This is a genomic window from Streptomyces sp. CB01249 (assembly GCF_001905735.1).
Classification (GTDB): Bacteria; Actinomycetota; Actinomycetes; order Streptomycetales; family Streptomycetaceae; genus Streptomyces.
In genome coordinates this window covers 887,208-944,878 of record NZ_LISW01000002.1, presented here as the reverse complement: position 1 = coordinate 944,878, position 57,671 = coordinate 887,208, and the positions used below count along the sequence as shown (strand labels likewise).

Annotated in this window: 47 protein-coding genes and 2 pseudogenes; 15 read left to right on the top strand and 34 right to left on the bottom strand. The window is 71.1% G+C overall.

Annotated elements, in window-relative coordinates; translation table 11 throughout:
* The first annotated feature begins 1 nt into the window (after position 1).
* Positions 2-709: a class F sortase gene (locus AMK18_RS12760; RefSeq protein ID WP_018105471.1), complete on the top strand. Its 708-nt coding sequence runs from the start codon at positions 2-4 to the stop codon at positions 707-709.
* 207 nt (positions 710-916) lie between these two features.
* Positions 917-2,149 (top strand): annotated as a pseudogene (gene thrS / locus AMK18_RS12755) (threonine--tRNA ligase); the annotation flags it as partial.
* 13 nt (positions 2,150-2,162) lie between these two features.
* On the opposite strand, the gene AMK18_RS12750 reads toward thrS, so the two are convergent.
* Positions 2,163-3,515, bottom strand: coding sequence for an MFS transporter (locus tag AMK18_RS12750; RefSeq protein WP_338014062.1), 1,353 nt, complete (start codon positions 3,513-3,515; stop codon positions 2,163-2,165).
* Here AMK18_RS12750 and AMK18_RS12745 point away from each other — a divergent pair.
* Both AMK18_RS12745 and AMK18_RS12740 read left to right on the top strand, forming a co-directional pair.
* Entirely contained in the window at positions 3,477-4,055 is a 579-nt protein-coding gene (locus AMK18_RS12745) for a sugar O-acetyltransferase (protein ID WP_073862872.1), read from the top strand. The genes AMK18_RS12750 and AMK18_RS12745 overlap by 39 nt on opposite strands.
* A 19-nt stretch (positions 4,056-4,074) precedes the next feature.
* Entirely contained in the window at positions 4,075-4,617 is a 543-nt protein-coding gene (locus AMK18_RS12740) for a TetR/AcrR family transcriptional regulator (RefSeq protein ID WP_073862871.1), read from the top strand.
* A 58-nt stretch (positions 4,618-4,675) separates the two neighbouring features.
* Here AMK18_RS12740 and AMK18_RS12735 read toward each other — a convergent pair whose 3' ends face one another.
* Positions 4,676-5,308 carry a class I SAM-dependent DNA methyltransferase gene (locus AMK18_RS12735; RefSeq protein ID WP_073862870.1) on the bottom strand — a complete coding sequence of 211 codons (633 nt, stop codon included), beginning with the start codon at positions 5,306-5,308 and terminating at the stop codon, positions 4,676-4,678.
* Positions 5,309-5,605: 297 nt separating this feature from the next.
* Between AMK18_RS12735 and AMK18_RS12730 the strand changes: the two genes are divergently transcribed.
* On the top strand, positions 5,606-7,420 hold the full coding sequence (locus tag AMK18_RS12730; RefSeq protein WP_073862869.1) for a coagulation factor 5/8 type domain-containing protein: 1,815 nt from the start codon (positions 5,606-5,608) through the stop codon (positions 7,418-7,420).
* An 87-nt stretch (positions 7,421-7,507) separates the two neighbouring features.
* Here AMK18_RS12730 and AMK18_RS12725 read toward each other — a convergent pair whose 3' ends face one another.
* Positions 7,508-8,080 (bottom strand): TetR/AcrR family transcriptional regulator, encoded by a 573-nt coding sequence (locus AMK18_RS12725; protein WP_073862868.1) that lies wholly within the window; start codon positions 8,078-8,080, stop codon positions 7,508-7,510.
* Positions 8,081-8,202: 122 nt separating this feature from the next.
* On the opposite strand from AMK18_RS12725, the gene AMK18_RS12720 reads away from it, so the two are divergent.
* Positions 8,203-9,132: an SDR family oxidoreductase gene (locus AMK18_RS12720; RefSeq protein WP_073862867.1), complete on the top strand. Its 930-nt coding sequence runs from the start codon at positions 8,203-8,205 to the stop codon at positions 9,130-9,132.
* A gap of 239 nt (positions 9,133-9,371) precedes the next feature.
* Here the strand turns inward: AMK18_RS12720 and AMK18_RS12715 are convergent, their stop codons facing one another.
* The 8 genes from AMK18_RS12715 to AMK18_RS12675 form a co-directional block, all read right to left on the bottom strand.
* Positions 9,372-9,983: a response regulator transcription factor gene (locus AMK18_RS12715; protein WP_018100838.1), complete on the bottom strand. Its 612-nt coding sequence runs from the start codon at positions 9,981-9,983 to the stop codon at positions 9,372-9,374.
* The gene (locus AMK18_RS12710) at positions 9,980-11,158 is read right to left on the bottom strand and encodes a sensor histidine kinase (protein ID WP_079199274.1); all 1,179 of its coding nucleotides are present in this window, start codon (positions 11,156-11,158) and stop codon (positions 9,980-9,982) included. Before AMK18_RS12710 ends, AMK18_RS12715 begins: the two co-directional genes overlap by 4 nt.
* Positions 11,155-11,895 (bottom strand): ABC transporter permease, encoded by a 741-nt coding sequence (locus AMK18_RS12705; RefSeq protein ID WP_073862866.1) that lies wholly within the window; start codon positions 11,893-11,895, stop codon positions 11,155-11,157. Before AMK18_RS12705 ends, AMK18_RS12710 begins: the two co-directional genes overlap by 4 nt.
* Positions 11,892-12,827: an ABC transporter ATP-binding protein gene (locus AMK18_RS12700; protein ID WP_073862865.1), complete on the bottom strand. Its 936-nt coding sequence runs from the start codon at positions 12,825-12,827 to the stop codon at positions 11,892-11,894. The genes AMK18_RS12705 and AMK18_RS12700 overlap by 4 nt, the downstream gene beginning before the upstream one ends.
* A gap of 222 nt (positions 12,828-13,049) precedes the next feature.
* A complete protein-coding gene (locus AMK18_RS34875; RefSeq protein ID WP_198956987.1) occupies positions 13,050-15,236 on the bottom strand; it encodes a hypothetical protein in 2,187 nt (728 codons plus the stop codon).
* A 164-nt stretch (positions 15,237-15,400) separates the two neighbouring features.
* A complete protein-coding gene (locus tag AMK18_RS12685; RefSeq protein ID WP_073862864.1) occupies positions 15,401-15,856 on the bottom strand; it encodes a DUF6113 family protein in 456 nt (151 codons plus the stop codon).
* A complete protein-coding gene (gene mshB / locus AMK18_RS12680; RefSeq protein ID WP_073862863.1) occupies positions 15,853-16,752 on the bottom strand; it encodes an N-acetyl-1-D-myo-inositol-2-amino-2-deoxy-alpha-D-glucopyranoside deacetylase in 900 nt (299 codons plus the stop codon). The genes AMK18_RS12685 and mshB overlap by 4 nt, the downstream gene beginning before the upstream one ends.
* Positions 16,753-16,803: 51 nt before the next feature.
* Positions 16,804-16,998, bottom strand: coding sequence for a hypothetical protein (locus tag AMK18_RS12675; protein WP_018100847.1), 195 nt, complete (start codon positions 16,996-16,998; stop codon positions 16,804-16,806).
* A gap of 209 nt (positions 16,999-17,207) precedes the next feature.
* Here AMK18_RS12675 and AMK18_RS12670 point away from each other — a divergent pair, with 209 nt between their 5' ends.
* Positions 17,208-19,301, top strand: coding sequence for a S9 family peptidase (locus AMK18_RS12670; RefSeq protein ID WP_376451723.1), 2,094 nt, complete (start codon positions 17,208-17,210; stop codon positions 19,299-19,301).
* Here AMK18_RS12670 and AMK18_RS12665 read toward each other — a convergent pair whose 3' ends face one another.
* The 6 genes from AMK18_RS12665 to AMK18_RS12640 form a co-directional block, all read right to left on the bottom strand.
* The gene (locus AMK18_RS12665; protein WP_241836557.1) at positions 19,302-20,348 is read right to left on the bottom strand and encodes a hypothetical protein; all 1,047 of its coding nucleotides are present in this window, start codon (positions 20,346-20,348) and stop codon (positions 19,302-19,304) included.
* A 179-nt stretch (positions 20,349-20,527) separates the two neighbouring features.
* Complete coding sequence (locus AMK18_RS12660; RefSeq protein WP_073862860.1) at positions 20,528-21,832, bottom strand: ABC transporter ATP-binding protein; 1,305 nt, start codon at positions 21,830-21,832, stop codon at positions 20,528-20,530.
* On the bottom strand, positions 21,822-22,799 hold the full coding sequence (locus AMK18_RS12655) for an ABC transporter ATP-binding protein (protein ID WP_073862859.1): 978 nt from the start codon (positions 22,797-22,799) through the stop codon (positions 21,822-21,824). The genes AMK18_RS12660 and AMK18_RS12655 overlap by 11 nt, the downstream gene beginning before the upstream one ends.
* A gap of 13 nt (positions 22,800-22,812) precedes the next feature.
* Positions 22,813-23,787, bottom strand: a complete 975-nt coding sequence (locus AMK18_RS12650) for an ABC transporter permease (RefSeq protein WP_018100852.1) — start codon at positions 23,785-23,787, stop codon at positions 22,813-22,815.
* Positions 23,780-24,703: an ABC transporter permease gene (locus AMK18_RS12645; RefSeq protein ID WP_018100853.1), complete on the bottom strand. Its 924-nt coding sequence runs from the start codon at positions 24,701-24,703 to the stop codon at positions 23,780-23,782. The genes AMK18_RS12650 and AMK18_RS12645 overlap by 8 nt, the downstream gene beginning before the upstream one ends.
* 100 nt (positions 24,704-24,803) lie before the next feature.
* Positions 24,804-26,435 (bottom strand): peptide ABC transporter substrate-binding protein, encoded by a 1,632-nt coding sequence (locus AMK18_RS12640; protein WP_073862858.1) that lies wholly within the window; start codon positions 26,433-26,435, stop codon positions 24,804-24,806.
* A gap of 506 nt (positions 26,436-26,941) precedes the next feature.
* Here AMK18_RS12640 and AMK18_RS12635 point away from each other — a divergent pair.
* The 5 genes from AMK18_RS12635 to AMK18_RS12615 all read left to right on the top strand — a co-directional run bounded on the left by AMK18_RS12635 (position 26,942) and on the right by AMK18_RS12615 (position 33,093).
* Positions 26,942-27,970: an ABC transporter permease gene (locus AMK18_RS12635; protein ID WP_198956986.1), complete on the top strand. Its 1,029-nt coding sequence runs from the start codon at positions 26,942-26,944 to the stop codon at positions 27,968-27,970.
* Between the two features lie 74 nt (positions 27,971-28,044).
* Positions 28,045-29,832 carry an ABC transporter substrate-binding protein gene (locus tag AMK18_RS12630; protein ID WP_018100856.1) on the top strand — a complete coding sequence of 596 codons (1,788 nt, stop codon included), beginning with the start codon at positions 28,045-28,047 and terminating at the stop codon, positions 29,830-29,832.
* A gap of 86 nt (positions 29,833-29,918) precedes the next feature.
* Positions 29,919-30,899, top strand: coding sequence for an ABC transporter permease (locus AMK18_RS12625; protein WP_018100857.1), 981 nt, complete (start codon positions 29,919-29,921; stop codon positions 30,897-30,899).
* An 11-nt stretch (positions 30,900-30,910) separates the two neighbouring features.
* Positions 30,911-31,936, top strand: a complete 1,026-nt coding sequence (locus AMK18_RS12620) for an ABC transporter ATP-binding protein (RefSeq protein WP_018100858.1) — start codon at positions 30,911-30,913, stop codon at positions 31,934-31,936.
* Positions 31,937-31,962: 26 nt separating this feature from the next.
* Entirely contained in the window at positions 31,963-33,093 is a 1,131-nt protein-coding gene (locus AMK18_RS12615) for an ABC transporter ATP-binding protein (RefSeq protein WP_073862857.1), read from the top strand.
* A 198-nt stretch (positions 33,094-33,291) separates the two neighbouring features.
* Here the strand turns inward: AMK18_RS12615 and AMK18_RS12610 are convergent, their stop codons facing one another.
* From AMK18_RS12610 to AMK18_RS12560, 11 genes are all read right to left on the bottom strand, one after another.
* Positions 33,292-34,437: an ABC transporter ATP-binding protein gene (locus AMK18_RS12610; protein WP_018100860.1), complete on the bottom strand. Its 1,146-nt coding sequence runs from the start codon at positions 34,435-34,437 to the stop codon at positions 33,292-33,294.
* On the bottom strand, positions 34,430-35,488 hold the full coding sequence (locus AMK18_RS12605) for an ABC transporter ATP-binding protein (protein ID WP_073862856.1): 1,059 nt from the start codon (positions 35,486-35,488) through the stop codon (positions 34,430-34,432). Before AMK18_RS12605 ends, AMK18_RS12610 begins: the two co-directional genes overlap by 8 nt.
* 10 nt (positions 35,489-35,498) lie before the next feature.
* Positions 35,499-36,446: an ABC transporter permease gene (locus AMK18_RS12600; RefSeq protein ID WP_018100862.1), complete on the bottom strand. Its 948-nt coding sequence runs from the start codon at positions 36,444-36,446 to the stop codon at positions 35,499-35,501.
* A complete protein-coding gene (locus AMK18_RS12595; protein ID WP_018100863.1) occupies positions 36,439-37,371 on the bottom strand; it encodes an ABC transporter permease in 933 nt (310 codons plus the stop codon). The genes AMK18_RS12600 and AMK18_RS12595 overlap by 8 nt, the downstream gene beginning before the upstream one ends.
* Positions 37,372-37,539: 168 nt before the next feature.
* A complete protein-coding gene (locus AMK18_RS12590) occupies positions 37,540-39,180 on the bottom strand; it encodes a peptide ABC transporter substrate-binding protein (RefSeq protein WP_018100864.1) in 1,641 nt (546 codons plus the stop codon).
* A 461-nt stretch (positions 39,181-39,641) separates the two neighbouring features.
* A complete protein-coding gene (typA, locus tag AMK18_RS12585; protein ID WP_018100865.1) occupies positions 39,642-41,549 on the bottom strand; it encodes a translational GTPase TypA in 1,908 nt (635 codons plus the stop codon).
* Positions 41,550-41,688: 139 nt separating this feature from the next.
* Positions 41,689-42,390, bottom strand: coding sequence for a hypothetical protein (locus AMK18_RS35220; protein ID WP_241836556.1), 702 nt, complete (start codon positions 42,388-42,390; stop codon positions 41,689-41,691).
* 118 nt (positions 42,391-42,508) lie between these two features.
* Positions 42,509-44,830, bottom strand: coding sequence for an ABC transporter family substrate-binding protein (locus AMK18_RS12575; protein WP_073862855.1), 2,322 nt, complete (start codon positions 44,828-44,830; stop codon positions 42,509-42,511).
* A gap of 222 nt (positions 44,831-45,052) precedes the next feature.
* Positions 45,053-45,604, bottom strand: coding sequence for an isochorismatase family protein (locus tag AMK18_RS12570; protein WP_073862854.1), 552 nt, complete (start codon positions 45,602-45,604; stop codon positions 45,053-45,055).
* Positions 45,605-45,636: 32 nt separating this feature from the next.
* Positions 45,637-47,043, bottom strand: a complete 1,407-nt coding sequence (locus AMK18_RS12565; protein WP_073862853.1) for an MFS transporter — start codon at positions 47,041-47,043, stop codon at positions 45,637-45,639.
* A gap of 11 nt (positions 47,044-47,054) precedes the next feature.
* Entirely contained in the window at positions 47,055-47,507 is a 453-nt protein-coding gene (locus tag AMK18_RS12560; protein WP_018100870.1) for a MarR family winged helix-turn-helix transcriptional regulator, read from the bottom strand.
* A gap of 141 nt (positions 47,508-47,648) precedes the next feature.
* On the opposite strand from AMK18_RS12560, the gene AMK18_RS12555 reads away from it, so the two are divergent.
* A complete protein-coding gene (locus AMK18_RS12555) occupies positions 47,649-49,754 on the top strand; it encodes a TPM domain-containing protein (RefSeq protein WP_073862852.1) in 2,106 nt (701 codons plus the stop codon).
* Between the two features lie 134 nt (positions 49,755-49,888).
* The gene (locus tag AMK18_RS12550) at positions 49,889-50,602 is read left to right on the top strand and encodes a PspA/IM30 family protein (protein ID WP_018100872.1); all 714 of its coding nucleotides are present in this window, start codon (positions 49,889-49,891) and stop codon (positions 50,600-50,602) included.
* Between the two features lie 19 nt (positions 50,603-50,621).
* Here the strand turns inward: AMK18_RS12550 and AMK18_RS12545 are convergent, their stop codons facing one another.
* The 4 genes and pseudogenes from AMK18_RS12545 to AMK18_RS35595 form a co-directional block, all read right to left on the bottom strand.
* Entirely contained in the window at positions 50,622-53,186 is a 2,565-nt protein-coding gene (locus tag AMK18_RS12545) for a SpoIIE family protein phosphatase (protein ID WP_107422337.1), read from the bottom strand.
* A gap of 194 nt (positions 53,187-53,380) precedes the next feature.
* Positions 53,381-53,809: an ATP-binding protein gene (locus tag AMK18_RS12540; RefSeq protein WP_073862850.1), complete on the bottom strand. Its 429-nt coding sequence runs from the start codon at positions 53,807-53,809 to the stop codon at positions 53,381-53,383.
* 232 nt (positions 53,810-54,041) lie between these two features.
* Positions 54,042-54,437, bottom strand: a complete 396-nt coding sequence (locus AMK18_RS35215) for an NUDIX hydrolase (protein WP_241836570.1) — start codon at positions 54,435-54,437, stop codon at positions 54,042-54,044.
* Between the two features lie 12 nt (positions 54,438-54,449).
* Positions 54,450-54,971 (bottom strand): annotated as a pseudogene (locus AMK18_RS35595) (PadR family transcriptional regulator); the annotation flags it as partial.
* A 111-nt stretch (positions 54,972-55,082) separates the two neighbouring features.
* Here AMK18_RS35595 and AMK18_RS12530 point away from each other — a divergent pair.
* Positions 55,083-56,390 (top strand): MATE family efflux transporter, encoded by a 1,308-nt coding sequence (locus AMK18_RS12530; protein WP_073862846.1) that lies wholly within the window; start codon positions 55,083-55,085, stop codon positions 56,388-56,390.
* A gap of 18 nt (positions 56,391-56,408) precedes the next feature.
* Here AMK18_RS12530 and AMK18_RS12525 read toward each other — a convergent pair whose 3' ends face one another.
* Entirely contained in the window at positions 56,409-56,609 is a 201-nt protein-coding gene (locus AMK18_RS12525; RefSeq protein ID WP_026171228.1) for an SPOR domain-containing protein, read from the bottom strand.
* A 219-nt stretch (positions 56,610-56,828) separates the two neighbouring features.
* A complete protein-coding gene (locus AMK18_RS12520) occupies positions 56,829-57,581 on the bottom strand; it encodes a GntR family transcriptional regulator (RefSeq protein ID WP_073862844.1) in 753 nt (250 codons plus the stop codon).
* Between the last annotated feature and the right edge of the window lie 90 nt (positions 57,582-57,671).

Here is a 57,671-nt window from a genome sequence, read left to right as displayed (position 1 = left end):
CATGGCCGCCCCGCAGACCACCGAAACCCCCTCCCCCGGGGCCGCGTCCCGCACCGGCTCGCTCGGCCGGGCCCTGTTCTGGCCCCTCGCGACGGCCGGTCTCGGCATGACCCTGATCTACCACTCCATCGGATCCCCGGCCGACGACAAGGCGCCCTCCCCGCCGCCGGCCGCCGCCTCCGCCGCCGCGTCGCCGTCGGCCGCGGCCTCGGCGGACGCCACCCCGAGCGAGTCGCCCTCGCTGCCGCGCTCGGTGCCGACGCGGCTGCGCATCCCGGCGATCGCGGTGGACGCGCCGTTCACCCCGCTCTCCATCGGAACTTCGGGACGGCTCGACGCACCGCCGCCGAACGACAAGAACCTGGTCGGCTGGTTCAAGGACGGTGCGACGCCCGGCGAACGGGGGGCGTCGATCGTGGCGGGCCACGTGGACACCACGACCGGTCCGGCCGTCTTCCTCCAGCTGCGCTTCCTGAAACCCGGGGCGACCGTCGACATCACCCGCGCCGACGGCACGGTGGCCACGTTCGCCGTGGACACCGTGGAGACGTTCAGCAAGGCGGACTTCCCGGACGACAAGGTGTACGCCGACACCCCGGACGCGCAGCTGCGGCTGATCACCTGCGGCGGCAACTACGACCGGAAGGCCAAGGACTACGAGGACAACGTCGTGGTCTTCGCGCACCTGGACTCGGTGAAGAAGGGGTGAGCGGCGGTCTTCCCCCGCGTACGGGAGGGAAAACCCGATGCGTGCGGGCGCGGGGCGCTGTTAGCGTCGGAACCATGCAGCGTGCCGCCATGAACACGACGACGCCGGAGAGTGTCCCGGCGCGCTGACTGCTGACCAGCCGACAAGCCCCGGGGCGAGTGCCCCGGGGCTTTCGCGTGGGGTCGCTCGCCCTTCCCACGCGAGGAGACCGCCATGCACGACCACCGCAAACTCGGCCGCGAGCTGGAACTGTTCGACACCGATCCGCTGATCGGCGCGGGACTCCCCTACTGGCTGCCGGACGGGGCGGAGCTGCGGCACACCCTGGAGGAGTACGTCCGGGGCGCCGAGCGGCAGGCGGGCTACCGCCATGTGTACTCGCCCGTGCTCGGCAAACGGGAGCTGTACGAGCGCTCGGGACACTGGGCGCACTACAGCGACGACATGTTCCCGCCGATGGACCTGGGCGAGGGACAGCAGCTGGTGCTGCGGCCCAGCCTGTGCCCGCACCACGCGGTGATCTACCGCTCCCGGGCGCACAGCTACCGCGAACTGCCGCTGCGGATGGCGGAGCTGGGCGGGATGTACCGCGCGGAGCTGTCCGGGGTGCTCGGCGGACTGACCCGGGTGCGCTCCATCCAGCTGAACGACGCGCACATCTTCTGCACCGTCGAGCAGGTCGCCGACGAGGCGCGCGGGGCGCTGGGCATGATCCTCCGGGCGTACGAGGCACTGGGCATCCGCGCGGCCCGCTTCCGGCTCTCGCTGCCGGGGCCGGGCGGCAAGTACGTCGCAGCCCCGGAGCTGTGGCGCCGCTCGACCGCGCTGCTGACCGAGGTGCTGGAGGCGTCGGGGCTGCCGTACGAGGCGGCGGAGGGCGAGGCGGCTTTCTACGGGCCGAAGATCGACGTCCAGGTCGAGGACGCGGCGGGCCGCGAGTTCACCCTGTCGACCGTGCAGGTGGACTTCCACCAGCCGGAGCGCTTCGACCTCCACTACATCGGGGCCGACGGGGCGAAGCACCGCCCGGTCATGGTGCACCGGTCCATCATCGGCAGCGTCGAGCGGGCCGTGGCCCACCTCATCGAGCAGCACGGCGGCGCCTTCCCGGCCTGGCTCGCCCCGCGACAGCTGGCCGTCCTGCCGGTGTCCGACGCCGAACTCCCGGACGCGGAGGCGCTGGCCGGGCGGTGCGCCGGGCTGGGGCTGCGCGCGGAGGTCAGCGGCCGGGAGCGCGGCAGCCTGGGCGCCCGCATCCGCGAGGCCAGGCTGGTGCCGTACCAGGTGGTGATCGGCGCGGCGGAGGCGGCCGACGGGCTCGTCGCGCTCCGCCTGCGCGACGGCCGCCGGCTCGCCCCGATGCCGGCCGTGGAGGCGCTGTCCCGGATCGCCGCGCTGACCGCCGCGCACAGCACCGCGCTGTGGGACGAGGAGGCGTAAGGGGGCGGCCTCCTCAGGGCACGACCGGCGCCGCCTCCGTCCCGGCCGCGTCGCTCGCGCGGCCGGGGCCCAGCGCCCCGGCCAGCAGGGCCGCCACGGCCACCAGCGCGAGGACCACGGTCATCGTGAGGCGCAGGCCGATGTGGTCGGCGAGGAAGCCGAGGGCGGGCGGGCCGACCAGGAAGGCGCCGTAGCCCGCCGTGGAGACCGCGGCCACCCGGGCGGCGGCGTCCGTCGGGTGGTCGCCCGCGGCGGACACCGTGACCGGGAAGCCGAGCGAGGCGCCGAGCCCCCACAGCACCGTGGCGGCGCCCGCCATCAGGGGGCTCGGGGCGACGATGACCACCGCCAGGCCCAGTGCGGCGGTCAGGCCGCTGATCCGGACGACCAGCGCCCGGCCGAACCGCTCCAGGAAGGGGCCGCCGGCGAGCCGGCCCAGGGTCATGGAGGCGGCGAAGACCAAGAAGGTCAGCGAGCCCGCCGTGGGACTCACGTCGTACCCGTCGACCATGAGCAGCGGCAGCCAGTCGTTGGCCGCGCCCTCCGCGAAGGCCATCGCCAGCACGATCACGCCGATGAGGACGAGCTGCCGGTCGCGCCATACGCGCAGCTGGCCGCGCAGGCCGCCCTGCCCGGAGTCGGCGGCGGGCGCGTCGTCCTTGCCGGTGCCGGGCGGAATGGCGAGGACCGACCGCGTACCGGCCGCGGCTATCAGCACCGCGACGAGTGTCAGATGCCAGCCGACGGGGAACGCGGCCGCCGTCAGCGCCATGCCGAGGAGCGCCCCGACGACGGTGCCCAGGCTGAAGCAGCCGTGCAGCACCGGCAGGACGGGCCGGCCGATGGCGCTCTCGACGGCGGCGCCCTCGATGTTGAACGCCACCTCGCTCATCCCCATCCCGCCGCCGAACAGGGCCAGTCCCGCGAAGACCACGGGGGCGAGCGAGAGGGCGGTGCCGGCCGCGACGACCAGCATCCCGGCGACGATCAGGGCGACCCCGCCGAGGATCGTCGTCCGGCCCCCGTGGCGCCGCACCAGCGGCCCGGACGCCATGACACCGGCCATGGAACCGGTGGAGAGCCCGAACAGCACCAGGCCCATCGCGCCGGTGGACACGTCGAGCCCGTCCCGGACGGCCGGGGTGCGCGCGACCCAGGAGGCCATGCCGGTACCGGCGGCGAGCATGAAGAGGAACAGTGCGGCACGCCAGCGGCGTGTGGCGGCATCCATACAGCGGGGCCTCGTCAGAAGGTCGGAAAGCGACGGTCGGAAAGTGGCGGGCGCCACGAGCGTACGATCGTACGCCTGGAGTGTACGCTCGTACCCATGACGGACTACTTCGCGGGCGATCCGCGCACGAACCACGAGCGGATGCTCGCCGGAGACCTGTACATCGCGGACGACCCGCAGATCGTCGAGGCCCAGAAGCGGGCCGTGCGGCTGGCCGCCCGCTATCTCGCCGCCTACACCGAGGACCCGGACGCCGCGCAGCCGGTCGTCGCCGAACTCCTCGGCGGGCTCGGCGCGGGGGCGCACATCCGGCCGCCGCTGTACGTCGACTACGGCTCGTACATCACGGTCGGCGAGGACACGTTCATCAACTACAACCTCACCGCGCTGGACGTCGCGCCGATCACCATCGGCCGCGACTGCCAGGTCGGGCCGAACGTCCAGCTGCTCACGCCGACGCATCCGGTGGAGCCGGAGCCGCGCCGGGACAAGCTGGAGGCGGCGCGGCCCATCACGATCGGCGACAATGTCTGGCTCGGCGGCGGGGCGATCGTGCTGGCCGGGGTGACCATCGGGGACAACAGCGTCATCGGCGCGGGTGCCGTCGTCACCAAGGACATCCCCGCCAACGTGGTCGCCGTGGGCAATCCGGCCCGGGTGATCCGTTCGATCTAGACGAGAGACAGGGACCCAGGTGGCGACCGGACGGAACGACCCCGAGCGGCGGGAGCGCATCATCATCGCCGCGCTCGACCTGATCGCGGCCGAGGGGGTCGCCGGGACCTCGCACCGCAAGGTCGCCGCGCGCGCCGGGGTGCCCCTCGGCTCGATGACGTACCACTTCGCCGGCATGGACGAGCTGCTGCGGGAGGCGTTCACCCGCTTCTCCAGCGGGATCGTCGCCGTCTTCGAGGAGCGGCTGGGCGCCGCCACCACGCAGGACGAGGCCCGGGAGGCGGTCGCCGATCTGGTCCACCATCTGTCCGGCGGCAATCAGCGCGAACTGGTCCTCACGCACGAGCTGTACACCCTCGCCGCCCGCAAGCCCGCCTACCGCGAGCTGACCCGCGAGTGGATGCGCCGCAGCCGGGTCGCCCTGGAGTGGCACTTCGACCCGGCGACGGCCCGTCAGCTCGACGCGCTGATCGAGGGCCTTTCCATCCACCGGGCGCTGGAGACCGAACCGCACGACCGCGCCCTGACCGTCGAGGCCATCGCCCGCATCACGCGCGCCTGACGCGCCCACAGCCCCTGGCCGGCACCCCACCTGACCAAGGTGCCGGCCAGGTCACCTCTCACGCACCGGCCGCCCGCGCCAGCAGGCACACCTGGGGCCACCTCGTGCCCGGGGTGGTCAGCCGGGCGGTGAGGGTGAACCCGGCCTCCTCCAGTTGTCCGACAACCCGGTCGGTGGACAGCAGGTGGATGGCGTACGCGAATCCGCCGGAACGCTTCTCCGAGGTGTAGGGCTCTCCGTTCCCGGCGTGGAACCCCAGCAGCAGCCGGCCGCCGGGGGCCAGGACGCGGCGGAACTCCGCGAAGAGGACCGGGAGCAGATCCGGCGGCGTGTGCAGGATGGACCACCAGGCGACGATCCCGCCGAGGCCGCCGTCCGGCAGTCCGAGCGCGTCCATCGTTCCGGTCTCGAAGCGCAGCTCCGGGTGGCGGTGCCGGGCGATGTCCACCATGCGCGGCGACACGTCCACGCCGTGGACGCTCAGCCCGAGACCGGCCAGATGGGCCGTCACATGGCCCGGTCCGCAGCCGAGATCGGCGACGGGGAGCCCGCCGTCCGCCCGGACCTCCTCCGCGAACGCGCCGATCAGCGCACGCCCCGGCACGTCCTCGGCAAAGAGGCCGGGGACGCGGGCGGCGTAGTCCTCGGCGACGGTGTCGTAGTAGGCGCGGGTCGCGTCGAGTTCGGTCATCCGTACGACCCTACGGGGTGGTTGTGCCGATGAGAGCCGGGCACCCCGCGCTCCCGGGCGGCCACCACCAGTTCCTGAACGCAAGAGCACGCCAAACTGGCCATAGAGCGGGTCAATTGCCGTGCCGCAGACATTATTTGTTGCGCACGGAGCGGTTCGCGTAAGGCTTCCGATGCACACCTCTTGACGTGTCCCGGGTAACAGCGGAACCATCAACACCCACCGGAGAGCGCTCTCTGAGTGTTCACCGGACCGTTCGTCGCGTCACCCGCACCAAGACCCAGGAGACGTACGTCCATGCACCTTCCCCCCACGGAAGCCCCCACCACACCCCCCACACCCACCTCCACCGCACCCTCCCGCCGCAGGCGCCGGGGCAGGACCTTCGGGTTCGCCGCGTTCGCCGTGTCGCTGCTCATGGCCGTCCCCACGGCGCAGACCGCCTTCGGGCAGGACGCGCAGGCCGTCGAGGGCGGCGGCGATCTCGGGCCCAACGTCATGGTGTTCGACCCGTCGACGCCGGACATCCAGGCCAAGGTCGACGAGGTCTTCAAGAAGCAGGAGTCGGCGCAGTTCGGCGACGGCCGCTATGCGCTGATGTTCAAGCCGGGCACGTACGACAACATCAACGCGCAGATCGGCTTCTACACGTCGATCGCTGGTCTCGGGCTGAACCCCGACGACACCACGTTCAACGGTGATGTCACCGTGGACGCGGGCTGGTTCAACGGCAACGCCACGCAGAACTTCTGGCGTTCGGCGGAGAACCTGGCGCTGAACCCGGTCAACGGCACCGACCGCTGGGCCGTCTCGCAGGCCGCTCCGTTCCGCCGGATGCACGTCAAGGGCGGCCTCAACCTCGCCCCCGACGGGTACGGCTGGGCGAGCGGCGGGTACATCGCCGACAGCAAGATCGACGGGCAGGTCGGACCGTACTCGCAGCAGCAGTGGTACACCCGCGACAGTTCCATCGGCAGCTGGGGCAACGGCGTCTGGAACATGACGTTCTCGGGTGTCGAGGGTGCTCCGGCGCAGAGCTTCCCCGAGCCGCCGTACACCACCCTCGAAAACACCCCGGTCTCCCGCGAGAAGCCGTTCCTCTACCTGGACGGCGACGACTACAAGGTGTTCGTCCCCGCCAAGCGCACCAACGCGCGCGGCGTCTCCTGGGCCAACGTCACCCCGCAGGGCGAGTCCATCCCGCTCGACCAGTTCTACGTGGTGAAGCCGGGCGCGAGCGCGGAGACGATCAACGCCGCGGTGGACCAGGGCCTGCACCTGCTGTTCACGCCGGGGATCTACCACGTCGACCAGACGATCAACATCGACCGCGCCAACACGGTCGTGCTGGGCCTCGGCCTGGCCACGATCATCCCGGACAACGGGGTCACCGCCCTCAAGGTCGGTGACGTGGACGGCGTGAAGCTGGCCGGGCTGCTCATCGACGCCGGCACCACCAACAGCGACACCCTGGTCGAGGTCGGCCCCGAGGGTGCGTCCGCGAGCCACGCGGACAACCCGACCAGCGTCCAGGACGTGTTCGTCCGGGTCGGCGGCGCGGGCGCCGGCAAGGCGACCACGGGCATGGTGATCAACAGCAACGACACGATCATCGACCACACCTGGCTGTGGCGCGCCGACCACGGCGAGGGCATCGGCTGGGAGACCAACCGCTCCGACTACGGCCTCCAGGTCAACGGCGACAACGTCCTGGCCACGGGACTCTTCGTCGAGCACTTCAACAAGTACGACGTCCGCTGGTCCGGCGAGAACGGCAAGACGATCTTCTTCCAGAACGAGAAGGCCTACGACGCGCCGAATCAGGACGCCGTCCAGAACGGTGACGTCAAGGGCTTCGCGGCCTACAAGGTGGACGACTCGGTCAACACGCACGAGGGCTGGGGGCTCGGCAGCTACTGCTACTTCAACGTCGACCCGAGCATCCGCCAGGACCACGGCTTCGAGGCCCCGGTCAAGGCCGGCGTGAAGTTCCACGACCTGATCGTCGTCTCGCTCGGCGGCCAGGGCCAGTACAACCACGTCATCAACGACACGGGTTCGCCGACCTCGGGTACGGAGACCGTCCCGTCCCAGGTCGTGTCCTTCCCGTAGACCGCAGGCAGGTACGGGACTCCGGTCACCGGAGTCCTCAGCGAGAACGCCCGCTCCGTCACTTCCGACGGGGCGGGCGTCGTCGTGTCAGGGGCGGCCGCCCGCCATCAGGGATTCGAGTCCGGCGAGACCCTCCAGGACGAACGCGCCCAGGCCGCGCACCCCGGTGGTGTCGATCCAGCGCACGAAGGCGACCTTGAAGACGGCGATGCCCGCCTCGGCCGCCAGGCTCGCCGCCGGTTCGCTGATGCCGCGTGCCCGCAGGGCCTCCCCCATCGCCGAGGCGAGGGACGCGAGCTTGACCAGCTCGCGTTCCTGGAGCTCCGCGTTGGCCGTGATGATCCGCTGCCGCTGCATCGCCTGCGGATGCCGCTCGTCCAGCACGGCCGCGGCCGCCTGGAGCGCCGCCGCCACCGCGTCGATCGGGGGCGCGGACGGGGGCGCACCGTCGAGGGCGCTCACCATGCGTTCCTGGAGCAGGGCGGAGCCCGCGAACAGCACCTCGCGCTTGTCCGCGTAGTGCCGGAAGAACGTGCGCTCCGTGAGCCCGGCCCGCTTCGCGATCTCGGTCACGGTCGTCTGCTCGTAACCCCGCTCGGCGTAGAGCTCCATGGCGGCCTGCTCCAGCCTGCCGCGTGCGTTCGGCTCCCATCGACCCATACGGCGAGTCTATGGGATGACAGTCACTGACATCGGGAGTAGGCTGATGACAGTCGCTGACATCAGGGGTCCGGCAGCGTTCCCGCCGCCCGGATCGTCAGCCTGTTCCAGGAGGTTTCCTCATGCGTGTATTCATCACCGGCGCGTCCGGCTGGATCGGTTCCGCCGTCGTTCCCGAGCTCATCGGGGCAGGTCACCAGGTTGTCGGGCTCGCCCGTTCGGATGCCTCGGCCGAGGCGCTGGCCGCCGCCGGGGCCGAGGTGCGACGCGGATCGCTGGACGACCTGGACGTGCTGCGCGAGGCCGCCGCCGACGCGGACGGGGTGCTCCACCTCGCGTTCAAGCACGACATCGCGTTCTCCGGGGACTTCCAGGGCGCCACCGAAGCGGACCGGAAGGCCATCGACGCCTTCGGGGACGCGCTCGCCGGGTCCGGCAAGCCCTTCGTCATCGCCTCCGGGCTCCTCGGGCTGGCCCCCGGCCGGGTCGCGACCGAGGAGGACGGGCGGAGCGCCGATCCGGACGCGCCGGCCGGCGGCCCGGGCGGACGCCAGGACAACGCGCGGGCGACGATCGCCCTCGCCTCCCGCGACGTCCGCTCGTCCGTCGTCCGGCTGCCCCCGACGGTCCACGGCGACGGGGACCAGGGCTTCGTGGCCTCGCTCGTCGCCACCGCCCGCGCCAAGGGCGTCTCCGGTTACATCGGCGACGGCTCCCAGCGCTGGCCGGCCGCCCACCGCGAGGACGTCGCGCACCTGTTCCGGCTGGCCCTGGAGCAGGCCCCCGCCGGCACCACGCTGCACGCGGCGGCCGAGAAAGGCGTCGTGCTGCGCTCCGTCGCCGAGACCATCGGCCGCCACCTCGGCGTCCCCACGGCCTCCGTCACCCCCGAGGACGCGCCCGGCCACTTCGGCTGGCTGGCCGGGATGGTGAGCCTCGACTCGCCCGCCTCCAGCGCCCTGACCCGCGAACGCTTCGGCTGGAAGCCGACCGGACCCGGGCTCATCGAGGACCTGGACCAGGGGCACTACTTCGGCACGCCGGGCGCGTAACGCGTAGCCCCACCGCCCTCACTGGTCGCGGCGGTGCACCGCGACCAGTGCCCACAGGGCGTAGACGGTCCAGGCGCCCGCCTCCGACGACGGGTGGAGCGCGAGGCCCGCGAGCGCGGCGACCGGGGCGAGCAGCGCGGAGGCGGCGTGCAGCTGGTCATCATCGCGTACGAGGCGGGGCTGGTGGCCCCGGGGCGGTGACGCGGTCGCGGCGGCGGGTGCCGCCGCGACGACAGGCCCTACAGCCAGCCCTTCTCCCGTGCCAGGCGGACCGCCTCGGCGCGGTTGCGGGCGGCCAGTTTCTGGATGGCCATGGAGAGGTAGTTGCGGACGGTGCCCTGGGAGAGGTGGAGGGAGGCGGCGATCTCCGCGTTGGTCGCGCCGTCCGCGGCGGTGCGCAGGACCTCGCGTTCGCGGTCGGTCAGCGGGTTCGCCCCGTCGGCGAGGGCGGCGGCCGCGAGGCCGGGGTCGATGACGCGTTCGCCGGCGAGCACCTTACGTACCGCTTCCGCGAGCTGGGACGCGGGGGCGTCCTTGACCAGGAAGGCATCGGCGCCCGACTCCATGGCGCGGCGCAGATAACCGGGCCGGCCGAACGTCGTGACGACCACGACCTTCACGTCCGGCAGGGTCTCGCGGAGCCGGGCCGTCGCCTCGATCCCGGTCATGCCGGGCATCTCGATGTCCAGGAGGGCCACGTCGACGGAGTGCTCCCGGGCCGCCGCCAGGACCTCGTCGCCGCGGGCGACCTGGGCGACCACCTCGATGTCCGGTTCCAGGCCGAGGAGCGCCGCCAGGGCCTCGCGCACCATGGACTGGTCCTCCGCGAGGAGAAGTCTGATCATGCTCATTCCGCGGATCCTAGGCCGGATTCGAACGGAACGCTGAGGACCATGGTGAAGCCTTTGCCCGAACGGGGGTGGGTGGGCCGGGTGGTGAGGGTGCCGTCCACCGAGGCCAGGCGTTCGGTGAGGCCGGTGAGGCCGTTGCCGGGCGCGGTTCCGGCGGCGCCCCGGCCGTCGTCGGCGACGGTGAGTTCGAGCACTCGCCCGTCCAGCGTCTGGCGGGGCGTCAGGGTCACCGTGCAGCGGCGCGCACCACTGTGGCGTACGACATTGGTGACCGCCTCCCGCAGCCCCCAGGCGAGCACCTCCTCCGCCTTCTCGGGCAGCCCCTCGGGCACGTCGGCCGGGACGTCGGCGTCGACTCCGGCGGCGGCCAGCGCGGTGCGGGCCCCGGCCAGTTCGCCGGGGAGCGTCGGGCGGCGGTATCCGGTGACGGCACTGCGTACGTCCACCAGGGCCTGGCGGCTGACCTGTTCGATGTCCGCGACCTGGGCGGCCGCCAGCTCGGGCCGGTCGGGGAGCATCCGGCCGGCCAGCTCGCTCTTGAGGGTGATCAGCGAGAGGGAGTGGCCGAGCAGGTCGTGCAGGTCGCGGGCGAGGCGCAGCCGCTCCTCGTTGGCGGCGAGCTGCGCGACGGTGGCCCGGGCCTGGCGCAGCTCGATCGTGGTGCGGACCAACTGCCGTACGCCCGTCATCGCGAACCCGCCCAGCAGGGCCGGGAAGACCAGGGCGGTGATGATCTCGCGCGCGTCCTCCAGGGTCGCCCCGACGCCCACCAGGACGGCGGTGACGACGGGGATCAGCCAGCGCGCGGTCCGCAGCGGCAGCGTGGCCCCGACGGAGACCGACACGTACACGAAGAGGACCAGCCACGGCGTGCCGAACGTCAGCGACATCAGCACCGCGACCGCCCCGAGGAAGGCGATCGACGCCCGGACCCGGAAGGGGTCGAGCGCCTTCGACGTGTGCCGGAAGACCAGGACCAGGTAGGCGCCGACGAAGACCAGCAGCCCGAGGACGCCGAGCGCGGTCGCCCACGGTGTGTGGTTGCCGTCGGCGAGGTCCTTGACCGGCGCGCTCATGAAGGCGAGCCAGATCCCGATCCACAGCAGCTTGATCCCGGCCTGCCGGGCGGTCGCGGGCGGCCGCCCGAGCCCCACCGACATCTCGTCGTCGTTCACGCCTTCAAGGTGTCCTTCCGGTAGAGCCAGGCCGCGCCGCCCGCGAAGAGCAGGAAGTAGACGCAGAGGACGGCGACGTCCTTGGCGTGGGGCGCGCCGCCCATTTCGACGGCCTGGCCGAGAGCAGCGTACGCGTGCGTGGGAAGCCACTCGGAGATGTTCTGGAGCCACTGCGGGAAGGTCGCGCTGGGCATCCAGAGGCCGCCGAGGATGGAGAGGCCGAAGTAGATGATCATCGTGACCGGGCGGACCGCGTCCCCGCTGGTGATGTAGCCGATGGCGACGCCGAGCGCGGCGAAGACCAGGGAGCCGGCCCAGATGACGCCGGTCAGCGCGAACCACTGCCAGAGGTCGAAGCGGACGTGTTTGACCGAGGCGGCGACGAGGAAGACCACGACGATGCACGGCAGGGTGACCATGGCGGCGCTGGCGATCTTCGCGAGGACGTAGCCCCGGCCGGGCAGCGCGGTCAGCCGCAGCTGGCGCACCCAGCCCTTTTCGCGCTCCTTGGCGATGCGCTCGCTGTTGCCCATGAGGACGGCGGTCAGCGCGCCGAAGGAGGCCATGGAGACCATGAAGAAGGACTGGAGGGTCAGATCCGTGTGCGGGATCTTGTCGGTGTCGTTCTGGGTGCCGGAGATCAGCAGGTAGATCACCGACGGGTAGATGACCGAGAAGAACATGAACTTCTTGTTCCGCAGGGTGCGGGTGACTTCGAGCCGGATCAGCGTGTTCATGAGGTCTTGGCCTCCTCGGCCTCGGTGATGGCGACGAAGGCCTGCTCCAGGCCGAGTCCGGCGACTTCGAGCTCGCGCGGGTAGAGGCCGAGGCCGTAGACCGCGTGGACGGTCGCGTCGGCGTTGTGGGACTGGATGCGCACCCGGCGGCCGTTGACGTCGAGCGAGGCGAGGAACGGCAGGGCGCGCAGGGCGGCCTGGTCGATCGCGCCCTCCAGCTCGAAGGAGATCCGGCGGGCCCCGGCCTTCGCCTTGATCTCGGCGGCGGTGCCGTCGGCGAGCAGGCGGCCCTTGTGCAGGACGAGGACGCGGTCGGCGATCGCGTCGGCCTCTTCCAGGTAGTGCGTGGCGAACAGGACGGTGCGGCCCTGCTCGGCCTGCTCGCGCATGGTGGCCCAGAACGCCTGGCGGGCGGTGACGTCCATGCCGGTCGTCGGCTCGTCGAGGACGATGAGGTCGTTGGCGCCGGCGGTGGCGAGCGCGAACCGTACGCGCTGCTCCTGGCCGCCGGAGAGCTTGTTGACCATCCGGCCGGCGATCGACGCGATGCCCGCCCGGGCCAGCACCTCGCCGACCGGGTGGGGACGCGGGTGCAGATCGCAGGCGAGCCGGACCAGTTCCTCGACGGTGACGTCCTCCATCAGGCCGCCGCTCTGGAGCATGGCGCCGACCCGGCCGGCCTTGATGGCCTCCTGCGGGCTGGTGCCGAAGAGGCTGACCGCGCCGGAGTCGGCGGTGCGCAGGCCGAGGAGGAGGTCGAGGGTGGAGGACTTGCCGGCGCCGTTGGGGCCGAGGAGGGCCACGGTCTCGCCGGGATGCAGGTCCAGGGTGAGCCCGTCGACGGCGCGTACGTCCCCGTAGACCTTGCTGACCTGGTCGAAGCTGACCACCGCGGTCCTCGTCGCGGTCGCTCCGGTGGCTGTCGTTGTCATGCGTCAAGACTGGCGGACCGGGGGGTGCGCGCGGCAGGGTCAGCGGTCGTGGATCCGGGATGACAGATGTCATGTGCCGGGGGTGACGGGCGTACGGGGGCGGGTGTACGGGGGTCTGCCGCGGGGAAGCCGCCGCGCCGGGCGGGGTCCGGTTTCGCCCGGTTACGCCGCCGCCCCCGGCCGGGGTCCGGTCGGGGGCGGGTGGGCTGTGGTGCGGGCCGGTCAGCCGTTGCCGTCGAGGTCGATGGTGACGGTGCGCTCGGCGGGGGTCTTCCCCATCAGCGCGCCCTTCATGGCGAAGGCCACGTCGTCCGCGCTGAGCTGGTGCTTCTTGCCGTCGCCCTTGGTGATCATGACGCCGTCGAAGACACCGGCGCAGAGCCGGTCGATCGCTTCCTTGTCGTAGACGTCGACGAGCTTCCCGTCGACGGCCTTCATCGACAGGATCTGCGGCAGCGACTTCGCCGGGCCGAACGGGATCTCCTTGCCCCCGGCCCTGATGGTGATCAGACCGGACATCGCGGGCTCGGCGAACTCCTTCATCGCCCGGTCCAGTTCGGCCTGGGTGACGGTGGGTTCCCGTGTGACGACGGGCAGTTCGACGGCCCTGGCGCTGCCGGTCTCGACCTGGGCGCGGTAGGCGTCCCGGACGGAGCCCATCGACTTGTTGACGTCGATCGCCTTGCCGGCCTTGCCCGGTACGGCAACGGCCTTGCCGGGCTCGAACTTGATGGTGCCGTCCCGCACGGTGCCGGAGCCCCCGGCCAGGTCCTGGAGCGCGACGCCCAGCTTCTCCTCGTCCACCGGGAAGACCGGCTCGACGGTCCGCTCGCCGCCGAAGAGCGAGCCGATGACGGAGACCGGGTTGTAGTCGCTGCCGGCCGCGGCGCGCACGGTGGCCTGGCTGTCCAGGGAGAGCCCGGCCTTGTCCGGGGCGAGCTGCGTCTCCTTGCCGTCCACGGTCAGCTTGAGCGGGGTCGCGGCGCGCTTGGCAAGGGCGGCGTCCAGCTTCTCGACGCCGTCCTCCTTGGTGCCGCCGCCGATGTCGACGCCGAGGACGGTGGTGCCCTTGGGGACGTCGGAGTGGTTCATCAGGAGTCCGGCGCCGTACGCGACACCGAGCAGGCAGACGACCGCCACACCGAGCAGGACCAGCTTCGAGCGGCCCTTCTTGGCGGGCGCGGGCTTCGGAGCGGGCCGGGGCGCGGCGGCGGCGGGCTTCGGCGCCGCGCTTCCGGGTCCGCCGGGGCCACCGGGCCCACCGGGACCCGTGCCCATCGGGTCGCCCGGGACGTTCCGGCCGCCGGGCACGACGGGGATGCCGCTGTTCAGCGTGTCACCCGAGACGTTGCCGCCGGGGCCGCCCGGGGGCGGGGCGAACTGCGGGGTGAGGATGGCGGTGTCGTCGGACATGCGCGGCGGCGAACCGCCCTGCCCGGGGCCGCCCGTGTTGAGCGGACCGGGGCCCGGCGGGAAGGGGCCGGGGCCCGACGGGAAGGGGCCGGGGCCGTCGAGGTTCGGGGTGAGCGGCGAACTTCCGGCGGCCGGGCCCGTGGTGGGGCCGGCCGGGCCGGGGGTGCGCACACCCAGGTCGGGGGTGGCACGCGGACCGCCGGGGCCCTCGCCGGGGCCCTCCGGGAAGTCGCGCTGCGGCCCGTCCGAGAAGTACGGCAGGTCGGTACGGGGGCCGGAGGGCGGGGAGACGCGACCGGGACCACCGGGGCCACTGGGAGTGCCGGGACCGGTGGGGCCACCGGGACCCGTCGGGGCGCCGGGACCACCCGCACCGCCAACACCGCCGGGCCCACCCGTAACACCAGCACCGCCGGGAGCACCCGCACCGCCGGGACCACCCGTAACACCAGCACCGCCAGGCCCGCCAGCACCGCTGGGAGCACCCGCGTCACCAGGCGCCGGGAAGCCCGCGCCGTCCGTGTCGCCGGGGCCGCCGCCCGTCGGCGGCTTCGCGGCCGCCGGGGGCTTGCGCGGGGCGAACCAGTCGCTGCCGCTCTTCTCCTTGGCCGGCTTCTCGGACTCCGCCGGGGACGCGTCCTCGCCGGACTCCGCGGCCGGTGCCTGAGGGGTCTGCGGTGCGCCGCCCGGCGCGGAGGCGCCCGGACGCGGGGTCGAGCCGGTGCGCTCGCCCTCGCCCTCGGCGTCGCTCATGGGCGTACGCATGACAACAGGCGGGATGGGGCGCGACCCCGGGATGTTGATCCGGATGCGCGTCGTCAGCGTCGTCTCGGTCTTCGGCTCTTCCGGCCGGTCCGGCCCGCCGGGCTCCTGGGATCCGTCCGAGGCGTCCTGCGACGGATACTGGCGGGATCCGTACGGCGGCGTACCCGAGGGGTACGCGGCTCCCCCGCGACCCTGGGGCCCGGAGGACGAACTGTCAGTTTCACGACTCAAAGCAGGTTCTCCCGATTGGCTCCGCCGCCCGTGCTTCCCCCGTGCCACAGCCCGGGCGCGCGAACCACCATACTGGCCGCCGCCGGTACACACCCCGCGACCGGGGGAAACGACTGCGCACCCCCCGGACGGGCAGGGGGCATTACGGGATCGGACGGAGCACATTACTTGGCAGGTCGGCCGCTTTCGGCCCGCTGCCCGGACGATCGCGGCATGGTGGCACAGATCACAGCGATGGCCATTCCGCCCAGCATGAAGAGCCCGAGGCCGAGCGCGTCACCGAAGACATAGTCCCCTTCGGGGCGCCCGCTGAGCAGAAAGACGACCGAAACCAGCCATCCCGCCGCCGGGGCCACGGCCCCGGGCTGGGTGCCCATCAGGGTGCGCCCGCCGTAGAAGAGGCCGGCCGCCGCCGCCAGGGCGATGAGCAGTCCGCCGGGGAACCAGGCGGGCTGGACCAGCGTTCCGGCGATGCCCACGACGGCGCCGAGGACCGCGAGCCCGAACAGGGCGGCGATCCGGGCGGGGTTGAGGGGGGCGGCCAGACCGGTGGCCGGAATGTCCTTCTTCTGTGCGCCCGTCCGGTCGCCGCCGGCCCGCGCCCTGCTGCTGCCGCTCACCGGTCCGCCCCCGGCACACCCGCGAAGAGGTCCCGTTCGCGTTCGCCCGCCGGGGCGCCCGGCGTGCCGCTGACCAACTCGTAGTACTCGGTGGTGAACACGGGCTGCCCCAGGTCGTTCGACAGGGCGAAGTAGGGCCCCTGGACGGCGATCTGGGTGGCGTGCGCCCGCATCGCCGCGGTCTTCGCGTCCTCGTGGCCGGTGCCGTCGATCACGGTGGTGATCCGGTCGTCGTCCACCACGCCCGGTACGTCGCCGATCGCGGCGATCCCCGGGAACGCGTCCGGGGCCTCGGCGCGCAGCGCGGCGAACCCCTCCTCGGCGACCGAGCGCGGCACCCGGTTCCAGTAGACCTTCGCGACGGCGTGCGGGTCGCCGGAGCCGGGCCGGTACGCGGCGTCGGCGGCCAGCTCGGCGGCGCGGGTGGCGACGCGGTGGGCCTGGATGTGGTCGGGGTGTCCGTAGCCCCCGTCGGGGTCGTACGTCACCAGGACCTGGGGGCGCACCTCGCGGATGACGTCGGCGAGGTGTCCGGCGGCCTCGTCCACGTCGGCCGACCAGAAGGCGCCGGGGCGGTGGTTCTGCTCGGCGCCCATCATCCCGGAGTCGCGGTAGCGGCCGGGGCCGCCGAGGAAGCGGTGGTCGGTGACGCCCAGCTCCTTCATGGCCGCCGCCAGCTCACCGCTGCGGTACGGGCCCAGCGCGTCGTCGCGGTCGGCGGCGAGACCGGCGAGCGAGGGCGGGATGATCTCGCCCTCCTCGCCGAGCGTGCAGGTCACCAGCGTGACCAGGGCGCCCTCGGCCGCGTACCTGGCCATGGTGGCGCCGTTGTTGATCGACTCGTCGTCCGGGTGCGCGTGCACCAGGAGCAGCCGCCGGGCGGGAAGGTCCGTCATGGCACCAGCCTACGAGCCCGCAGGACGGCCGCCCGCCGACGGGTGGCCCGGTCAGAACTTGATGCCGCCGATCATGCCCGCCACGTTCGTCGTCAGCTCGGAGATGGTGGGTGCGATGGACGAGCTGGCGAGATAGAAACCGAGCAGCGCGCAGACGACCGCATGTCCTCCCTTCAGTCCGGACTTCCGGATCAGCAGGAAGACGATGATCGCCAGCAGCACCACCGCCGAAATCGAGAGCGCCACGGCGGTTCACCTCCATCTGTACGGTCGGGACGGGCAGCACGCATGGAGCCAGCAGGTTCATACCCACCGAGCGCTACGGATCATAACTATCCGTGGCAACGCATTGTTCGGGGCACAGCAGCACGAGGGGCGCACGGACGGGCGTGGGTCGATAGGTTCGGCGCATGACTTCGTCAGAGATCACGTTTCCGCTCCAGCAGGCCCGGACCATGAGATTCACCCTTGGGGCACCGCGTGCGTTCACGGTGTCACCCGACGGTGGACGCGTGGTCTACCTGCGCTCGGGTTCGGGTACGGACCGCTCGGGGCAGCTCTGGGCGCTGGACCTGGACGAGGCCTCCGGGCCGCGAGAACGCCTGGTGGCCGATCCGCGGGCGCTGCTGGGCGGTTCACAGGAGCGTCTGTCGGCGCAGGAGCGCGCCCGGCGGGAGCGCAGCCGCGAGGGCTCCTCGGGGATCGTGGGCTACGCGCTGGACGGGGCCGCCGAGTTGGCCGCGTTCGCGCTCTCGGGGAAGGTGTACGTCGCCGATCTGGGCGCGGGCACGGCGCGCGCGCTGCCCGTTCCCGGCCCGGTGATCGATCCGCGCCCCTCCCCGGACGGGCGACACGTCGCCTATGTGTCCAAGGGTGCCCTGCGCGTGGTCGGGGTGGACGGCGCGGCGGACCGGGCGCTCGCCGAGCCGGAGGACGGCCATGTCACGTACGGGCTCGCGGAGTTCATCGCCGCCGAGGAGATGCACCGCTTCCAGGGCTTCTGGTGGTCGCCGGAATCGGACCGGCTGCTCGTGACCCGGGCCGATGACAGCCCCATCCAGCGGTGGTGGATCGCGGACCCCGCGCACCCCGACCGCAAGCCGGCCGAGGTCGCCTACCCCGCGGCGGGCACGCCCAACGCGGAGGTGGGGCTCCATGTCCTGGACCTGGACGGCAAGCGCACCGAAGTGGTGTGGGACCGGGCCCGGTTCCCCTATCTGGCGCGGGTGCACTGGTCCTCGTACGGGGCTCCGCTCCTCCTCGTCCAGGCCCGGGACCAGCAGAGCCAGCTGTATCTGGCGGTGGACCCGGAGACCGGGGCGACCCGGACCGTGCACGCGGACGAGGACCCGGTCTGGCTGGAGCTGTTCTCCGGGGTGCCCGCGTGGGCGCCGGACGGGCGGCTCGTGCGGATCACGGACGAGGGCGGGGCGCGGCGGCTCGCGGTCGGCGACCGGACGCTGACCAGGAGCCGGCTGCACATCCAGTCGGTGCTGGACATCGGGGACTCCGACGTCCTGGTGTCGGCGTCGGCGGGCGAGGAGGCGGCCGAGCCGGAGACCGGCGAGACCCATGTGTACCGGGTCAACGAGCTGGGCGTCGAGCGGGTCTCCGAGGGCGTCGGCGTGCACACGGCGGTCCGGTCGGGCCGGGTGACGGTGCTGGTCTCGGCGACGCCGGAGCGGCCCGGGGCGGTGGCGCGGGTGCTGCGGGACGGCAAGGAGATCGCCGTCGTGGAGAACCGTGCGGAGCGCCCGGTGCTGACCGCGCGGCCGGTGTTCACCGAAGGGGGCGCACGGCGGATTCCGTGCGCCGTGTTGCTCCCCACCGGATACTCGGAATCGGATGGTCCGCTTCCGGTCCTCATGGACCCGTACGGCGGACCGCACGGCCGACGGGTCGCGGCCGCCCACAATCCGCATCTCACCTCGCAGTGGTTCGCGGACCAGGGCTTCGCGGTGGTCGTCGCGGACGGACGCGGCACGCCCGGTCGTTCACCGGCCTGGGAGAAGGCGGTCAAGGACAACCTGGCCCTCAGCCTCGACGACCAGGTGGAGGCCCTGCACGCGCTCGCGGAGCGCTTCCCGCTGGATCTGGACCGGGTGGCCATCCGGGGCTGGTCGTTCGGCGGCTTCCTGGCCGGGCTGGCCGCGCTGCGGCGGCCCGACGTCTTCCACGCGGCGGTGGTCGGCGCCCCGGTGACCGACCAGCGGCTCTACGACACCCACTACACCGAGCGCTACCTGGGCGATCCGGCGCGGAACCCGGAGGTGTACGCGCACAACTCGCTGGTCACCGACGCGGGCCTGTCGGGCGCGGCCGAGCAGGTGCGGCCCATGCTGATCATCCACGGTCTCGCGGACGACAACGTGGTCGTCGCGCACAGCCTGCGACTGTCCTCGGCGCTGCTCGCCGCGGGCCGGCCGCACGAGGTACTGCCGCTGAGCGGGGTGACCCACATGACCCCGCAGGAAAAGGTGGCCGAGAACCTGCTGCTGCTCCAGGTGGACTTCCTGAAGCGGTCGCTGGGGCTGCGGGAGGCGTCGTAGTTACCAGCCGGGCGGCGGCTGCGAGGGCGGCGGGGGCGGGCCGAAGCCGCCGCCGCCCTGCGGGTAGCCGTAGCCGGGGTGGTGCGGGGGCGTGGCCGGTGTGGGGCCCCAGCCAGGGCCGGTGCCGGTCCAGGGGTCCTGGCCCGGGGCGCGGACCGGGCCCGGCACGGCGAGGGCGATGAGCGCGGCCACGGCGGCGAGTACCTGGAAGAACGAGCTGAGCAGGCTGAGCTGGAGCTCGGTCGGCAGGTCGCCGAAGTGGTCCAGCATGTCGTAGTGCACGATCCGGACCACCCCGAACACCCCGCCGGGCAGCAGCACCGCCGCGGCCACCAGGCCGAACGGGCGGGCGTGCGGGGCCCGGGCCACGGCGCTGATCCCGGCGAACACGCAGAGCAGGGCGAGCATCACGGTGGCCCAGCCCGGCGGCGGACCGGTCAGGTACTGCGCGATGCGGTCACCGCCCACGTACCAGTCGGGGAAGAACTCCGGGTCCCGGACGAGCTGGCGGATCTCCCAGGCGATCAGCACCGCCCCGGCCGCGCACAGCGCCAGGAACGCCAGGACGCCCGCGCCGGGGCCCGGTCCCGCCGGCGTCCGCTCGTAGGAGTCGGCGGGCGGGCGGCGGCCCGCTCCGGCGGTGATGATCATCGCGGCGGCCGCGGCGACGGCGACGAAGGCGCAGATCAGGGCCCGTGAGCGCAGGTCGTCGGAGTACGCGGCCTCCATCCGGCGGCTGCCGATGGTCCAGAGTCCGGGGAGCCGCACGGTGAGGGTGACCACCCCGGCGACGACGAGCGCGGACGCGGCGGACGCGGCGCGGAGGGCGGCCACGGCGACGGCCACGTACACCACGAAGAGGACGAGGTCCGTGCCCGAGGTGGTGGGGGCGGTCCGCATGCGGGTGTCGTACAACCCGGACCAGTAACGCCACAGTTGGCCGAAACCGATCGCATCGACATCCCGTATCAGCCAGCACGCGACGATCACCGCGAGCACGGCGGACAGGACGGCTCCGGTGGCTCTTGCTCCGCGGGTCAGTATCACACCGGCGATACTTCCGTGCGTCCGCCCTCCGGACAAGAGGGCCTGCGCCGCCGTCCGTACGGCGACCGGCCGGGGGGCGTCACACCCCACCGGCCGGTTCCACGGCACCCGCACGGCCGTACGTTGTCGATGATGCCGCGTCCGTATATCGGGGAGGTTGCCCGTGTGTTAACGCCGCGTCAGACGGCCCGGCTGCTCCCGGACGGCGGGGGCGGGCCCTCGTCGCGGTCCGCCGCTCCCGGCTGCTCGGCGGCCTCCGTGGCCTCCGTGGCCTCCGTGGCGCCCGTGGCCTCCGCCGCCTCCGTCGCCCGCGCGGCCGCCTCCTCCTGGCCGCCCTCCCCCGGCACCGCGTCGAGGGTGCCCTCCGGCGGGACCACCCGCTTCTCCTCCGCAAAGTGGCAGGCGGAGGGGTGCTGGGCCGGAGTGTCCACGTCCTGGAAGACCGCCGGGACCGCCAGCAGCGGCACCTCCAGCTCGCACCGCTCCTGGGCCTTCCAGCAGCGGGTGCGGAAGCGGCAGCCGGAGGGCGGGTTGGCGGGCGAGGGCACGTCGCCGTGCAGGATGATCCGCTCGCGGAACTCCCGCGCCGCCGGGTCCGGCACCGGCACGGCGGAGAGCAGCGCCTGCGTGTACGGGTGCGTGGGGTGGTCGTAGATCTCCGCGTCGGTGCCGATCTCCACGAACCTGCCCAGATACATCACGCCGACCCGGTCGGAGATGTGCCGCACGATGGAGAGGTCGTGCGCGATGAACACGTAGCTCAGGTTGAACTCGGCCTGCAGCCGGTCCAGCAGGTTGACGACCTGGGCCTGGACGGAGACGTCGAGCGCGGAGACCGGTTCGTCGGCGACGATGATCTCCGGGTTGAGCGCGAGGCCGCGGGCGATGCCGATGCGCTGGCGCTGGCCGCCGGAGAACTGGTGCGGATAGCGGTTGATGTACTCCGGGTTGAGCCCGACGACGTCCAGCAGCTCCTGCACCTTGCGGCGCCGGCTGCCCTTCGGGGCGACCTCCGGGTGGATCTCGTACGGCTCCCCGATGATGTCGCCGACCGTCATGCGCGGGTTGAGCGAGGTGTAGGGGTCCTGGAACACCATCTGGATGTTGCGGCGGACGGCCTTCAGCGCGCGGCCGGACAGCTTGGTGATGTCCTCGCCCTTGTAGCGGATGGCGCCGGACGTCGGCTTCTCCAGCTGCACGAGCAGCCGGGCGACCGTCGACTTGCCGCAGCCGGACTCCCCCACGACGCCCAGGGTCTCGCCGGCCCCGAGGTCGAAGGTGACCCCGTCCACGGCCTTGACCGCGCCGACCTGCTTCTTGATGAGGATGCCCTGGGTCAGCGGGTAGTGCTTGACGAGGTCGCGCACCTCCAGGATCGGTTCGCCGCCCGCGTACGCGCTCTCCTGGCGCGACTTGGACAGCAGGGTCCGCGCGGTCTCGCCCTCCTCGCGCGCTTCCTTGCGCCCCGAGTGGTCAGCGTGCATCGAGCGTCTCCTTCCAGAAGTGGCAGGCGCTCTGTCGGTGCTCGGCCACGTCGTACAGCGGCGGCACGTCGGTGCGGCAGACGTCCTGGGCCATCGGGCAGCGCGGGTTGAAGGCGCAGCCGGGCGGGATGTGCAGCAGGTTGGGCGGCAGGCCCTTGATCGCGTACAGCTCCTGGCCCTTCTGGTCCAGGCGCGGGATCGAGGCGAGCAGGCCCTTGGTGTACGGATGGGCGGGGGCCTTGTAGATGTCGTGCACGGGCGAGGTCTCCACGATGCGGCCCGCGTACATCACGGCGATCTTGTCGGCGACATCCGCGACCACGCCGAGGTCGTGGGTGATGAGGATCAGGCCCATGTTCAGCTCGCGCTGGAGCTCCGCGAGGAGGTCCATCACCTGGGCCTGGACGGTGACGTCAAGGGCGGTGGTCGGCTCGTCCGCGATGATCAGGGAGGGCTCCAGGGCGAGCGCCATCGCGATCATGATGCGCTGGCGCATCCCGCCGGAGAACTGGTGCGGATAGTTGCCGACCCGCTCCTTGGCGGCCGGGATGCGGACCCGGTCCATCAGCTCGATGGCCTTGGCCTTCGCGTCCTTGCGGGACATCCCGCGGTGCACGACGTACATCTCGCCGAGCTGCTCGCCGACGGTCAGGACGGGGTTGAGGGAGGACAGCGCGTCCTGGAAGATCATGGCCATCTCCTGGCCGCGGATCTTCCGGCGCTCCTCCTTCTTCATCTTCAGCAGGTCGCGGTCCTTGAACAGGATCTCGCCCTGCGGGATCTTCCCCGGGGGCATGTCGAGGATGCCCATGACCGCCTGCGCGGTGACCGACTTGCCGGAGCCGGATTCGCCGAGCACCGCGAGCGTCTCGCCCTCGGCCACCGAGTAGTTGACCCCGTTGACGGCCTTCACGACCCCGTCCCGGGTGTGGAACTCCACGTGCAGATCGCGCACTTCGAGCAACATGGCAGCGGACTCCTCAGCGCAGCTTGGGGTCGAGGGCGTCGCGCACCGCGTCGCCGAGCATGATGAAGGCCAGCACCGTCACCGCCAGCGCGCCGGCGGGCCAGAGGAGCATGTGCGGGGCGTTGCGGATGTACTGGGACGCGGCGGAGATGTCGATGCCCCAGGAGACGGCGGGCGGCTTCAGTCCCACGCCGAGGAACGACAGGGTCGCCTCCAGCGAGATGTACGTGCCCAGCGCGATGGTCGCGACGACGATGACCGGGGCGATGGCGTTCGGCGCGATGTGGCGCAGCATCATCCGGCCGTTGGAGGCGCCGAGGGCCCGGGCGGCCTGCACGTAGTCGTTGTGCTTGGCGGTGATGACGGAGCCGCGGGCGATGCGGGCGATCTGCGGCCAGCCGAGCAGGACGATGAAGCCGATCACCGGCCAGACGGTGGAGCTGGTCACCACGGAGAGGAAGACCAGGCCGCCGAGGACGACGGGGATGCCGAAGAAGATGTCGGTGAGCCGGGACAGGAGCGCGTCCCACCAGCCGCCGAAGAACCCCGCGAGGCCGCCGAGGACGCTGCCGATCAGGGCGACGCCGACGGTGGAGCAGATGCCGACGGTGACGGAGTTGCGGGCACCGTAGACGACGCGGGTGTAGACGTCGCAGCCCTGTCCGTCGTAGCCGAAGGGGTGGCCGGGCTGGGAGCCCTGCTGGGCCTTGCCGAGGTCGCAGTCGAGCGGGTCGCCGGAGGCGATGAGCTGCGGCCAGATCGAGATGACCACCAGGAACAGGATGATCAGCGCGGAGATGATGAAGACCGGGTTGCGGCGCAGGTCGCGCCAGGCGTCGGACCACAGGCTCTGCGGTTTGGTGTCCGGGCCGGTGCCGTCCGGGCCGCCGGGGGTCTTCTCCAGGCTGTCGCCCTCCGCGAGCGCGAGGTCCGTGGGCCCGCCGGCTCCGGCGGCCGAGATCGCCTCGTCCGGTGTCTGCTCAGGCATAGCGGATCCTCGGGTCGAGTACGGCGTAGAGGAGGTCGACGATCAGGTTGGCCGCCAGGAAGACCAGCACCAGGACGGTGACGAAGCCGACGACGGTCTGCGAGTTCTGGCGCAGGATGCCCTGGTAGAGCTGGTAGCCGACGCCGTGGATGTTGAAGATCCGCTCGGTGACGATCGCCCCGCCCATCAGGGCACCCACGTCCGTACCGATGAAGGTGACGACGGGGATCAGCGAGTTGCGCAGCAGGTGGCGGATGACCACGCGGCGCCGGGGCAGACCCTTGGCGGTCGCGGTGCGGACGTAGTCGGCGCGGGTGTTCTCGGCGATCGAGGTCCGGGTGAGCCGGGTGACGTACGCCAGCGAGACGGAGGCGACCACCAGGCCCGGGATGATCAGCTCGTTCAGGGGGGCCTCGGGCGAGACGGACGGTTTGATGACGCCCCATTCGACGCCCAGGAGCAGCTGGAGCAGCAGACCGGTGACGAAGGTCGGGATGGAGATCACGACCAGCGTCAGGATGAGGACGGCGGTGTCGACGGGCCGGCCCCGGCGCAGCCCCGTGACCACGCCGAGGCTGATGCCGATCACGATCTCGAAGACGATCGCGACGAGGGTGAGGCGGATGGTGATGGGGAAGGCGGTGCCCATCAGCTCGGTGACCTTCTGCCCGTTGAACGCGGTGCCGAAGTCGCCGGTGAAGACGTTGCCCATGTAGGTGAGGTATTGCTGCCACACCGGCTTGTCGAGGCCGAATTCCGTGCGGAGTTGGGCGGCGGTCGCCGGGTCGCACTGGCGGTCGCCGCAGAGACCCGCGATGGGGTCACCCATCACGTTCACCATCAGGAAGATCAACAGCGTGGTGCCGAAGAAGACCGGGATCATCTGCAGCAGCCGCCGGATCACATAACGTCCCATGAAGGGCTCCGGGGGTCGCGGGGGACGGAGGCTGAGGAGTCGGGGGGACGGGGAAGCCGGGCGGCCGGTGCGTCACCGCACGGTCGCCCGGCTCCGTCCCTTACTTGACCTTGATCTGCTCGTACACCGGGACGCTGAACTGGTTCAGCGAGACGTTGGTGACGTTCTCCGAGTAGCCGGCGCTGCCGTTCTGGTACCAGAGCGGGATGACGGGCATCTGCTGGACCATGACCTTCTCGGCGTCCTGGAAGGTGGAGACGGCCTTGGCCTTGTCGGACTCGGCGTTGGCCTTGTCCACGAGGTCGTCGAACTGCTTGTTGTTCCACTTGCCGTCGTTGGACGAGGCGTTGGTGTAGTACACGGGCTGCAGGAAGTTCTGGATGAGCGGGTAGTCCATCTGCCAGCCCGCACGCCAGGCGCCGTGCAGCTTCTGCTGGGAGACCTGGCTGCGGAAGTCGGCGAAGGTGCCGACGGGGGCGCCCACGCACGCCTTGTTGTTGCCCATGACCTTGTTGATGCTGTTGCAGACGGCGTCGACCCATTCCTTGTGGGAGCCGGTGTCGCCGTTGTACGAGATCTTGAGCTGGCCGCCGGGGATGCCGCCGCCGTCCTCGATCATCTTCTTGGCCTCGGCGGCGTTGTACGTGCACTCCTTGCCGCAGAGCCCCTTCTTGAAGCCGCCGTCCGCGCCGAGGACCGGGGAGGTCCAGTCGGACGCCGGGGTGCGGGTCTTCTGGAAGATCTGGTCGGTGATCTGCGGGCGGTTGATCGCCATCGAGAGGCCCTGGCGGACCTTGACCGCGCCGGCCGTGTTCCAGTTCTTGTCGTAGAACGGGAAGGCGAGGGTCTGGATGATGCCGGCCGGGGTGTTGATGTAGCGGTCGCCGAGGTCCGCCTTGACGTTCTTGAGCTGCGAGGCGGGCACGTCGTCCACGAGGTCGAGGTTGCCGGCCGTCAGGTCGGTGTAGGCGGTGTTGTTGTCGGTGTAGACCTTGAGGTCGATGCCGCCGTTCTGCGCCTTGTCGTCCCCGGGGTAGTCGTCCCACTTGCGCAGGCTCATCGAGGAGCCCTTGGTGTACTTGTCGATGGTGTACGGACCGTTGCCGATGGGCTTGGACAACCAGGCGGCGTGGTCGGTGAAGAAGGTCTTGGGGAGCGGCGCGAAGGCCGGGTAGCCGAGGGTGTCGGGCCACAGCGAGAACTTCTGCGACAGCTTGACCGTGAAGGTCTTGTCGTCCACGACCTTGAGGCCGGACAGCTTGGTGGCGGTGGCCTTCCCGGTCTCCGGGTGCACCTTGTCGTAGCCGTCGATGTAGCCGAAGAAGTAGGCGTTCTTCTGGTTGTTCTTCAGGAGGGCGCCGTAGTTCCAGGCGTCCACGAAGGAGTTGGCGGTGATCTTCTCGCCGTTGCTGAAGGTCCAGCCGTCCTTCACCGTGACGGTGAAGTTCTGGTTGTCCTTGGACTCGATCTTCTCGGCCAGCATGTTGGTGGCCTCGCCGGTCTTCGGGTCGTACTTCTTCAGACCCCGGAAGACCATGTCGAGGACCTTGCCGCCCTGCACCTCGTTGGTGTTGGCCGGCTCCAGCGGGTTCTGCGGGTCACCCCAGGACGAGCTGACGATCCCGTCGGCGCCACCTCCACCGCCACCGCTGTCGCCCCCGCCGCAGGCCGTCGCCGCCAGGGCGACGGCCGCCGCACATGCGGCCCACTTGACGTGTGTGGCTCCGCGCATGGAGTGCCTCCTCATTGTGCTCCGGCTTACGTGAGGTCAAATATCACCTCAGAACGGGGCGTACGCATATCTACTCCCCCCATTCGGGCATGGCGGCGACCGTCCGGACGCCGGCGAACACCCCCGGACACCGGATTCCGGACGCGTACACGACACTCCGCCGGGCACCCCCACCCCCTCTGACGAGCGGCGAAGCGGTAACGACGGGGCAACAAACCGGCATCGGCCGCATAGCGCCACATCCGGATGTACGAATTCCGAGACAATGCCGCCCGGATATCGGACTCAATGCCCGGATTGCATTGAATTGCAGAGCAATATGCCTTGGAACGAGTAAACGCAAGGCAAAGGACTCGCCATGCAAAGGTCATGGATGAGTCAAGGGGCCAAAGAGCAGACCAAGGCGGCTCGACATTCATTGACCCTGCGTGAATTGCGTTGAAAAAGTCCGGGTAGCCCGTGGGTGTGCCCTGCGGAGTCCTTCGACCCTCCGGGCCAGGAGCACCATGACGATTCCAACCTCGAACGCAGCAGCCCCTCTTGAGGCGGCGGATGTGACGGCGGCCCTTCCGCCCGAGACCGCCTCCGGCAAGGGAGGCGACGGCCGGTCGCCCGGAAAGCTCGCCTGGCGGCGCTTCAAGCGGGACCGCACCGGCGTGATTTCCGCGTATGTGGTCATTTTCTTCTTCGTGGTGGGCATTGCCGCCCCGCTGATCGCGAAGCTGTACGGAAAGGACCCGTACACGACGTACGGGCAGAACGACACCAGCCTGCTGGACGACTTCGGCTCCCCGGTCCTTCCCAACGGCGGCATCAGCGGCGACTTCTGGTTCGGCATCGAGCCCGGCCTCGGCCGGGACGTCTTCACCTTCCTGCTCTACGGCATCCGCAACTCCCTGCTCATCGCCGCCGCCACCACGCTGCTCGTCACCGTGATCGGCATCGCGATCGGCATCACCGCGGGCTACCTCGGGGGCAAGACGGACTACCTGGTCGGCCGGGTCATCGACATCCTGCTGGCCTTCCCGTCCACGCTCTTCTTCATCGCCTTCTGGCCCGTACTGCTCTCGATCCTGGTCGACCCGGAGGAGAACACTCCGGTCTGGCTGACCGTGGTCACCCTGATCTCGGTCATGACCGCCTTCGGCTGGGCCTCCATCGCCCGTCTGCTGCGCGGTGAGGTGCTGGCCCTGCGCGAACGCGAGTTCGTGGAGGCCGCCAAGGTCACCGGCGCGTCCCCGGCGCGGATCATCTTCAAGGAACTGCTGCCCAACCTCTGGACGCCGATCCTGATCCAGGCCACGCTCGCGCTGCCCGCGTACGTGACGGCGGAAGCGGGTCTCGCCTTCCTCGGCGTCGGGCTGACCTCACCGACCCCGGACTGGGGCGTGATGATCCAGCGCGGCTCGGACGTCTACCAGAGCGACATCACGTTCATGCTCTTCCCCGGCGCGTCGATGGTGATCTTCGTGATCGCCTTCAACCTCCTCGGCGACTCCGTGCGCGACGCACTGGACCCCAAGACCAAGCGCTGAATCCGCCGTACTCCGGACGGGCGACGGGGCCCACCCGGATCCATCGTTTCTCCACTCGACCAGAGCAGGAAGCCATGTCTCTCTCCCGCAGAAACTTCGTCATCGCCACGTCGGTCGCGGCCGGCGGCACGATGGTGCTCACCGCCTGCAGCAGCGGCAGCTCCACCGCCGGCAAGGGCGACAAGAGCAAGGGCCACGGCGGCACCGACAAGTACACCGGCTCGGTGGTCGTTGGCACCAAGGAGGACTCCACGGGCGCCGCTCCGGAGATCCCGGGCGCCAAGAAGGGCGGGACGATCCGCGGCATCGCGCCGGACGACTTCTCGCACCTGGACCCGCAGCGCATCTACTTCTCGTGGAACTCCGCGGTCGGTGACCTCTTCATCCGCTGCCTGACCGGCTACAAGATCGCCTCCGACGGCTCGATGAAGCTCGTCGGCGACCTCGCCACCGACGCCGGCACCACCAAGGACGGCGGCAAGACCTGGGCGTTCACGCTCAAGGACAACCTCAAGTGGGAGGACGGCAAGGAGCTCACCGTCGAGGACGTGCGCCACGGCATCGAGCGCGGCTTCGCCAGCTTCACCACCGAGGGCGCGGGCTACGCCCAGCAGGCGCTCACCGGCACCACCGACTTCCGCGGCAAGTACAAGGGCCCGTTCAGCGGCAAGCACCTCGACTCGGTCGTGGTCGACAAGGCCGCGAAGAGCATCACCTTCAAGCTCGCCGAGGCCCGCCCGGACTTCAACTTCACCCTGGCGATGAGCTCCTACGGTGCCGTCCCGGTCAAGGGCGACAGCAAGGAGAAGTACGACAAGGACCCGGTGTCCTGCGGCCCGTACCGCATCAAGTCGCACTCCGTCGACAAGTCGATGACCCTGGTCCGCAACGAGCACTGGGACCCGAACAACGACGCGATCCGCAACGCGTACCCGGACAGCATCGTCTACGAGTTCGGCCCCGAGTCGCTCCAGGCCACCGACCGGCTGATCGCCGACTCCGGCGACGACCAGTACGCCGTCATGGCGTACAGCGGTGTCCCGGCCGAGCGCATCCAGAAGGTCCTGACCGACCCCGAGCTGAAGAAGCGCACCTTCAACGGTCTGCTCACCGGCCTCTACTACTACGCGATCAACACCAAGCGCATCACCGACCTGAAGGTGCGCCAGGCCCTGATCCACGCGTGGCCGCTGGAGCAGATCCGCAAGATCTACGGTGGTCCCTCGGCCGGTGACTACGCCACGTCCATCCTGAGCCCCGACATCCTGGGCTACGCCAAGGACGACGTCTACGGCAAGCTGAAGAAGCCGCAGGGCGACCCGGAGAAGGCGAAGGCGCTGCTGAAGGAGGCGGGCAAGGAGGGTCAGAAGATCGTCTACGCCTTCCCGCAGAGCAACACCTACGACAAGACCAAGGTCGTCATCGAGAACGCCCTCAAGGCCGCCGGCTTCGAGCCCGTCCTCAAGCCGCTGGAGTCCACCAGCTACTACGACGGCGTCCAGAAGATCGACAACAAGTTCGACGTGATGTGGTTCGGCTGGGCCCCGGACTGGCCGACCGGCTACACCCTGGTGCAGCCGCTGTTCGACGGCGGCACCATCGCGGACGGCGCGAACAACATCTCGCAGCTGAACGTCGACTGGGTCAACGAGGCCATCAAGAAGAACGTCACCATCGCGGACCCGGTCGAGGCCGGCAAGCAGTGGGCCGCGCTCGACAAGCGGATCATGTCGGAGGAGGCGCCGATCATCCCCGAGACGTTCCAGCGCCGCTTCTACCTGTACGGCTCGAAGGTCGGCGGGGCCATGTTCCACCCGCAGTACTCCTCGGCCATCTTCTACAAGCTCTTCGTGAAGGCGTAGCCGACACCCCCCGAGGCGGGGCGCCCCTGCGGCGCCCCGCCCGCTCCCCTCCCCCTCGTCGGCGTCTGCCAGGGAAATCCATCGCCATGTTCCGCTTCCTCATCCGCCGGGCAATCGGCGCACTGGTCATCCTGCTGATCATCAGTGCCATCACCTTCGTCCTCTTCTACGTCGCGCCCCGCGACCCCGCGCGCGCGGCCTGCGGCAAGATCTGCACGCCGGAGACGCTGGCGCTGGTCAAGCAGAACCTCGGCATCGCCGACCCGCTGCCCGTGCAGTACTGGCACTGGCTGGAGGGCGTGTTCGTCGGACGCGACTACAGCTCGTTCGGCCACTGCCCCGCGCCGTGCCTGGGCTACTCGTTCCGCAACCGCGAGCCGGTCCTCGCCACCATCATGGACCGCCTCCCCACGACGCTCTCCCTCTCCGTCGGCAGCGCGGTCGTCTTCGTGCTCTTCGGTGTGGGCACCGGCATGCTGGCCGCCGTGAAGCAGGGCAAGGCGCTGGACAAGGTCGCCTCCTCGGCGTCCCTGATCGGCTCCTCGATGCAGATCTACATCGTCGGCGTGGTCGCCATGTACTACCTGAGCGACCAGTGGCACATCCTCAGCCGTCCCAAGGACGTCGCGTTCACCCAGGACCCGGCCGGCTGGTTCGCCGGACTGCTGCTGCCCTGGATGGTGCTGGCGCTGATCTTCACCGCCAACTACACGCGTATGACCCGCTCCCAGCTCGTGGAGACGATGAGCGAGGACTACGTCCGCACCGCCCGGGCCAAGGGCCTGTCCCGGCGCACCGTCTTCTTCCGGTTCGCCTGGCGCGGCGCGATGGGCCCGATCGTCACCATCTTCGGACTCGATCTCGGCCTGCTGCTCGGCGGCGCGATCATCACCGAGAAGACCTTCGGTCTGCACGGCATCGGCGCCCTGTCGATCAAGGCGGTCTACGACAACGACCTGCCGATGATCCTCGGCGTCGTCCTGGTCGCGGCGGCGGCAATCGTCCTCTTCAACATCATCGTCGACGCCGTCTACGCCCTCATCGACCCACGCGTCCGCCTCGCCTAGGGAGAGACCCCATGAGCACCCCCTTCCTCTCCGTACGCGACCTGCGCGTGCACTTCTCCAGCGAAGACGGCATGGTCAAGGCCGTCGACGGGCTCTCCTTCGACCTGGAGCGCGGCAAGACCCTCGGCATCGTCGGCGAGTCCGGCTCCGGCAAGTCCGTCACCAACCTGGCGATCCTCGGGCTGCACCACCCCGACCACACCGAGATCGAGGGCGAGATCCTGCTCGACGGGCAGGACCTGCTGTCCGCCTCCGAGCGGGAGCTGGAGCGGCTGCGCGGCAACAAGATGGCCATGGTCTTCCAGGACGCCCTGGCCTCGCTGTCGCCGTACCACACGATCGGCAAGCAGATCGGCGAGACGTTCCGCAAGCACACCGGCGCCTCCAAGCAGGAGGCCCGGGCGCGGGCGATCGAGATGCTCACCAAGGTGGGCATCCCGCAGCCGAACCTGCGCGTGGACGACTACCCGCACCAGTTCTCCGGCGGTATGCGCCAGCGCGCGATGATCGCCATGTCGCTGGTCTGCGACCCCGCGCTGCTGATCGCGGACGAGCCGACGACCGCGCTGGACGTCACCGTGCAGGCCCAGATCATGGACCTGCTCAAGGACCTCCAGCAGGAGTTCGGCACCTCGATCATCTTCATCACCCACGACCTGGGCGTCATCGCCGACATCGCGGACGACGTCCTCGTGATGTACGGCGGGCGCTGTGTGGAGCGGGGTACGAAGAAGGAGGTGCTGCGCACGCCCCAGCACCCGTACACCTGGGGGCTGCTGGGCTCGATGCCCACCCTCGAAGGCCCGGTGGACGTGCCGCTCTCGCCGATCCCGGGTACCCCGCCGAGCCTCCTCAACCCGCCGAGCGGCTGCCGCTTCCACCCGCGGTGCTCGTTCACCGAGCAGGTCGGCGGCGACCGCTGCTCGGCCCAGCAGCCTCCGCTGGACCTGGTGTCCGGGCGCGGGGCGGCCTGCCACCTGACCCCGGAGCAGCGCGTGGAGTTCTTCACCGACTTCGCCGGCACCCGGGCCAACTGACGTACAAGAGACGGGACTTTCCCACCATGAGCAGCACCGATCCCCTCCTGGACGTCTCCGGACTCACCAAGCACTTCCCGATCAAGGGCGGCTTCCCGATCCGGCGGACCGTCGGGGCCGTCCAGGCCGTGGACGGACTGGACTTCACCGTCGCCGAGGGCGAGAGCCTGGGCCTGGTCGGTGAGTCCGGCTGCGGCAAGTCGACCACGGGCCGGCTGGTCACCCGGCTCCTCGAACCGACCGCGGGCCGGATCACCTACCGCGGGCAGGACATCACGCACGCCGGGCGCAAGCAGCTGGCGCCGGTCCGCTCCGAGATCCAGATGATCTTCCAGGACCCGTACGCCTCGCTGAACCCGCGCCAGACGGTCGGCAAGATCGTGTCGGCGCCGATGGAGGTCAACGGCATCGAGCCGCCCGGCGGCCGCGAGGCCCGGGTGCGGGAGCTGCTGGAGACGGTCGGGCTCAACCCGGAGCACTACAACCGCTTCCCGCACGAGTTCTCCGGCGGTCAGCGCCAGCGCATCGGGGTCGCCCGCGCGCTGGCCCTGGAGCCGAAGCTGATCGTGGCGGACGAGCCGGTGTCGGCGCTGGACGTGTCGATCCAGGCGCAGGTGGTCAACCTGCTGCAGAAGCTCCAGAAGGAGCTGGGGATCGCCTTCCTGTTCATCGCCCACGACCTGGCGGTCGTACGGCACTTCTCGCAGCGCGTGGCCGTGATGTACCTCGGCCGGATCGTGGAGATCGCGGACCGCGACGACCTGTACGGGAATCCGCGTCACCCCTACACCCGGGCGCTGCTCTCCGCCGTGCCCGAGGCCACCGCGGACGACACCCCGGCCCGTGACCGCATCCGGCTCACCGGTGACGTCCCGTCCCCCGTCAACCCGCCCTCGGGCTGCCGCTTCCGCACCCGGTGCTGGAAGGCAACGGACAAGTGCGCGAGCGAGGCGCCCCCGCTGGTCCGGGTCTCCAGCAGCCGTGAGGGCCACCTGACGGCCTGCCACTACCCGGAGGACACCCAGTCGGTGGCCGCCGTCCCGCAGGCCCGTACGGCGGACGCGAGGCCCGCCAAGAGCCTCGGCAAGGAGGACGCGAGGCCCGCCGGGAGCCTGGAGAAGGACGGCGGGTCCGAAGACCGCGAGGCGCGAGGCTGACACCCCTCGCCTCGGCCCCGGGGCCGTACGCCCGGCGCGGGACCCGACCGGTCCCCGCCCCCCGTACGGCTCCGGCCGGGGGAACCGGGCACGCAACGGCCCATTGACCCGAGCACCCTGCGAGCCCGGTTCCCGGTACACGGGAAAGGCGCCCCGGAACCGATCGGTTCCGGGGCGCCATTTGTTGTGCGCGCGGTGTTACGAGGCCGCGTGCACCACGTCCTTCTCCTCCGCGAAGTGGCAGGCCGACTCGTGGGCGGCCGGCGTCTTCGAGGTCTTGAAGCGCTCGGGGACCGCGAGGAGCGGTACCTCGGTGGCGCACTTGTCCTGGGCCTTCCAGCAGCGGGTGCGGAAGCGGCAGCCCGACGGCGGGTTGGCCGGCGAGGGGACGTCACCGGAGAGGATGATCCGCTCGCGGCCCTCGCGGGCCTCCGGGTCGGGAACCGGGACGGCCGACAGCAGCGCCTGGGTGTAGGGGTGCGTCGGGTGGTCGTAGATCTGGACGTCCGTACCGATCTCGGCCATCTTGCCGAGGTACATGACGCCGACCCGGTCCGAGATGTGCCGGACGATCGACAGGTCGTGCGCGATGAAGAGGTAGGACAGGTTGAACTCGTCCTGGAGCTTCTCCATCAGGTTGACGACCTGCGCCTGCACCGACACGTCGAGCGCGGAGACCGGCTCGTCGCAGATGATGATCTCCGGGTTGAGCGCGAGGCCGCGGGCGATGCCGATGCGCTGGCGCTGACCGCCGGAGAACTGGTGCGGGTACCGGTTGATGTACTCCGGGTTGAGGCCGACGACGTCCAGGAGCTCCTGGACACGCCGCCGCCGGTCGCCCTTGGGGGCCACCTCGGGGTGGATCTCGTACGTCTCGCCGATGATGTCGCCCACCGTCATACGGGGGTTGAGCGAGGTGTACGGGTCCTGGAACACCATCTGGATGTTGCGGCGGACGGCCTTCAGCGCGCGGCCGGACAGCTTGGTGATGTCCTGGCCCTTGTAGAAGACCTCGCCGGCGGTGGCCCGCTCCAGCGTCATCAGCAGCTTGGCGACGGTGGACTTGCCACAGCCGGACTCGCCGACGATGCCCAGCGTCTCGCCCGCGTACAGGTCGAACGAGATGCCGTCGACGGCCTTGACGGCGCCGACCTGCTTCTTGAAGAGGATGCCCTGCGTCAGCGGGAAGTGCTTGACGAGGTTGCGCACCTGGAGGATCGGCTCCCCCTGCGACACGGGCGCGTCGATGGCGGCTACGGCCTCCGCCTCGCTCGCCGCGTCGACGGTCTCCACCTCGGAGACGTTGGGGGTGGCGTCCACGGACTCCTTCGAGATGTCAGCCATGGATCGTCTCCTTCCAGAAGTGACAGGCGCTGCGGCGGCCGGCCAGCTCGGTGCCGTCCTGCTCGGTCACCGGCTGGAGGGCCGGAATGTCCGAACGGCAGATGTCCTGGGCCATGGTGCAGCGCGGGTTGAACGCGCAGCCCGACGGCACGTGCAGCAGGTTGGGCGGCAGGCCCTTGATCGCGAAGAGCTCCTGGCCCTTCTGGTCCAGGCGCGGGATCGAGGCCAGCAGACCCTTGGTGTACGGGTGCGCGGGGCGCTTGTAGATCTCGTGCACCGGGGCGGTCTCGACGATCCGGCCCGCGTACATCACGGCGATCTTGTCGGCGACGTCCGCGACGACACCCAGGTCGTGGGTGATCAGGATCAGGCCCATGTTGTACTCGCGCTGGAGCTCCGCGAGCAGGTCCATCACCTGGGCCTGGACGGTCACGTCGAGCGCGGTGGTCGGCTCGTCCGCGATGATCAGGTCCGGCTCCAGGGCGAGCGCCATCGCGATCATGATGCGCTGGCGCATACCGCCGGAGAACTGGTGCGGGTAGTCCGAGACCCGGGCCGCGGCGGCCGGGATCTTCACCTGGTCCATCAGCTCGATGGCCTTGGCGCGGGCTTCCTTCTTGGACAGGCCCTGGTGGACCCGGAACATCTCGCCGAGCTGGTAGCCGACGGTGAGGACCGGGTTCAGCGAGGACAGCGCGTCCTGGAAGATCATGGCGATCTTCTGGCCGCGGATCTTCCGGCGCTCCTCGTTGGACATCTTGAGCATGTCCTGGCCGCGGAAGAGGATCTCGCCCTGCGGGATCTTGCCGGGCGGCATGTCGAGGATGCCCATGATGGCCTGCGCCGTCACGGACTTGCCGGAACCGGACTCGCCGAGGACGGCGAGGGTCTCGCCGGCGTCCACGCTGTAGTTGACCCCGTTGACCGCCTTGGCCACACCGTCGCGGGTGTGGAACTCCACGTGCAGGTCACGGACTTCGAGCAGGGGACCGACGTGGTCGTCACCCCGGCGTGCGGACGGGACTTCGGCGGTCTTGTTGATGGTGGCCACGTTCGCCCTCCTATCGCGACTTCGGATCGAGGGCGTTGCGGACGGCTTCGCCGAGCATGATGAACGCCAGAACGGTGATGCTGAGCATGATCGACGGGTAGATCAGGATGTGCTGGGCCACCCGGATCTGGTTCGAGCCCGTCGAGATGTCGATGCCCCACGAGATGGTCGGGTCGGCGAGACCGAGGCCCAGGTACGACAGGGTCGCCTCGGCCGAGATGTACACACCCAGCGAGATGGTGGCGACGACGATCACCGGCGCCATCACGTTCGGCAGGATGTGCCGGAACATGATCCGGGTGGTGCTCGCACCGAGCGCCCGGGCCGCCTGGACGTAGTCGGCCTCCTTGACGGTCATCACCGCGCCACGCATGACACGGGCGATCTGCGTCCAGCCGAGGAACGCCAGGGCGAGCACGACGACCCACACCTTGCGCTCGCTGAAGGACTGGAGCACAACCATCGCGCCGAGCAGGAAGGGCAGGCCCAGGAAGATGTTGGTGAAGCCCGAGAGGATCGCGTCGACCCAGCCGCCGAAGAAACCGGACAGCATGCCGATGAGGCCGCCGAACACGGTCACCAGCACGGTGACGCAGACGCCGACGGTGATCGAGGCGCGGGTGCCGTAGATGACGCGGGCGTAGACGCTGCGGCCCTGCCCGTCGTATCCGAGCCAGCCCTCCGAGCCGATCTTGCTCAGCTCGGGCTTCTTCAGGAAGTGCTTCCCGAGGTCCGCGTGGGTCGCCGAGGCCCCGGTGAACAGGCCGGGGAAGACGGCTATCACCAGGAGGATGACGATGAGGACGGACGACACCAGGAAGTACGGGTTGCGACGCAGGTCGGCCCAGGCGTCGCCCCACAGGCTGCGCGCCTTGGCGGCCTTCACCACGGAGGTCGGGTCCGTGACGGGGCCGTGGACGTCCTCGGGCGCGGGTGCGGTCTTGGTCACGTCAGGCATAACGGATCCTCGGGTCCAGGACCGCGTACAGCAGGTCGACGATCAGGGTCATGAACAGGTAGACGAGCACCAGGATGGTGACGAGGCCCACCAGGGTGGTGCCTTCACGCCGGGTGATCGACTCGACGATGGTGCCGCCGATGCCCTTGACGTTGAAGACGGACTCGGTGACGACCGCACCGCCCATCAGGGCGCCCAGGTCGGTGCCCAGGAAGGTGATGACGGGGATCATCGAGTTGCGCATCAGGTGCACACCGATGATGCGGCTCTTGGGAAGTCCCTTGGCGACGGCCGTACGCATGTAGTCGGACCGCAGGTTCTCGGCCATCGTCGTACGGGTCAGTCGCGCCACGTACGCGAGGGAGAGCGAGCCGAGCACGATGGCCGGGGTCAGTAGCTCGCTCCAGGTCGCCTCGTTCGAGACGTTGGGCGAGATCAGCCCCAGCTGGTCGGCGAAGACGGACTTCACGATGTGCGCCAGCACGAAGACGGGGATCGAGATGATCAGCAGCGTCAGGATCAGCACCACGTTGTCGGCCAGCCGGCCGGCCCGCAGACCCGCGACCATGCCCAGGCCGATGCCGAGGATGATCTCGATGACGAACGCCATGCCCGCCAGTCGCAGGGTGACCGGGAAGGCGTCGCCGAGCACGTCGGTGACGGGGCGTCCGCTGGCTATCTGGTTGCCGAAGTCCCCATGAAAGACCATGCCCTTCATGTAGTCCCAGTACTGCACCAGAATCGGCTGGTCCAGTCCGAGCTTGTGCCGCATCGCTTCCAGAGTGGCCGGATCGGCCCCCTTGTCCCCGAAGAGCCCGCGCACGGGGTCGCCGGGCAGCGTGTAGACCATCAGGAAGATCAGCAGCGTTGTCCCGAGAAAGACCGGGATCATCTGGAGCAGTCGTCGTGCGACATAGCGCCCCATCATGCCTCCATGTAATAGGCGGCGGCAGCCGACGGGCCCTCCCCCGCGCCGACTACCCCTGAGGGTGAATCGGTTGCGTGGAAGGGCCCCCCGGCCACTGCGTGCGGCAGGCGCGGGACCGTCCTTCTGTGTCGGTCCCGCGCGTGCGCGCGGACTACGTCGGTGTGATTACTTCTTGACCTCGACCTGCGTCAGGATCGGGTCGCCGTCCTGCGCGTAGTCGACGTTCTGGACCTTCTCCGAGTAGCCGGCGTTGACCTTGTAGTACCAGAGCGGGATGGAGGGCATGTAGTTCACCAGCTCCTTCTCGATCTTCTGGTACGCGGCGACGGAGTCCTCGAGGGAGGCGGCGGAGTCGGCCTTCTTGATCTCCGCGTCCAGGCCCTTGTTCGAGAAGTCGCCCTGGTTGCCCGCGGCGCCGGTACGGAACAGGTCCGAGATGAAGTTGGCGTTCACCGGGTAGTCGAGCACCCAGCCGGAGCGGTACAGGGACTTGACCTGCTTGTCGTCACGCGCGTTGGTATCGGCCTGGAAGTCGGCCTTCGAGTCGGTGGTGCAGTTGACACCGGTGGACTGCTTGATGCTGTTGCAGACCGCCTCGACCCATTCCTTGTGGCCGCCGTCGGCGTTGAACTGGATCGAGATCTTGTTGCCCGGAACGCCGCCGCCTTCCTTGATGAGCTTCTTGGCCTGGGCGGGGTCGTACTTGGTGACGTCACCGGTGGCGTTCGGCTGGTAGCCGAGCACACCCTTGGCGACCCAGCCGGTGGCGGGCTCGCGGGTGCCCTGGAGCACGGTCTTGGTGATCGTGTCGCGGTCGATGCCCATCGACAGGCCCTGGAGGACCTTCGGGTCGATGTTCTTCCACTGGTCGGTGTAGAACGCGACGGCGATCGTCTGGATGGCGGAGTACGCCTTGTCCACGGCGCGGTCGCCGAGGTCGGACCGGTAGACCGGGAGGTCCTTCGGGCCGATCTGGCGGAGCACGTCGACGTTGCCGGACTTCAGGTCCTCGTAGGCGGTCTCGAGGGTGGTGTAGTTCTTGAAGATCACACCACCGTTCTTCGCCTTGTCGAGACCCTTGTAGTCGTCGTTGCGGACGACCTTGATCTGCTTCTTGTGGTCCCAGCTGACGAACTTGTACGCGCCGTTGCCGACCGGCTTCTCACCGGCGGCCTTCGGGTCCGCGTAGAAGGACTCGGGCAGCGGCGAGAAGACCGTGTAGCCGAGCTTGTACGAGAAGTACGGCAGCGGGGCGTTGAGCTCGATGGTGAACGTGTAGTCGTCCACCTTCTTCAGACCGGACATGGTGTCCGACTTCGGCTTGGCCTTCGCGTCGTCCGGGTGGACGTCCGCGTAGCCCTTGATGTCGCCGAACCAGGACGCGTTGGTCTGGTCGTTCTTGATGTTGGCGGCCCAGTTCCAGGCCTTGATGTAGGACTCGGCCGTGACGGGGGTGCCGTCGTGGAACTTCCAGTCCTTCTTGAGCTTGACCGTCCAGAGCTTGGAGTCCTTGGTGTCGACGGACTCGGCGTTGATCATCTCAAGCTTGCCGGAGGCGTCGTAGTCCACCAGCTGCGAGAAGATCGCGTCGGTGACGATGCTGCCGTTCGACTCCATCGTGTTCGCCGGCTGCAGCGGGTTCTGCGGCTCGCCGACCTCGACGGAGAAGATGCCGTCCGGGTTCACCGCGCCCTTGGCGGTCTTGCTGCCCTTGTCGGCATCGTCGTCGCCGCCACCGCAGGCAGTCGCAGCCAGGGCGATGATGGCCGCTCCCGCGACCCACTTGGCGCTCTTGGCACCACGCATGGGTTTCCTCCTCATGAGTCCACTTTTGACTACAAGAAGGGCACTGGGTTGATACACCGACACCCCTGACGGTGATCGTTTCAGTGCCCTTAGTGTGCTCGTGAGTCGGCGCACTCCCCACAGTGCGTGACCCATTGACCCGAGCTCAATGGAGCCAACTATTAAGTACGACTGGGCTGTAAACCACACTTAAAGGGTCTCGGTTTGACAACATCCGACCCTTGCGCGGACCAAAATCCGGACAAAGCGATCCCAGACAGACACCCCCGAAACGGACTGTTAACACATGTTTCGGAGAGCAACCTCCGATAATCGGACGCATTTGTCTCACATGCTGGTCAGACAAGCCTAAAACCGGTTGACCATGACCGAGGGCCCCCACAGTGTCTGTGAGGGCCCTGGGCTACGGCAATGCCTTGCGCTGACGGATCGTCGGCCGGAAATCGCCTACCGGCGCCGGCTCAGCCGTGCTTGGCGCGCGACGCGCTGCGGTTGCGCTCCTTCTGGTCGAGGACGACCTTGCGGATGCGGACGGCCTCCGGGGTCACCTCGACGCACTCGTCGTCGCGGCAGAACTCCAGGGACTGCTCCAGCGAGAGCTTGCGCGGCGGGACGATCGCCTCGAAGGAGTCGGCCGACGAGGACCGCATGTTCGTGAGCTTCTTCTCCTTGGTGATGTTCACGTCCATGTCGTCGGCGCGCGAGTTCTCGCCGACGATCATGCCCTCGTACACCTCGGTACCGGGGTCGGTGAACAGCACGCCGCGCTCCTGGAGGTTCGTCATCGCGAAGGCGGTGACGGCACCGGCGCGGTCGGCGACCAGCGAACCGTTGTTACGAGTCGTCAGGGTGCCGAACCACGGCTCGTGGCCCTCGTGGATGGAGTGCGCGATACCCGTACCGCGGGTGTTCGTCAGGAACTCCGTACGGAAGCCGATGAGGCCGCGGGACGGGACGACGAACTCCATGCGGACCCAGCCGGAGCCGTGGTTCGACATGTTGTCCATGCGGCCCTTGCGGACGCCCATGAGCTGCGTGACGGCGCCCATGTGCTCCTCGGGCACGTCGATCGTCATGCGCTCGACGGGCTCGTGGGTCTTGCCGTCGACGTCCTTGGTGACCACCTGGGGCTTGCCGATGGTCATCTCGAAGCCCTCGCGGCGCATCTGCTCGACCAGGATGGCCAGCGCCAGCTCACCGCGGCCCTGCACCTCCCAGGCGTCGGGGCGCTCGGTGTCCAGGACGCGCAGCGAGACGTTACCGATCAGCTCGCGGTCCAGGCGGTCCTTGACCTGGCGGGCGGTGACCTTGCGGTCCTTGACCGCGGCCTTGGCGTCCGCGCCCTTGCCGGTGCCGCCCCGGCCGACGAGCGGCGAGGTGTTGGTGCCGATGGTCATCGAGATCGCGGGCTCGTCCACCGTGATCAGGGGCAGCGCGACCGGGTTCTCCGGGTCGGCGAGCGTCTCACCGATCATGATCTCCGGGATACCGGCGACGGCGCAGATGTCACCGGGGCCGGCCACCTCGGCGGGCTTGCGGGTGAGCGCCTCGGTCATCATCAGCTCGGTGATGCGCACGTTCTGGATCGAGCCGTCGCGCTTGATCCAGGCGACGGTCTGGCCCTTGCGCAGCTCGCCCTCCTCGACACGGAGGAGCGCGATGCGGCCGAGGAAGTTGTCGGCGTCGAGGTTGGTGACGTGGGCCTGGAGCGGCGCGTTCTCCTCGTACGTCGGGGCCGGCACGTGCTCCAGGATCGCGGAGAAGAACGGCTCCAGGCTGGTGGAGTCCGCCGGGACGGTGCCGTCCTCCGGCTTGGTCAGCGAGGCGATGCCGTCACGGCCGCACGCGTAGACGATCGGGAACTCGATCTGCTCCTCGTCCGCGTCCAGGTCGAGGAAGAGGTCGTAGGTCTCGTTGACGACCTCGTCGATCCGGGAGTCGGGGCGGTCCGTCTTGTTGATGCACAGAATGACGGGCAGCCGCTGCTGGAGCGCCTTGCGCAGCACGAAGCGGGTCTGCGGGAGCGGGCCCTCGGAGGCGTCGACCAGAAGCACGACCGCGTCCACCATCGACAGGCCGCGCTCGACCTCGCCACCGAAGTCGGCGTGGCCGGGGGTGTCGATGATGTTGATGGTGATGACGTCGCCGCCATCCTTGGGGTGGTACTTCACGGCCGTGTTCTTGGCCAGGATCGTGATGCCCTTCTCACGCTCCAGGTCGTTCGAGTCCATCATGCGGTCGTCGAGCGACTCGGCGGCGTGCGCGGCGAAGGAGCCGGCCTGCTTGAGCATGGCATCGACGATGGTCGTCTTGCCGTGGTCGACGTGGGCGACGATGGCTACGTTACGGATGTCGTGGCGCGTGGGCATGGTGTGGCTTGCGCTTCTCTCGGATCGGGGATTCAGGCGCCTGGGTCGGTCTTGAGTCCTCGTACGCCCGCCGGGCGGACGCGCCACGGCTACTCCCATGGTACGGGCCCGGCGGGTGGAGGGCTTCCCGGCGGGGTTCCTAGGCCGGGCAGGACAGTCTGAACGCCTCGTGCGCGGCGGCCGACGCCTTCTTGTCCAGCGGTTCCTCGCAGCTGATGAGTCCGCCGCCCGAGCTGGGCCAGGTGACCACGTGCCCCGTGGTCGTCCTCCGGCCCTCACCGCTTCCGCAGGTGTACCGGAAGTCGGTCTCGACCAGGCGGACGAAGCTGTAGGAGATGAGCCGGACGGTGCGGTGCGAGCCACCGGCCTCGCCGCCGCCCGGATCGATCTCCGCGTACTCCCCCGGTTCGCCCAGCCCCGAGCCCATGTCCGGGTCGTCTTCCTTCTCCGTGAATCCGAGGTGCGTGCTCAGTGCGAAGAGCACCTGCTTCGGGTCCAGGCGCGGGCCCTGGGACACCACGGACGCCTGGTCCGTACGCAGTCGCCGGACGGGCTCGGTCAGCTTGGTCATTTTGCCGGACCCGTGCGCGATGCGCTGCGGGTCGGCGAGCCCGTTCAGTACGGAACGGTCCTGCATGTTGAACCAGGTGTACGTACCGCCCCGGCACGCCTGCGGCTCCCGGGCGACGGTCTTGTCCGCCTTGTCCGCCGCCGCCCTCGCCGATCCGGACGGCTTCGCGTCGGCGCTCCCGCCGTCTGCCGACGAGCAGCCGCTGACGCACGTGAGGGCCGCCGCGACGATCGCGGCGGCCGCTCCGAGGTGCACTCGTGTCCGCTTCATGGTCCCGCCCCCGTGGTCCGTTCTTCCGGTGGAATTCACCGGTGGTCACGGACCACGGTTGCCGTAACGGACCTCACGGACAAGTGACTTGAGCAGTTCCAGAGGTGTGGATTTCCGGCTACTTCTTCCGGTCGGCCGGGGCGCCCGCCGCCTGCGGGGCCTTGTAGCCGATGTCCTGGTAGTGCGGGACGCCGAGGCCGAAGGCGCCGACGTTCACGAGCTGCTTGCCGGTGGCGACGAGCTGGGGGCGCTGGAAGAGGGGAATCGATCCGGCGGCGGCCCAGATGCGGGCGTCCGCCTTGCGCATGAGGTCCCGGGCGGCCTTCTCGTCCAGCTCCGACGCCGCCTGGTCGAAGAGCTGGTCGATGTGGTCCGTACCGACGCGGGTGTAGTTCTGCTCCACGAGCAGCGAGCCGTCCGATGCGGGCAGCGGCTTGGCGTAGATCGGGCGGTCGTCGGTGGCCGGGTAGGCGGTGGCGGGCCAGGAGTACAGGGCCATGTCGTAGTCGCCGGAGGCCACGTGGTCGCGGAAGTAGCTGTCGTCGGAGACCTTGGTGATCTCGGTGCGGATGCCGATCGTGTCGAGCATCGCGGCGATCTTCTCGCCGACGCTGCGCAGTCCGGCCGAGCCGGGCCCGGACGGCAGGACGAAGCGCAGGCTCAGCGGCTTGCCGTTCTTGCCGAGCGGACCGCGCGCGGTGTCGGCCGCCTTGGCGGGCGCGGCGGTCCCCGCGGGCGCGTAGGCCCCGGCGGCGCCTCCGGGCTGCCGGTCCTGGGCCCGGATCGCGTCCCGGGCGTCCTCCGAGGTGCCCGTGGAGCCGAGGTACCCGGCCTGGCGCAGCAGGGCGACGCTCTGCGCGGCGGCGTCGGGGGCCGGGGCGAGGACGTGGGTGCCGGGGGCGCCGGGCTTGTCGTCGCCGACGATGTAGAGGCCGTCGTCGGCGGCGGGCTCGCCCGCGGCGCGGTTGCCCTTGCCGTCGTCCGCGTCCTTTCCGGCGCTCCCCTTCTTCTCGTCGGCGTCCTTCTTCTTCTCGCCCTCGCTGCCGGCCTTGGTGCCGTCGCTCCGGCTCAGCGCGCCCTCGCGCGTCCAGCCCGCGTCGGCGAGCAGCGCCTGCGCCTGCTCGGTGTCCTGCTTGCCGAGCGCGTCGCTGCCGTCCCGGTACGCGGGCTGCCCGGCGACGGCGAGGTGGCTGCCGAGCGGCTGCGCGGGCAGTCCGAGCGGCTTCAGCACGGTGTCGGCGAGCTCCTGGCGGTCCAGGGCGCGGGCGACGGCCCGGCGCACCCGGTCGTCGGCGAGCGGTCCGGTCTCGCCGTTCAGCGCGAGCTGGGTGTAGGCGGGCTCCAGGGACTTGCGGACCACGAAGGCGCGCAGCCCGCTCTGCTCGGTGGCGTACGCGTCGGCGGCCTTGGCCTTGTCGTCCCGCGCCTCCTGCTCCTTCTCGGCCGCCTCCTCGTCGGTGCCGTGCGCCACGGCCCAGGAGCGCAGGGCGTCCGCCGGGCCCTGCGCGGCGCCGGGGCCGCTTGCGGGCGGTGCGCCGGCCGCGCCCTCGCGGGCGGCCTGGGCGATGCGGTGGGCGGTGGTGGAGTCGATGTCGGCGATGTCGACGGCGCCCTCGGCCAGCGCGTCGGTGCGGTCCTCGGGCTTGACGGCCTTGAAGACCAGCGAGTCCAGCTTGGCGCGGCCGCCCCACCAGCGCGGGTCGCGGGTCAGCGTGACGGAGCCGGTCTTCTTGTCCACCTCGCGCAGCCGGAACGGCCCGGCCGTCGCCTTGAGGGTGGTGCGGGCGCCGTCGTTGAAGGCGTCCGGGGAGCCGGTCACCTGCTTCGGGTAGAGCGGTGAGAACAGCGAGCGCCAGTCCGCGTACGGCTTGGCGAAGGTGACCTTGACCTCCAGGTCGTCGTGGCCGCGCTCGATCTTCTCGATGCGTTCGTACCCGGCGTTGCGGGCGGTCCAGAACGCGGAGTCCTTGCCGCTGAGCGCCCGCCACTGGGCGACGAAGTCCGGGGCGCCGATCCCCCGGCCGTCGCTCCAGACGGCCTGCTGGTTGAGGCGGTAGACGACGACCTGGCGGGGTTCGGTCTCGGTCACCTTCGCGGATTCGAGGTAGTCCGGGTTGAGCTGCGGCCGGCCCTGGGAGTCGAGCGGGAAGAGGGTCGGCAGCAGGGCGCCGGTGATCCGGTTGGTGGCGCTGTCGGCGTCCGCCTGGAAGGCGTTGAAGGTGGCGGGGAGCGCGTCGATCGCCCAGGTGACCTTGCCCCCGTCGGCGACCTGGGCGCGGGCGGCGCGGGCCACGTCCTGCGGTACGGCGGCGACGGCCGCGGTGTCCTTCTCGCCCGAGCTGCATCCGGCCAGCGCGGGGAGGGTGAGGACGCCTGCGGTGAGGAGGGCGGGGATGCGCCTCTTTCGGGCCGTCCCGCGCGGGACTCCGACGTGGGACATGGCTGATACCTCCGGGGACGGCCCGGCCCGCACCGGGAAAGGGCCTGATTGAGCGTTTTTGGTGGCATTTGCAGTTGATCACACTGGTTCCGCCCCTCCACTGAAAACGCCCTCGCGCGGGAACGCCGTGCCGACACGGCGGGTACGCCCCGAAGCCCACCCGTACGGCGGAGCGCCGCGGCCCGGGTGGGGGTCGCGGCGCTCCGTTCCGTGCGGGTCCGGTCAGCCGAGGAGCTTGACGATCTCGTCGGTCGTGCCGGTCTCGCCGAGGCGCGGGAAGATCCGCTGCAGGCTGTTGTCGTGGGCCTCGCCGCTCATGTCGGTCATCGCGTCCGTGGCGAGCGTGACGTGGTAGCCGTGCTCGTGCGCGGAGCGGGCGGTGGACTCGACGCCGATGCTGGTCGCGATGCCGGCCACCACGACCTGAGTGACGCCCCGGCGGCGCAGCTGGAGGTCGAGGTCGGTGCCGTAGAAGGCGCCCCACTGCTGCTTGGTGACGATGATGTCGCCCTCGCGCGGGCCCATCTCGGGCACGATCTCGGCCCAGTCGGCGGCGGGCTGCCCGGACCGGGCCGGGCCCTCGTTGCGGCCGGGGGCGCCGCCGGTGACGCGGACGAGGACGACGGGCAGGCCCTTGGCCCGGAAGGCGTCGGCGAGGGTCGCGGCGTTCGCGATGACGTCGGCGGAGGGGTGGGCGGTGGGCAGTCCGGTGATGCCCTTCTGGAGGTCGACGACGATCAGCGCGGTCTGGGGGTCGAGAACGGTGGCGGTCATGGTGGTGCTCCTTGGGGTGGTGCTGATGGGGGTCAGGTACGCCCGCGCAGGGCGCGGTCGGTGACGGTGAGGACGATGAGCAGGACGCCCAGGACGGCGGCGACGGCGGCCATCAGGTGCAGCCCCCGGTCGCCGGCCGACTGTCCGTAGGCCAGGGCGATGAGGCTGGAGGCGGTGATCGCCCCGATGTACTGGGCGGTGCGCTGGAGGCCGGCGGCCGAGCCGACGGAGGCGGGCGGCGCGTAGGCCTGCACGGCCGCCTGGTTGCTGGTCCCGATGAGCCCCTGCGGGATGCCGAAGCAGGCCCCGGCGAGCAGCAGGACGGCGACCGGTGTGTCGCCGGACAGCAGGAAGAGCGTTCCGGCCCCGGCGGTGAGCAGGACGCAGGCCAGCACGAGCGGGCCCCGGATGCCTTTCGTACGGGCGCCGAGCAGCGAGCACACCAGCGCGGCGACGGACATCGGCAGCATGAGGAGTCCGGTGTGCCCGGAGGAGAAGCCCCGGGCCTCCTCCAGCCACTGCGTGTATCCGTACATCACGCAGTAGATCAGCAGGTAGCTGACGCCGTGCCGGAGGTACGTACGCGAGAGCGCGCCGTTGCCCGCGAGCATCCGCAGGTCGATGAAGGGGGCGGGCGCCCGCAGCTGCCACCACACGAGGGCGGCGGTCAGCGCGGCGAACGGAGCGAGCAGCCACCACATCGGGTGCGCGAGGTCGAGCAGGAAGAAGGCCAGGACAGTGAGCGCGGTCGTGAACAGGCCGATGCCGAGCGGATCGAGCCCCAGCCGGGGCGCCGGGGCGCCTGCCGCGCGGGCGCGGGGCGGGTCGGCGGGGATCCAGAGCAGGGCCGCGCCGAGGGCGATCAGCGCCACGGGCACGTTGACGGCGAAGATCCCGCGCCAGCCGGTCGTCATGACGAGCAGCCCGCCGAGCGTGGGCCCGACCGCCGCACTGCCGAGCGCGGCGAAGGAGAGCCGGGCCAGCACCGGGCGCGGGGTCGCCCGGCCGATCCGGGCCGACTCGTCGCGCAGCACCGCCATGGCCGCCGGGTAGGCCGCCGACGTACCGATGCCGAGCAGCAGCCGCGACACGATCAGCTCGCCGAAGCCCTGCGCGAAGGTGCCCACCAGACCGGAGGCGACGACCACGACGAGACCGGCGAGGAAGACCCGGCGCGGCCCGAGGACATCGGCGAGGCGGCCCAGGACGGGCTGGGCGACGGCGCTGGCGAGGTAGAGGACGGAGATCAGCCAGGCGGTGTCGGCGGCGCCGACGGAGAAGTGGTGCCCGATCGCCACCAGCGCGGTGGAGATCATGGTGGTGTTCAGCGGGTTGAGCAGTGAGCCGAGCAGCAGCGGAGCGGTGAGCCGGGCGCTGAAGCCGGGGCGGGGCTCCGTCCGGTCCGGGCGGGCCGCCGCGCGTACCGCCCCGGGGAGCACGTCACGAGCCGTCACGAACCGACCAGGCGTTCGATGAGGGCCACGGCCTCGGCGACCGTCCGCCGCTCGTGCCCGTCCAGCTCGGCGGCGACGGCCTCCGCCAGCCAGTTCCGCTTGGCGGCCCGGACCTGGGCGAGCGTCGCGCGCCCGGCGTCCGTGACCGTCATGACGGACTTCCGCCCGTCGGCCGGGTCCGGCGCCCGCTCGACCAGCCCCTGCGTCTCCAGCGCGCCCAGGGTCAGCCGCATGGACTGCGGGCGTACGAATTCGGCGCGGGCCAGGTCCGCGGTGGTCGCGGCGCCCCCGTCGTCCAGCCGGGCCAGCACGGAGCGCTGGGTCGGCGTCAGCAGCGACTCCGACGAGGAGGAACGCAGCCGCCGCAGCAGCCGGCCGACCACGGAGGCCAGCTGGTTCGCCACCTCTTCGGCCGTGGGGTCGGGGGCCGCCCCGGGTACGTGCGTCATACATTCACCGTACGAGATCGACAGGCCACCTTGCAAGGCAGCCTGTCATTCTCCGGCGACCACCACGCACCGTCCCCGCACGGGCGCCTCGTGTCGCGGCTGCCCGGAGGGGGACATAGCCTCACAAACGTGACGCCGCCTGTGAGCCGAAGCCGGATCCTCATACCGGGCCGGGCCCTGCTCGCCGCGCTCCTCACGGTGTGCTGGCTGGCCCTGGCCCCCGCGCCGGACGCCCGCGCCGACGACCCGGTCACGCTGTCCCGCGACGGGCAGATCACCGACAAGGTGGGCGCCCTCGGCGAACGCCGCCCCCAGGTGGTCACGGCCCTCGACCGGCTCTACGCCGAACACCGCCTCCAGCTCTTCGTGGTGTACGTACGCGACTTCTCCGGGCGCTCCGCGCAGGACTGGGCCGACGCGACCGCCGACCGCAACGGCCTCGGCCGCGACGACGTCCTGCTCGCCGTCGCCACCCATGCCCGGCAGTACGCCTACTCCGTCGACCAGGACGCCCCCCTCACCGACACCCAGCTCCGGGACGTGGCGAACACCGCGATCGAGCCGGCGCTGAAGGAGAACGACTGGGCGGGCGCCGCGATCGGCGCCGCCGACGGGTACACCGCCGTCCTGTCCGGCGAGCCCGTGCCCGCCCCGGCGATCACCCCCGGCCCCTCCGACCCGGGCTCCGGCTCGGGCGGCACCAGCACCGGCGACCTGCTCCTTCCGATCGTCCTGCTCTGCGCGGTCGCGGCCGTCGCCGCGTACGCGTTCCTGCGGCGCAAGCGGCGCGCCACCACCCGTACGACGCCCGGCACGACCGGCTGGGGCGGGGGCGTACCGGCACCGACCCCGCTGCCGGAGCTCGACGCGAAGGCCAAGGAGACGCTCGTGGCCACCGACGACGCGGTCCGCACGAGCGAGGAGGAGCTGGGGTTCGCGACCGCCCAGTTCGGGGAGGAAGCCGCAGCGCCGTTCGCCGAGGCGGTGACGTACGCCAAGGGCGAGCTGACCACCGCGTTCCGGCTGCGGCAGCAGCTGGACGACGCGTTCCCGGAGGACGACGAGACGCGACGGCGGATGCTGGACGAGATCATCAGCCGCTGCGCGGACGCCGACGGCCGCCTCGACGCCGTCTCCGAGGACTTCGACCGGCTGCGCGAGCTGGAGCGCGGGGCGCCGCAGGCCGTGGCCGCCGCCGGGACCGCGCTGGACGAGCTGACCGGGCGCGTCCCGGCCGCCGATTCCGCGCTCGCCTCGATGCGCGAGCGGTACGCGGACCAGGCGTCGGCCCCCGTCGCCGGTGACGCCGACCAGGCCAGGGACCGGCTCGCCTTCGCGACCTCCTCCCTCGACAGCGCCCGGCAGGCGGTGGACGGCGGCGACCACGCGGCGGCGGCCGTCTACGTCCGGGCCGCCGAGGGCGCGCTCGACCAGGCGGGCACCCTGATCGACGGCGTGGAGCGGCGGGGCCGCGAACTGGACGAGGCGGCGGACCGGCTGACCGCCGCGCTCACCGAGCTGGACACCGACCTCGCCGACGCGGGCGGGCTGCTCGACGGCATGCCGCAGGGAGCGTCCACCGCCGACCTGAGCGGCCGGATCGCCCGCGCCCGCGCGGTGGCCGGCGACGTACGCGGAGAGCGGGGCGGCCGGTACGACCCGATCGACGCGCTGCGCCGGGTGGAGGAGGCGGACCGGGCGCTGGACGAGGCGCTGGCCGGGGCGCGGGAACGCGAACAGGGCGACACCCGGGCACGCTCGCTGCTCGACGGGGCGCTGCTCACCGCGCGCTCCTCGGTCGCGGCGGCGGCGGACTTCGTCACGACGCACCGGGGCGCGGTCGGCAGCACCGCCCGGACCCGGCTCGCGGAGGCGCAGCGCCGCCTGGAGCAGGCCGCCGCGCTGGCGGGCAACGGCGACCCGCAGGCCGCCCTGGCCGAGGCGAACCGCGCGGACGCGCTGGCCGGCGAGGCGCGGAGCCTGGCCGAGCAGGACGTACGCGGCTACGGCTACGGCGGGCGCGGCGGCCCCGGCTCCATGGCGGGCGGGGGTGGCGGGGGCATGGGCGGCGCGGTGCTCGGCGGGATCATCCTCGGCGGCCTGATGGGCGGAGGCGGGGGCCGGGGCGGCTTCGGGGGCGGATTCGGCGGAGGCAGAGGCGGGGGCGGGGGCTTCGGAGGCGGCGGGCCCGGCAGCTTCGGCGGCGGAGGGACACGGGGCCGCCGGGGCGGCGGCGGACGCTTCTGACGCGGGGAGCTTCCCGTACCTCCGTACGCGCAGTCACCGGCAGCCTTCCGTACCCCGTAGGCGTACGCACCGTCGGCTTTCCGTACCCCGTACGCGTAACCCCACGAACGGCACCACCCGACAGGAGAGGCCCCATGAGCAAGCAGACCATTCTCGGCCGTGTCACCCAGCTGGCGAAGGCCAACATCAATGCCCTGCTCGACCAGGCCGAGGATCCGCAGAAGATGCTGGACCAGCTGATCCGCGACTACACGAACAACATCGCCGAGGCCGAGCAGGCGGTGGCCGCCACCATCGGCAATCTGCGCCTCATGGAGCAGGACCACGTGGAGGACGTGGAGGCGGCGCGGGAGTGGGGCGGCAAGGCGCTCGCCGCGAGCCGCAAGGCCGACGAGCTGCGGGCGGGCGGCTCGGGCCCCGAGGCGGACAAGTTCGACAACCTGGCGAAGGTCGCGCTGGGCCGGCAGCTGCAGTCGGAGAAGGAGGCCAGGACCGCCGAGCCGACCATCGCGGCGCAGACCGAGGTGGTCGACAAGCTCAAGACGGGCCTGGACCAGATGAAGGCGAAGCTCTCTGAGCTGAAGGCCAAGCGGGACGAGCTGGTGGCGCGCGCCAAGTCGGCGCAGGCGCAGAACCAGATGATGGACGCGGTGAAGAACATCGACGTCTTGGACCCGACCAGCGAACTGGGCCGGTTCGAGGACAAGGTGCGGCGCGAGGAGGCGCGGGCCCTGGGCAAGCAGGAGCTGGCGGCCTCCTCGCTGGACGCGCAGTTCGAGGACCTGGACGCCCTGGGCGACAGCGCGGAGGTGGAGGCCCGGCTCGCCGCGCTGAAGACCACGAAGTGAGCCGCGCCCCGGCCGCTGCTCAGAACATGCTGAGCAGCTCCTCCACCGAGCGCTCGGCGGGCGGCCGGCCGTCGGGCAGCGGCAGTTCGAACCAGACGGTCTTGCCGCGCGGCGTCCGCCGCGCCCCCCAGGCCGCGCTGAGCAGCCCCACCAGCTGGAGGCCCCGGCCGCCCTCGTCCGTGTCGCGGGCGCGCCGGCGCCTCGGCTGGACGAGACCGGCGTCCCACACCTCGCAGACGAGGGTGCGGTCGCGCAGCAGGCGGAGCCGGATCTCGCCCTCGCCGTAGCGCAGGGCGTTGGTCACCAGCTCGCTGACCAGCAGTTCCGTGGTGTCGACCAGGTCATCGAGGCCCCAGCTGGTGAGCTGGCCCCGGGCCAGTTCGCGGGCGCGGCCCACCGAGCGGGGCTCGCGGGGCAGCCGCCAGTCGCCGACGGCCTCGGTGGGCAGGCCCTGGATACGGGCCATCAGGAGTGCGATGTCGTCCTCGCCGTGCCGGGTGTGCAGCGAGCCGAGGACCCGGTCGCAGACGTCCTCCAGCGGCTGGGCCGGTTCGACCAGGGCCTTGCGGAGGGCGGCCAGGCCCTCGTCCAGCGGGTGGTCGCGCGATTCGACCAGGCCGTCGGTGTAGAGGGCGAGGAGCGCGCCCTCCTTCAGCTCGACCTCGACCTCCTCGAACGGTTCGCCGCCGACGCCCAGCGGCATCCCGGGCGGTACGTCGAGGAGCAGCGCGGCCTCGCCCGGCTCGACCACGACGGGCGGCAGATGGCCCGCGTTGGCGAAGGTGCAGCGCCGGGTGACCGGGTCGTAGACCGCGTAGACGCAGGTCGCCAGATACACCTCGGCGAGGTCCGCCTCGCGGGACTTGTGCGCGGCGCGGGCGGGCCACTGGGCGCCCCCGCCGCCGGAGGCGGAAGCGGCTCCGGGGGCGCCGAGGCCCCGGGCGACCTCGTCCAGGGCGGACAGCACCTCGGCGGGTTCCAGGTCGAGGAGGGCCAGGGTGCGCACGGCGGTGCGCAGTTCGCCCATGGCCACGGCGGCGCGCAGGCCGCGCCCCATCACGTCGCCGACGACGAGCGCGGTGCGGTGTCCGGGCAGCTCGATCACGTCGAACCAGTCGCCGCCGACCTCGTTGGCGGTGTTGCCGGGGAGGTAGCGACACGCGATGTCGAGCCCGGCGGCCTCCGGGTCGCCGGGGGGCAGCAGGCTGCGCTGGAGGATCAGGGCACGTTCGTGCTCGCGGCGGTAGAGGCGGGCGTTGTCGATGCAGACGGCGGCGCGGGCGGCCAGCTCGGTCGCGAGGGCCCGGTCCCGGGCGTCGAACGGCTCGCTGCCCTTCGTACGGGAGAAGCGGACGAGGCCCACCACGGTGTCGTGGGCGACCATCGGCACGGCCAGCGTGGACTGGACGAAGCCCCGGTCGTCGCCCGGCACGTCCTCGATGCGGCCGGTGCGCAGGGCGACGGCGCTGGGCGAGCCGAAGGGGTAGCGGTGGACGGCGCCGAGGGCGGGGGGCGCGGCGCCGCCGCCCGGCGGGCCGGAGTCGGAGGCGCCGGGGGCCGGGTGGGGCAGGGCGTCGGACACGGCGCTGGCGAAGGCGACGCGGCGCAGTTCGGCGGAGCCGCCGACCGCCTCCGCGCCGAGCGGGCTCCAGCCGCCGGGCGCCGCCTCGTCGCCGGTGAGCAGGGCCTGGTAGAGGTCGACGGAGGCCAGGTCGCAGAAGACCGGGACGGCGACGTCGAGGAGTTCGCGGGCGGTGGTCTCCAGGTCCAGGGAGTTGCCGATGCGGGCGCTGGCCTCGTTGAGCAGGGCGAGGTTGCGGCGGGCGCTGGCGGCCTCGCGGGCGGCGGTGTGACGCCGAGTCACGTCGGTGGCGAGTCCGGCGATGCCGATGGGGCGGCCCGATCCGCTGTGCACCCGGTAGAGGTTGATCGACCAGTGGCGGCGCTCGGTGTCGCCGGGGGCCGTGCCGACGAGCTGGAGGTCGGTGACGGAGTTGCCCGTCTCCAGGACCCGTTCGAGGGTCGCGGTCAGGCGGTCGGCGTCGGCGCCGGTGAGGTAGTCGCCGACGGTGCGGCCCCGGTGGTCGTCGGCGCGGCCGCCGAAGACGGTGGCGAAGCGCTCGTTGGCCCGGACGACGGTGAGGTCGGTGCCGAACAGGACGAAGCCGAAAGGAGATTGGCCGAAAATCGCCTGCGAGGCGGCGAGGTCCGTCTCAATGCGGCGCAGGGCGCGGACGTCCACGACGATGCAGACCGCCGCCCGTTCGCCGGTGGCCGTCTCACTGGGCATCACATAGATCTCGGCGAGCCCGTGCGCCCCGTCCTCGCCGGGCATCCGGAAGGGGACGAGACCCGTCCACTCCTTGCCGTCGAGCACCTCGCCGACGCGGCGGTGGCCCTCGCGGCGGACCTCGCCGGGCAGGAACGCCTCGACCGGGTCCTTGCCCACGGCCTCGTGGGCGGCCACGCCGAAGAGACCGGCGGCCCGGCGGCTCCACTGCTCGATCAGCCCGTCGGGCCCGATCGAGAAGGAGGCGACTCTGATGTAGTCGTAGATCGAGCCGGGCGGGCTGCTCTGCCACACGACGTCGCCTGCTGTCCCAGGTATTTCGCTCACGCGACCGTCCCCTCCAGCTCACACACCGGACCGGTCATGCCCGCAGTATTCAGCACTACGGCCCCGTCCGGCACGGCGTTCACGATCACAGCACGGTCTCAGTCCCTTTCAGCCAGGTTCGGCCCCGACCTCCGGTGATCGCTGTGCGTCCCACCTCACTCCTAACCAGGCAGAGCCAGCTCGAACCACACCGTCTTGCCGCTCTTTCCCCGCCGGGTCCCCCAGCGCCGGGCCGCACAGGCCACGAGCTGCAGTCCCCGGCCGCTCTCGTCGTCGGGTCCCGCCGTACGTTCGGTGGGTGGGTCGGGGAGGGGATCGGAGACTTCCACGAGGAGACCGGCGTGGGCGGTGGAGTGGTCCCCGTCCGGACGGGGACGCAGCAGCCGCACCCCGATGGGGCCGGTCGTGTAGCGCATGGAGTTGGTGACCAGCTCGCTGACCAGCAGGATCGCCTCGTCACCGACGGCGGCGTCGAGCCCCCAGCCGCGCAGGGTGTCCTGGACGGCGTGCCGGGCGGTGCGCACGGCACCGGGGACAGCGGGAAAACTCCACTCGGCTCGATCGCCTTCGGTATCGGTCACGCCGATCACTCCCAGAGCCGGCAACGGTGACGCCCTGTCCGCGCGGGGCAAACAGCACATACCCGATCATCATGAGCAAATACCGCCGGGCTCGACACGCAGGGCGTACGGGTGTACGGCGGCGCGCACGTACGAGTGCCCGGGAAGCGGGGGCGCACACGCCTCGGCGCCACGCGCCGCACCATGATCCGCGCGCCGGACCCGGGCCCCTCGCGCCGGACCCGGGCCCCTCGCGCCGGACTCAGGCCAGGTCGCCCGATGCCCTGAGGTCGTCGAACAGCAGCTGGTCGACGGGCGGTACCCGGTCGCGGTCGGCGTACGAGAACCACGCCACGTCCTCGATCTCGCTGCTGGCCCTCAGCTCACCGCTGAACCCGGCGGTGTAGCAGGCCATCCGGACCACCGCGCCGTCCGGCAGGCCGGGTCCGCCGGCTTCGTACGTCCCCACGTGCGCGACGGACTCCGCGTCGATACGGACCGTCAGCTCCTCCTCGATCTCGCGCACGAGGGTGTCGAGGTCGCTCTCGGCTCCCTCCCGCTTGCCGCCCGGGATGTAGAAGACGTCCTTGCCGCGCGGGCGGGCGCACAGGATGCGGCCCTCCTCGATCCGCACCCACGCCACCGTGTCGATCAGCACCTGCGCGTCCCCGCCCTCCAGTTCGCCGATCGCCTCGGCCAGCCACTTCCTCTCCTCGGCGCCCGTGGCGCGGGCGATGCGCAGCATGCCCTGCCGGAAGAGCGTGGGCGCCTCCTCTGCCCGCACCGGCTCGCCGTCCCGGTAGAAGAAGCTCGCCGGGACGTCGAGGAACGCCTGCCGCCTGCGCAGGACCGCCGCCTGTCCGGCGCGGTCCGGAAGGTGGTGCAGGAACGCGAGCAGCGTGAAGAAGCGCTGCCCGTCGGTGATTTCGGCCTCCTTGGGGTGCCCGAGCCGGGCGTACAGCTCCTCGCGTCCGGCCTCGGTGAGGGAGAGGACCCGGCGGAGCGCGGCTCCTGTGCCGGGCTCGGTGCGCTGGTCGACCAGGCCCGCCTTCACCAGCCGGGAAATGGCCGGATAGAGCGCCCCGTCACTGACCGGGCGGATATGGCCGCTGAGGGCCTGGATGCGGGCCTTCAGCTCGTATCCGTGCAGGGGCTCCTCGAAGAGGAATCCCAGAATCGACAGTTCCAGCACGCGTCGAGCTCCTTACCGCGTCCGTCGTCATCCGCTTGCCCGTCCGGCGCCCTCATGTTATCTCTTTCCGCTGTACCTCGATTCGAGGTACAGCGGAAAGAGGGGGCGGTCATGGAAGCGGCGGAGCACCGGCGCACGCTGGTGGTACTCGCGTATCCGGTCTACTTCGAGCTCTTGGCGGGGGTCACGGCCGGGATCATCAACATGGTCTGGGTGGCCCGGCTGGGCGGGGCGGCGGTCGCCGCGGTGGCCGCCGCCACCAACGTCGAGAACCTGCTGCTCGGCGTCATCCTGGTGGCCGGCTCGGGTACGACGGTGCTCGTCGCGCGGGCCAGGGGCGCGGACGATCCGGCGGCGCTGCGCTCGGCGGTGCGCGGCGGGTGGGCGCTGTGGGCCCTGGTCACGCCGGTGGTCGCGGTGGGCGGCCACCTCTGCCGCGAGCCGCTGGCCCGGCTCGTCCTCGGGGCCGGTGACGGCGGCGCGGCGGCCCTGGCCACCGGCTACTTCGCGATCGCGCTGCCGGGCATCGCGGTGTTCTTCGCGACGAACGTGGTCGACGGCATCCTGAAGGGCGCGGGCGACACCCGCACCCCGATGCGGCTGGCGGTCCTCGCGAACGGACTGATCCTCGGTCTGGACCCGCTGCTCATCCTGGGGTTCGGGCTGGGGGTGCGCGGCGCGGCGATCGCCACGGTGCTGGGCCGGACCGCCGCGCTCGCCTGCGGCCTGGTGGCGCTGCGGCGCAACGGTGTGCTGCGGCGGGCCACCGCGACCGGTGCGGGGCGCGTACGCGGGAGCCTCGCCGCGGACGCGCGCGGGACCGCCGCCACGGGGCTGCCCATGTCGGCCGACTTCGTCGCGCGGATGACGGGCGCGCTCGCGCTCGTCGCGGTCGTCGCCCGGATCGGCGTGGACGAGGTCGCCGCGTACGGGATCGCGACCAAGGCGATGTACGTCGCGACGATGGCGTTCTACGCGGTGCGCCAGGCCGCCGCCATCCGCACCGCCCATCTGCTCGGCGCCGGGCGCGACGCGCGGCGGGCCATCGGGCGGCAGGCGCTGCTGGTGGCCTCGGCGCTCGGCCTCACGGCCGCGGCCGTGCTCCTCGCGGGCGCGCCCTGGATCATGCGGGCGTTCGGCAGCGAGGGGGCGGTGGCCGGGGCCGGGGCGCTCTATCTGCGCTGCGCGGGCCCGTATCTGCTGTTGCTGGCCTGCTTCATCGCGCTCGGCGGCGTCTTCGAGGGCAGCGGCGCGAGTCCGGCGCTCGCCCGCGTCACCGCCTGCGGGGTCGCCGTCCAACTCGCGCTGGCGTACGGCATGTCGGGGTGGGGGCTGCCGGGCATCTGCCTGGCCATGGGCCTCTCGATGGCGGCGCAGTGCGCCGCCCTCGCACCCCTGTACCGGCGCACGGCGCACTAGCACCGTGCGCCGCACTCCTTACGACTGGGCGGCCTGCCCGATGCGCTCCACCCAGTACAGCTGCTTGTGCCCCCGGTCCTGCAACTTGTCGGCCGCTCGCTGGGCCTCGCCCTGCGTGGCGTACCTGCCCACGCGGTAGCGGTTGCCGTTGTCGTCCTGCCGTATCACCAGCCAGGAAAGCACGGCACCGCTGTCACTCATCGTGTTTCTCCCGAGCATCGCGCCCCTCCCCTGAACGATGTGCACGCTTCTAAGGAACTCCAGGAAACCCCGGTACGCATATGCCTGAGCCTACGCCTGACCTTCACGCAACGGATACGTCTTTACACAAAGAGGTACCGATCCGGCCAGGAACGGACCAACGCCCCGGGGGCGCACTCTCGCGAGTGCGCCCCCAGGGCGTCGCAGCGGGACATCCGGCGGCGGGCCGCCCGGGCGTCACCTCACGGGGAGCCGGTACCCCACCCGGTAGCGGTCGGCCGGCACCACCACGTCGGCGGTCTCGACGGGCCGCCCCGAGGCGTAGAAGGTCCGCTCGACCACCATCACCACATGACCGGGGACCCCGCCCAGCGCCAGGAGCTCCTCCGCAAGCCCCGGGCGCGCGCCCACCTGCTCGGCGACGTTGTCCACGACCACGTCGATGGCGGCCATCCGCTCGACCACCCCGCAGCCGCCCAGCGGGCCCTCCTCCGGCAGCATCACCGGCGTTCGGCCCGTGATGGCCAGGGGCTCCCAGGAGGTGGAGAGCATCACGGGCTCACCCGCCTCCCGGAACACGTAATGCGTGCGCATGACGCGGTCGCCCGGTTCGATCCCGAGCCGGGCGGCGATCTCGGAGCTCGCGCCCTCCTGCTCGCTGCGCGACTCCCAGGTGCCGCGCGCCCCGTCCGCCGCCTGCTCCTGGCGGAACGGACCCGCGCCCGCCTCGGGCCGGAAGCCGGAGCGCTCGACCATGCGGGGCACCGGCCGCTCGCGCACATACGTCCCCGAGCCGGAGCGGCCCTCGACCAGGCCCTCCGCCATCAGGACCTTGCGCGCCTCCAGCGCGACGGTGTCCGAGACCCCGTACTCCTCGCGGATGCGCGCCTGGGACGGCAGGCGCGTATGCGGCGGCAGCAAACCGTTGACGATCTTCTCTCTCAGATCGCTCGCCACGCGCAGATAGGCGGGCTGCTCACCGAAAGCCACAGGCCACTCCCCAAGAGGTTGACGGACTGCGACAGCGTCGCAACCGTGGGTTCCGGATCGCAAGCGCAGGCCACAGTTTCACTCGAAGTG

What these genes read in the sequence shown, in the direction of transcription:
- AMK18_RS12660 (WP_073862860.1), bottom strand. Translation starts at nt 21,832, where the DNA reads ATGCACGCTGACCACTCGGGGCGCAAGGAAGCGCGCGAGGAGGGCGAG.
- AMK18_RS12655 (WP_073862859.1), bottom strand. Translation starts at nt 22,799, where the DNA reads ATGTTGCTCGAAGTGCGCGATCTGCACGTGGAGTTCCACACCCGGGAC.
- typA (WP_018100865.1), bottom strand. Translation starts at nt 41,549, where the DNA reads ATGCCCACGCGCCACGACATCCGTAACGTAGCCATCGTCGCCCACGTC.
- AMK18_RS12720 (WP_073862867.1), top strand. Translation starts at nt 8,203, where the DNA reads ATGCGTGTATTCATCACCGGCGCGTCCGGCTGGATCGGTTCCGCCGTC.
- AMK18_RS12560 (WP_018100870.1), bottom strand. Translation starts at nt 47,507, where the DNA reads ATGACGCACGTACCCGGGGCGGCCCCCGACCCCACGGCCGAAGAGGTG.
- AMK18_RS12590 (WP_018100864.1), bottom strand. Translation starts at nt 39,180, where the DNA reads ATGCGTGGTGCCAAGAGCGCCAAGTGGGTCGCGGGAGCGGCCATCATC.
- AMK18_RS12600 (WP_018100862.1), bottom strand. Translation starts at nt 36,446, where the DNA reads ATGCCTGACGTGACCAAGACCGCACCCGCGCCCGAGGACGTCCACGGC.
- mshB (WP_073862863.1), bottom strand. Translation starts at nt 16,752, where the DNA reads ATGACGGACCTTCCCGCCCGGCGGCTGCTCCTGGTGCACGCGCACCCG.
- AMK18_RS12650 (WP_018100852.1), bottom strand. Translation starts at nt 23,787, where the DNA reads ATGCCTGAGCAGACACCGGACGAGGCGATCTCGGCCGCCGGAGCCGGC.
- AMK18_RS12640 (WP_073862858.1), bottom strand. Translation starts at nt 26,435, where the DNA reads ATGCGCGGAGCCACACACGTCAAGTGGGCCGCATGTGCGGCGGCCGTC.
- AMK18_RS35220 (WP_241836556.1), bottom strand. Translation starts at nt 42,390, where the DNA reads ATGAAGCGGACACGAGTGCACCTCGGAGCGGCCGCCGCGATCGTCGCG.
- AMK18_RS12735 (WP_073862870.1), bottom strand. Translation starts at nt 5,308, where the DNA reads ATGACCGAACTCGACGCGACCCGCGCCTACTACGACACCGTCGCCGAG.
- AMK18_RS12715 (WP_018100838.1), bottom strand. Translation starts at nt 9,983, where the DNA reads ATGAGCATGATCAGACTTCTCCTCGCGGAGGACCAGTCCATGGTGCGC.
- AMK18_RS12760 (WP_018105471.1), top strand. Translation starts at nt 2, where the DNA reads ATGGCCGCCCCGCAGACCACCGAAACCCCCTCCCCCGGGGCCGCGTCC.
- AMK18_RS12745 (WP_073862872.1), top strand. Translation starts at nt 3,477, where the DNA reads ATGACGGACTACTTCGCGGGCGATCCGCGCACGAACCACGAGCGGATG.
- AMK18_RS12630 (WP_018100856.1), top strand. Translation starts at nt 28,045, where the DNA reads ATGTCTCTCTCCCGCAGAAACTTCGTCATCGCCACGTCGGTCGCGGCC.
- AMK18_RS12700 (WP_073862865.1), bottom strand. Translation starts at nt 12,827, where the DNA reads ATGACAACGACAGCCACCGGAGCGACCGCGACGAGGACCGCGGTGGTC.
- AMK18_RS12625 (WP_018100857.1), top strand. Translation starts at nt 29,919, where the DNA reads ATGTTCCGCTTCCTCATCCGCCGGGCAATCGGCGCACTGGTCATCCTG.
- AMK18_RS12615 (WP_073862857.1), top strand. Translation starts at nt 31,963, where the DNA reads ATGAGCAGCACCGATCCCCTCCTGGACGTCTCCGGACTCACCAAGCAC.
- AMK18_RS12645 (WP_018100853.1), bottom strand. Translation starts at nt 24,703, where the DNA reads ATGGGACGTTATGTGATCCGGCGGCTGCTGCAGATGATCCCGGTCTTC.
- AMK18_RS12725 (WP_073862868.1), bottom strand. Translation starts at nt 8,080, where the DNA reads ATGGGTCGATGGGAGCCGAACGCACGCGGCAGGCTGGAGCAGGCCGCC.
- AMK18_RS12730 (WP_073862869.1), top strand. Translation starts at nt 5,606, where the DNA reads ATGCACCTTCCCCCCACGGAAGCCCCCACCACACCCCCCACACCCACC.
- AMK18_RS12595 (WP_018100863.1), bottom strand. Translation starts at nt 37,371, where the DNA reads ATGGGGCGCTATGTCGCACGACGACTGCTCCAGATGATCCCGGTCTTT.
- AMK18_RS12610 (WP_018100860.1), bottom strand. Translation starts at nt 34,437, where the DNA reads ATGGCTGACATCTCGAAGGAGTCCGTGGACGCCACCCCCAACGTCTCC.
- AMK18_RS12530 (WP_073862846.1), top strand. Translation starts at nt 55,083, where the DNA reads ATGGAAGCGGCGGAGCACCGGCGCACGCTGGTGGTACTCGCGTATCCG.
- AMK18_RS12575 (WP_073862855.1), bottom strand. Translation starts at nt 44,830, where the DNA reads ATGTCCCACGTCGGAGTCCCGCGCGGGACGGCCCGAAAGAGGCGCATC.
- AMK18_RS12705 (WP_073862866.1), bottom strand. Translation starts at nt 11,895, where the DNA reads ATGAACACGCTGATCCGGCTCGAAGTCACCCGCACCCTGCGGAACAAG.
- AMK18_RS12635 (WP_198956986.1), top strand. Translation starts at nt 26,942, where the DNA reads ATGACGATTCCAACCTCGAACGCAGCAGCCCCTCTTGAGGCGGCGGAT.
- AMK18_RS12525 (WP_026171228.1), bottom strand. Translation starts at nt 56,609, where the DNA reads ATGCTCGGGAGAAACACGATGAGTGACAGCGGTGCCGTGCTTTCCTGG.
- AMK18_RS12550 (WP_018100872.1), top strand. Translation starts at nt 49,889, where the DNA reads ATGAGCAAGCAGACCATTCTCGGCCGTGTCACCCAGCTGGCGAAGGCC.
- AMK18_RS12570 (WP_073862854.1), bottom strand. Translation starts at nt 45,604, where the DNA reads ATGACCGCCACCGTTCTCGACCCCCAGACCGCGCTGATCGTCGTCGAC.
- AMK18_RS12670 (WP_376451723.1), top strand. Translation starts at nt 17,208, where the DNA reads ATGAGATTCACCCTTGGGGCACCGCGTGCGTTCACGGTGTCACCCGAC.
- AMK18_RS12620 (WP_018100858.1), top strand. Translation starts at nt 30,911, where the DNA reads ATGAGCACCCCCTTCCTCTCCGTACGCGACCTGCGCGTGCACTTCTCC.